This window comes from Dokdonella immobilis (assembly GCF_900115085.1).
GTDB lineage: Bacteria > Pseudomonadota > Gammaproteobacteria > Xanthomonadales > Rhodanobacteraceae > Dokdonella > Dokdonella immobilis.
Map to the genome: position 1 here is coordinate 57,672 of NZ_FOVF01000014.1, position 41,025 is coordinate 98,696.

Below are 41,025 nucleotides of genomic sequence, written 5' to 3' on the forward strand. Positions count from 1 at the left end.
ATCGCGGTGCCGTGCGCACCGCGGATCCGTTTCCAACCAAGGAGGACATGCCATGAACACGAAGATCCAGGGCAAGAAGGTCGCCATCCTCGCCACCCACGGCTTCGAGGAAAGCGAGTTGACCAGTCCGCGCGACGCGCTCAAGGAGGCCGGTGCAACGGTCGAGATCGTATCGCCGGAATCCGGCGAGCTGCAGGCGTTCCGGCACCTCGAAAAAGGCGTCAAGGTCTCTGTCGACAAGCCATTAACCGGGGCGAAGGCGGAAGACTATGACGCGATCGTGCTGCCGGGCGGCCTGTTCAATCCCGACCAGTTGCGCGTGAATGCCGACGCGCTGAAATTCGTCCAGGCCTTCGTCAAGGCCGGCAAGCCGGTCGCGGCGATCTGCCATGGACCGTGGATCCTCGCCGACGCCGGCGCATTGAAGGGCCGCAAGGTCACGTCGGTTCCGACCATCCGCAAGGACATCGAGAATGCCGGTGCGAGCTGGGTCGACGAGGCCGTCGTGGTCGACAACGGCATCGTCACGAGCCGCACGCCAAAGGATCTCGATGCCTTCAACGCGAAGCTGATCGAGGAGATCGCTGAAGGCCGGCACGAGCGTCGCGCGGCCTGATCCTGATTTGTACCCTGTCGCTGAAAAACGGCCGGGGCTTGCCCCGGCCGTTTTGCACTCAGCGCACGCTCACCGCCTGGCGGGTAATCGCGGTGTTGTCGACGACGAAGACGATGTCGTAGTCGCCGGCATCATCCGGTGCGCGCAGTGCTACGGTGTCGCCTTCCAGGGGCACGTCGGCGTAATTGAGATAGTCGAGCGTGTCGCGTTTGACGAAGCCAATCCAGTGACTGTTGTGGCGCGGACCCTGGAAGCGCACGGTTACCTCCTGGCGCGGTGAAAGGCTGGCTGGTGCATCGAGCTTGGCGACGGCGGGCGTGATCGTGACCGGCTGCGAAGCGACGACCTTTTCGCGTTCGTTGAGGACGTAGCGCAATTCGTAGTCGCCCGCCTCGGTCGGCGCCATCAGCGTCGCCTCGGTCGTCGCGCCCTGCGGACGCACGTAATCGCGATAGCTGCCGGCATCGCTGCCGGCCGGGGCGAAGCCGATCCAGTGGCCCGAGCCCTCGGGGCCACTGGCCTTGATCCTGACCGTATCGCCGGCCATCGCGGTCGCCGGACCGCTGACGCTGGCCGCGCTGGCGACGACCTTGATCGCACGAGTCGCGATGATTCGCTCGCGCTCGTTGAGCACGTAGCGCAACTCATATTCGCCCGGTTCGGACGGCGGCATCAATTCAATCTCGCTGACCGCGCCGGTCGGACGCGCGTACTCCAGGTAGGCCGTGATCGGACTGCCCTTTGGCGCGAAACCGACCCAGTGGTTCTTGCCGACCGGACCGCGGGCCGTGATCTTGACCTTGCTGCCGGTCGGCACCGTCTCGGGGGCCTCGATGCTGGCTTCGGCATCGCCGACCTCGAGCACGACGCGGGCGAGTACGCTGGGCTTGCGGATCGGGCTGACATAGCGCAGCTCGACCGGGCCGGCCTCGGCCGGCGCGCGCAGGGTCACGCTGCCCTTGCCGTTGCCCTTGGTCTTCAGGCCAACCGTTTCGTAATCAAGATAGGCGCCGTCTTCCGAGCCGACCGGGGCGAAGGTCACGTAGTCGCCGCGGTCCTCGGGGCCGGTCCAGGCCACTTGCACCTCGTTGGTGATCGTCAGCGCGCCCTGGGCGGCCACCGTGGCCGAAGCCGGCGCGGGTGGCGGTTCGGTGCTGACGCTGACCGCGCCTTCGATCGCGGCGCCGAGTTCGTCGGCGTTGCGGGCGTTGAAGTAGCGACCGCCGGTATTCTCGGCCAGGCAGCGCAGTTGCGCCTGGTGCTTCGGATCGCTGACATCGAAGCCGACCACATGCGCGGTGAAATCGACGCCGCTCTTCTCGAGTTCAGCGCCGACGGCGCAGGGATCGAGGTTGCAGGTTTCCTCGCCGTCGGAGACGAGGATCACGGTGGCCTTGCGTTCGCTCGAGCGCAGGGTTTCCGCGGCATGCCTGACTGCCGCCGAGAGCGGCGTCATGCCTTTGGCATTGAGGCCGTTGACCGTGGCCAGGAAGGCGTTGCGATCGAGCGGGCCCGGTTCGATCAGGGTCTCGATATCGTTGCAATCGCCCTTGCGCCGGTGCCCGTAGGCGACCAGGCCCAGTGCATTCTCCGATTTCCAGTCGCCGAGCACCTCGGCCACTGTCTCGCGGGCGATCTCGACCTTGGTCTTGCCATTGATCTGGCCCCACATCGAGCCCGACGCATCGAGCACGAGCATCATGTTCTCGCCGGCCATCGACGAGGTCGCGAAAAACAGACTGAACAGCAATGGCAACGCAAAGCGCATGGGCTTCTCCCTTCCGGATCAGCCCGCATCATAGGAGCTGACGCGCGGAATCGGAACGTTGTACTTCACGCGTGGCTTGTGCACCGGTTCACATTCGGTGTCATTGTTCCAGCGCCGACCTCGTCGGCTGCTGACAGCGGACGCGTGGGCGCAGCAATTCTAGAAAATGCCGAGGGCGAGGCCTTCGGCGAGCAGGCTACCGAGTTCGCGCGCGCGGGCGAGGTCGGCATCGGGCAGGTGTTTCACGGCGAGGATCGCCTCGCGCGTCTGCGCCGCGGTGTTGATGATGATGGCAGGGGCGACCCGACGCAGGCGCAGGCCGGTGGCGATGCGGTCGATCTGGCGAGTCGCGCCCTCGCCGTCGGACCCCGCACAGACGATCGAGGCATAGGCCTTGCCGTTGCAGCGCTCGAGCAGGTCGTAATAGCTACGGTCGAAGAATTCCTTCATCGCGCCGGACAGGCCGGCCAGGTTCTCGGGCGCGGCGAACACCAGGGCGTCCGCGGCCAGCACGTCGCTCGTCGAGGCCACCTCGGCACGCAGCGCGACGATATGAATCGCGGGATTCGGGGCGACAGCAGCGAGCACGGCGTCGACCATCTGCCCGGTCGCGCCGGTACGGCTGTGCCAGACGATCAGGAGGCGCTTTCCGGATGTCATGGGCCGATTCCGTCAGTGCCGCCGACCGACCACGAGGCAAGGCCTTGCCACTCGGGTCATGGCCTGGCCCCCGATCGTTCCGGATCTCGTGGATGTCGACATCGCCATCGAAACTCCCTTGCCCCGGTACAGCCTAACTGCTCATGCGCCTCCCCGCCTCCATGTCCGCATCGCGGGCAACCGAATCCTGGCCGATCCCGCCGCGAAAAGTCGCGACAGCGGCCCGCCTCGGGGCTATTCTCGCTTCGGCAATCAGACTTGCGGACGATCGCCGATTTGGCGAGCGATCCTGGATCGATCGAAGCCGCTGTCGGCGGTTGCGCAGAGGGCGCGGACGAGGGGATGGCGTGGCGGAAATCACCGAACTGATCGGCAAGGCGCGCGGCGGCGACCGGCAGGCTTCCGAACGCCTGTTTGCGACGCTCTATGACGAACTGCGGCGACTCGCCGCCGGCCAGTTGCGGGGCGACCCGGGCATGCGGGCGACCTCGCTCGTGCACGAGGCCTACCTGAAGCTGGCCCATCACGGTGCGCTCGAGGTCAATGACCGCGGTCACTATTTCGCCGTGGCCGCGCGCATCATGCGCCAGATCGTCATCGACCATGTGCGTTCGCGCGCCGCCTTGCGCCGTGGCGGCAACGTGCAGATCGCACCGCTGACCACGACTGCGCTGCAGGCGGTCGCGCAGGATCGCGACGAAGAGGTCCTGGCCCTGGACGCTGCGCTCGGCAGCCTGGCCGAAATCGATCCGCAACTCGCGGGCCTTGTCGAAATGCGTTTCTACGCCGGGCTCGAGCTTGGCGAAATCGCCGAGGTGCAGGAGCGGTCGGAGCGTTCGCTCAAGCGCGACTGGCGTCGGGCGCGCGCCTTCCTGCAAAGGCATCTGACCGCGGAGTAGGCCCATGAGCACGGCAACCGAACGCTGGGCCGAGGTGGCTGCCCTGTTTGATGAACTGGCCGAGCTCGAGCACGCGGTGCGCGCGCAGCGGCTGGCCGCCCTGGACGAGAGCGATCCGGCGCTTGCGGCCGAGGTGCGCGCACTGCTGGCGGCCGACGATACGCCGAATCCGTTGCTCGATGGCGAGCTGGCCGGTGTCGTCGTCGGCATCCCGGGTGTCGAGTCGCCTGCCTCGGCGCCTGCCGGCAAGACCGGTCCATGGCGACTGCTGCGTCCGCTCGGCGAGGGCGGCATGGGCGTGGTCTGGCTGGCCGAGCGCATCGATGGTGCCTACGAGCAGCAGGTTGCGGTCAAGGTGCTCAAGCGTGGCATGGACACGCAGGCGATCCTGCGGCGCTTTCTGCAGGAACGTCGCATTCTTGCCCGCCTTAACCACCCCAACATCGTGCGCCTGGTCGACGGCGGCATGGGCGAGGATGAACGCCCGTACTACGTCATGGACTATGTCGACGGCCAATCGATCACGCGCCACGCCGCCGACCATCACCTCGATGTCAGCGCCCGCATGCGCCTGCTGGCGAGGGTCGCCGATGCAGTCGCCTATGCCCACGCGCAGCTCGTCATTCACCGCGACCTGAAGCCTTCGAACGTGCTGGTCGATCATCAGGGTGAGCCGAGGGTGCTCGATTTCGGCATCGCCAAGCTGATCGAGGAGAGTGGCGAGCAGACCCAGACCGGAACCGGCCTGCGCGTGATGTCGCCGGCCTACGCGGCGCCCGAGCAGATCCTCGGCGAACCGATCGGCACGGCGACCGACGTCTACGCGCTCGGCCTCATGCTGTGCGAACTGCTGGTCGGGCAGCTGCCGCGCCAGCGGCGCGGCAGCACGCCTGCGCAACTCGCGCTCGAAGCGAGCCAGGAGGTCACGGATCGAGCGAGCACGCTGGCAGCGCGATTGACCGGCGCCCAGCTGCAGGCCCTCTATGGCGAGACGGCCGATCCGCGGCAACTGTCCCGAATGTTGTCCGGCGATCTCGACCTGATCGTCGCCACGGCGCTGCAGCGCGAACCGGCGCGGCGTTATGCGACGGCTGCCGCCTTCGCCGACGACCTGCGTCGCTGGCTCGATGGCCGGCCGATAGCCGCGCGCGCGGATTCGCCCGGTTATCGACTGAAGAAGTTCATGCGCAGGCATCGGCTCGGCGTCGCCGCGTCGGTCATCGTCGCCTTTTCGCTGATCGGCGGGCTCGGCGTGGCGCTCTGGCAGGCCCAACTCGCGCGCGCCGAAGCGCAGCGTGCGGACCTCGAGCGCGGCAAGGCGGAACGCCAACTGGCCCGCAGCGAACGGGTCAAGGATTTCATCCTGACCCTGTTCCGCGAGCAGGATCCGATCAGCCGCGCCAGTGCAACCGCGAGAACGCCGGTTGCATTGATCCGCGACGGCATTGCCCAGATCGACAGCAGCCTCGCCGGCGAGCCCGAATTGCGGGCGCAACTGCTCAAGGATCTCGGTGAAATCCAGATCAGCCTCGACGATCGCGAAGCGGCCCGCGCGACCCTCAAGCGCGCCTGGGAGCTGCAATCATCGCTCAGCGGCGCGGACAGCATCGCCACCGCCGAGGTTCTTGCCGCCTACGGCGACGCGGTCTACGCAGTCGGCGATGTACCGGCCTCGGCCGCCCTGCTGCGCGATGCGCTGACCAAACTGCGTCAGGCTGGTGCCGGGAACCTGCCGCGCGCGGCACTCGCGGAGTCCTCGCTGGCCAACATCGAGCTGGTCGAGGGCAGCAATGCGGAAGCCGAGAAGCTCGCTCGCCACGGCGTCGAGGTCTTTCGCGAGACCTACGGAGCGGAGGATATTCGCGTTGCCAGCCGGCTCGGCGTGCTCGGCAAGGTGCAGCAGGAGGCGGGCAATTATCCGGATGCGTTGGCGAGCTACCGCGAGGCGCTTGCGATCGTTGCCCGCAACAACGGCGAAGACCACGTGCGCACGGCCATGCTGCGCACCAATGTAGGCGACATCCTGCGCGTCCAGCACAAGTACGATGAAGCGCGCGTCGAATACGAAACCGCGCTGCGCATCGAGCGCGCCCAGCTGCCGGACGATCATCTCTTCGTGGGTGGCACGCTGTTGCGGCTGGGCGACCTGCAGCGCCGCATGGGAAACCTGGAGGCAGCCGAAGCTTCGTTCGCGGAATCGATCGCGATCCTCGGCAAGACTCCTTCCGGACAATACGCGCAGGCCCTGCAGACCTACGGCACGCTGGCCCGGGCCCAGGGCCGTTTCGAACTCGCCGCGCAGCGCTATCGGAAATCGTTCGAGGCATTCCAGGCTGCGACCGGTGACAGCGTCTACACGTGGATCACGGCCTTGCTGGAGGTCAGCGCGCTGACCGCCGCCGAAAGATTTGTCGAAGCCGACCGACTCGGAGCGGATGCGCTCGCGGCGCTCGCGCGCGTATCGCCCGATGACAGGTACAACAACACGTTTGCGGCTTCGGTCGTGGGTTCCCTGCGCCTGGCCGAGTCCCGCTTTGACGATGCCACCCCGTTGCTGCGGCGTGCCCTCGAAGGGGTGCAGGCGATCTATGACAAGGATCATGCTGAAATTGCCCAGGCACGCGTTGCGCTGGCGGCTGCACTGCTGGGCCAACAGGAATCCGCCTTGCGTGGCGAGGCGGCGGCGCTGATCGAGACGGCCATCGAAACCCTGACCCGCGCCGGGGATGCCGGCAGCGAGCCGATGCTCGGTGCGGCCTATCTCGAACGCAGCCGCTTCCACGAGCAAGGCGGCAACCTCGATGCAGCCCGCGCCGACGTCGTAGCGGCCATGGCACGGCTACGCACACCCGAGTACGCGCCGAAACTGCGCCAGGCCGAGGCGCTGGCGCGCAAACTCGGTGCGCCCGTCGGCGGCAGGGCCTGAATCAGGCGTCGCGGCTTCGAGGCGACCTGCGGTCGCGTCATTCCGGTTTCGAGAAGTCCCTGGCCAGCGCCGCATCGAATTCGACTGCGGTGCTCGCCCCGGAACCGCTGAGCTTGAACGTGCCGGCGACGCGCTCGGCGCTGTCGACGCTGAGCTTGAGCGCATCGCCGCCGGCGCTGCTGCTGTACTGGACCGGGGCGACGTGGGCCCACCAGTCGACCGTGCCGTTGTCACCGATCTCGATCTGCAGTCCATCGCTGGACGACAGCATCGCGCAACGCATGTCCGGGCAGGCGTCGATGGCGGCAGCCTGGTCGTCCGCGGTGAATACGATGCTGCGCACCGTCTTCGTCTCGTCGAAGCGATCGGGGCCGCTGACGTAGTAGGCGTGGGTCAGGCGGACCACGAGGGCATCGTCGGGGCCCTCGACACGCAAGGAGCCCCTGGCTGTGGACAGTCCCGCTGCAATCGCGGAAGGCGCGATCAGGGCGGAAGTGACGGACAGCAGCATGGTGCAACGGATGATTCGGCATGACCTACGCATGTGTGGCTCCAGCGGACAAGGGAAGTTGGGTCGGTAGGCCGACCGCCTGCTTGAAGCAACGGCTTGGGGCAGCTCCAGGGGCCATCCGTCGCCGGGAACGCAATACGGGTGCCATCGGCGCGGTTTCGCGCTAGGCTCGGCGCCGGCCGCGCTCGGCGGCCTCGATCCGGGGAGGGGTCATGGCTCGCACGGCATTGGTCGACCTGCTGCGCCGCGCTGCGGCGATTTCCGCCATTGCGCGGCAATCGGGCGAATCGCTGGACGAGGCGATTGCCCGCGACATCGAACTGCGTACGAATGCATCGCGTCGGCGCTTCCTGCGCCAGTCGGTGGCCGCCTCGGCCGCCTTGATGGTGGCGGCCTGCGCACCGACACGGATGATCGCGGGTTCGGGCGGTGACGACGAGGTAGTCGTCGTTGGCGCCGGCGTGGCCGGACTGACCTGCGCCTGGCGTCTGCGCCAGGCCGGGGTGAAGGTTCGTCTCTACGAAGCGCAGGAACGCGTCGGCGGACGCATGTTCAGCCTGCGCAACCACTTTGCCGATGGCCAGGTCTGCGAACTTGGCGGCGAGTTGATCGACACCGGGCATGCGCGAATCCGCGCGCTCGCCGCCGAATTCGGGCTCGTACTCGATGACCTGTCCGAGGATCCAACCCATGCCTATGGCGATATCTGGTTCGCCGACGGACGGCGTTACAGCGAAGCCGAAATCCTGCGCGCCTTTGCGCCGCTGGCCGAGGCGATCCGGCGCGATGCGGATTCGTTGCCCGATGAGGAGATCACCTATGCGACGCCGGGTGGCTGCGAGGCGCTCGATCGCGAATCGATGACGCAGTGGCTCGATCGCAACGGGGCCTCGGGCTGGCTGCGCCGATTGATCGAAGTGGCCTACACGACCGAAATGGGCCTCGAATGCGAGGAGCAGTCGGCACTCAATTTCCTGACCTTCATCGATCCGGGCACCGAGGCCTTCAGGATCTTCGGTGAGAGCGACGAACGCTTCCATGTGCGCGGCGGCAATGATTCGATCGTGCGCGCGCTCGGCGCGAAGCTCGACGATGCAATCCAGACCGGTTGCGTGCTCGAGGCCATGCGGCAATCGGCGGATGGCCGCTACACGCTCAGTTTCAAGCGCGGCGACGGCGCCTTCGACGCGACCGCATCACGGGTCGTGCTCGCCCTGCCGTTCACGACCCTGCGCCGCGTGCGCATCGATGTCGACCTGCCGGTGGCCAAGTGTCGTGCCATCGACGAACTCGGTTACGGCACCAATGCCAAACTCATGATCGGCTTCAGCGAACGCGTCTGGCGCACGCGCCACGCCAGCGGCGGCGCGACCTACAGCGATCTGCCGTATCAAACCACCTGGGAAACCAGCCGCATGCAGGCCGGCAACGCGGGCATCCTGACCAACTTCGTCGGCGGCGTGCACGGTGTCGAGATCGGCCAGGGCACGCCGAAGCAGCAGGCCGATCGCACCGCCGTCGAGCTCGATGCGGTTTTTCCGGGTATCAGCGCGGCGCGCGCCGGCATGCGCGAAGCACGCATGCATTGGCCGACGTTTCCATGGACGCTCGGCAGCTATGCCTGCTTCCGGCCGGGCCAGTGGACGACGATTCGGGGGGCCATCGGGGAGCCCGTCGGCAACCTGCATTTCGCCGGCGAGCACTGCGCGTTCGACAACCAGGGCTTCATGGAGGGGGGTGTCGAGACCGGTGAATGGGTGGCTCAGGCCCTGCTCGGCAGGCACGCGAACCAGGCTGCCTGAGCGGCCCCCTCTGCGACGCACTTGGGTCCTTGCTGCCCCCGGTCACGCCCGCTTGCCAGGGCGGTCCCGAGCGGACTCCGGTCTCCGCCGGCCCCCTTGTCGAGGGTCGGGCAGGGTCGACCTGCGTTCATGTTGCGGTGCGGCGTGGCAAATGTCGAAAAACCATTAGTATTGCGTTATCACGTGTTAAGGCTCGTGGGGAGGGAGAACCCGCCGTGGCAGCAATGCCCGGCGGGTTTTTTATGGCGCGATCGCCGTATCCCAATCGCCAACCGGCCCATTCAGCGCACCATCGATCAGCGGCTCGAGTTCGCCACGGAATCGCAATTGGCCGAGTGCGCGCAGATTCGATGGTAGCGGCTCCGACAGCGCCGCAAACTGCTTGGGCATCGAATCGCGCAACGCGCCGAGGGTCGTGAAATAGCGATCGCCGCTGATGCCGGCCGTCTCGAGCAGGATGCTCGGCAGCAGCCACGAGGTCGTGTCCATCTGCGGCATCCGCGCCAGCGAACGTCCATTGTCGAGCAGCAGCCACGGCACCGGCTGGGCCTTCGGTCCCTTGCCGTCGGCGAAACCGATTTCCTGGTAGACCGGCGGCAGCGCCGGCAGGTGGTCGCCGTAGAACAGCAGCAGGGTGCGCCGGTTGCGCTTCTGCAGGGCATCGGCGAGCCGGCCCAGTTCGTGGTCGGCGTCCTCGAGCAGGTACAGATAATTGCGCATCCAGTATTCGCCGCCCTCGTCGAGGCCGGGCGGCGTTTTCAGGGCGGCCATGCGCTTGGCATCGAGACCCGGTCTCCAGTCGAACGGGCCGTGGTTTTCCATGGTCACCGCGAAGATCAGCTGCGGCGGTCCGTCCTGGTCGAGCTGGGACAGGACACGGTCGGTGAGGGCGGCATCGCCGGTGAACAGGCCGACGATCGATTCCTTGGAGAATTCGCGCCCGTCGACGAACGTGTCGAAACCGATCTGGCGGTAGGCCTGGTTGCGGTTCCAGAACACGCCGCTGTTGGGGTGGATCGCGGTGGTCCGGTAGCCCTGGCGCGACAGGGTGCGCACGATGCCCGGAATCGGCTTGTCGGCGATTTCGAAATACGGGTACTGGACGCCCGGGAAGAATTCGAGGGCGAGTCCGGTGAGCACCTCGAACTCGGTACGGATGGTGCCGCCGGCATAGGTCGGCACCTTCATGTTGCCGGACAGGCCGCGCTTGGCCAGGCGATGGAAATTCGGCAGATAGGTATTCGCAGGCGCGCCGCGCAGGCGCACCGGATCGAACAGCGACTCGCTCTGCACGATGACGATGTCGGGCTGGATTCCGCTCGGCATGGCCAGCGACGAGGCATTCGGCAGCAGGCGCGCGCGCAGGGCCTCGGCGTTCTCGGTCAGCAGATCGGCGGCAGCGGCGCGGTCGGGATGCAGTTCCTGGCGCTTGGCCAGTTCCCAGTTGTAGAGGACGAGATTGCCGACCATGCCGGCCTTCTTCGCGCTGTCGACGACCGACCACGGCTCGAATTGCAGGCGGTCGGCGCTGTAGGCCGCGCGCATTGGTGCCCAGCCCTGGAGCAGGCCGACGCCAAGCGCGATCACGGCCAGTCCGGTCGCCGCCCGCGTCCAGCCGCGCATCGCCGGCCATGGTGCCTCACGGCACAGGCCGATGGTTACGGCGACCAGGCCGAGCGCCACGGCGATTGGCAGAAGGCTCGCGCCGAGATAGTGGCTGAACAGCGGCCAGGCCGAGCCAAGCTCTTCGAGAAAGTGGAAATCGCCCGGCAGCAGCGGCATCTCGAGCTGCTCGAGCTTGATCGCGTTCGCTGCATACGTGGCAACCAGCAGCAGCATGCCGAGCCAGCTCGACAGAACAACCCGGCGGGTCAGCGCGCAGAGCGCGAGCACGATCAGCACGAACGGCAGGATGTTGAGCGCGATCAATTCCCAGGACGGCTGCACCGGGCCCAGCCACGGCCAGGCCAGGGCCGGATCGAGCCAGCTGGCGGCGACCGAGAAGATGACTACCACCAGGAGCAACCAGATGATCGGCAGCAAGGGTCTGCTCGACGCAGAGGGACGGGCGGATGCGTTCATCGAACTCGACTGGGTGCGTGGCTCTACGCGGCAGCGTACTTTCCGTGAGCCGTGCTGAGTGAAAGGTGAATCGTTTCGCGCGCTCCCCGCGCGGGTGCGAAGCGTGCGCCCGCGGGGGTCGCGACGCAATAGCTTGCAAGAATGCAGCCAGGTTTGCGGCCGTGCTGGCCGTGGTCGAGGCCGACTGCCAGAATCGACGGCATGAGCATCGCCGCCCGTCCGCAAGCCATCGAAATCCTCCTGGATTCCCGGTTGTCACGCCTGGAAACCGTATGCCGGCAGGCCGGGGTGCCGTTCTACGATGACGCCGGGGTCGACAGCCATCTCGAGCGGGTCCTGCTGGCCAGCGACTACGCGTTCGAGAGCTTTGTCCAGGATCCGCAGTTGCTCGGGCCCGATCTGGTCCGCCTGATGAACGATCCGCGCCACGCCGACGCGCGCGCCACGCCATTCTCACAGCCATTGCCCGACGAAGAATTCCGCGCCGAACTGCGGCGCTTCCGGCGCCGCGAGTCGATCCGCCTGATCTGGCGGGACGTCAACGACATCGACCGCATCGAGACCACCCTGGCCGCCTCCAGCGTACTGGCCGAAGTCTGCCTCGAAGTCGCCCTGCGCCATGCCGAGCGGCAACTGGCCGAGCGCCACGGCGTGGTCCGCAACGAGGCCGGCGAAGTGCAGCGGCTGGTCGTGCTGGCACTCGGCAAGCTCGGTGGCGGCGAACTGAATTTTTCGTCCGATGTCGATCTGGTCCTGGCCTACGAGGAAGCCGGTGGCAGCAGCGACGGTGCGCGCGCGCTGGATGCCGAAATCTGGTACTCGCGGCTGAGCCAGCACCTGATCTCGCTGCTCGCCGACCGCACTTCCGAAGGTTACGTCTACCGCGTCGACCTGCGCCTGCGGCCGTTCGGCAATGTCGGTCGCGTGGCGCTGTCGTTTTCGGCCATGGAGCAGTACTACCAGCGCGAGGGTCGCGACTGGGAGCGCTATGCCTGGATCAAGGCGCGGCCGGTCGCCGGCGACAAGGCCGCCGGCAACCGCCTGCTGGCGACCCTGCGCCCGTTCGTGTTCCGTCGCTATTTCGACTACACGGCGTTTGCCGGCCTGCGCGAAATGAAGGCGCTGATCGACGCCGAAGTGGCGCGTAAGGACCTGGCCGAGCACATCAAGCTCGGCCCCGGTGGCATCCGCGAAATCGAATTCATCGTCCAGCTCATGCAACTGATCCGCGGCGGTCGCGAACCATCGCTGCGCGTGCGTGGCCTGCTGCCGGCCCTCTCGGCCTGCGAGCAGCTCGGACTGATCAGCGCCAAGCGCAGCAAGCGGCTGGTCGAGGCCTATCGTTTCCTGCGCCGCCTGGAAAATCGCGTGCAGATGTTCGCGGATCAGCAAACCCATGAATTGCCGGCCGACCACACCCAGCGCCAGCGTATTGCGCTGGCCCTGGGCCATGCCGCCTGGGTCGATCTGGTCGCCGCCCTGGATCGCCACCGGGCCGCGGTCAGCGAGGAATTCGACGCAGTGATGGCACCGGCGCAACGCGCACGCACCTCGGCGAAGGCGGTCGAATGGAACGCGCTCTGGCAACGCTGCGCCAGCAACGGCGTCGATACCGGCGCATTTGTCGAAGCCGGTTTCGATCCGGTCGAGCCGGTCGTTTCGGCGCTCGAGGGCCTGCTCGGCAGTCCGATCCTGCGTGCCGCATCCGTGCGTTCACGTGAGCGCATCGATCGGGTCATGCCGGCCCTGTTTGGCGCGGCGGCCGAAAGCGCCGCGCCGAGCGCCTGCCTGGTTCGCCTGATCGGCCTGGTCCACGCGGTCGCCCGGCGCTCGGCCTACCTCGCCCTGCTCGACGAGCAGCCGGTTGCGCTGAAACGACTGACCGGCGTGTTCGCGGCGAGCGCACTGCTCGCCGCACGCGTGATCGCCCACCCGCTGCTGCTCGACGAGTTGTTCGACGACCGCAGCGATGGCCCGCCACCCGATCGCGAGGAGATCGAGGCCGAGATCCTGCGCCGCCTCGGCTCGGTCGCCGATCACGACCTCGAGCGCGAAATCGAACTGGTCCAGGAACAGCGCCTGGCCGCGCATTTCCGCATCGGCCTGGCTTTTCTCGGCAAGCGCATCGATGCGATGCAGACGGCGCGCGCACTCGCCGCGGTCGCCGAAGCGGTGCTCGCCACCGTGCTGCGCATCGCCGAACGCGACCTGATCGCCGCGCACGGGCATATCGACGATCGACTCGGCGAGGGTGCCGGCATGGCCGTGATCGGCTACGGCAGCCTCGGCGGCATCGAACTCGGCTTCGGCTCGGATCTCGATCTCGTCTTCATCTACGACGGCAGCCACGCCGCGCTCGAATCGGATGGCGACAAGCCGCTCGAGGGCGCTCGCTACTATGCCCGTCTCGCGCAGCGTTTCGTGCACCTGCTGACCATGCTGACGCGCTCGGGTCGGCTCTACGAAATCGACATCCGCCTGCGCCCCGACGGCGGCACCGGCCTGCTCGTCACCAGCCTCGAGGCCTATGCCGCCTACCAGCAGGAGCGCGCCTGGACCTGGGAGCACCAGGCCCTGGTCCGGGCCCGCGCGGTCGCCGGCGACGTCGCCCTCGGTCGGCGCTTTACCGAGGCCCGCGCCCACGCCCTCGATGCCCGCGTCTACGGCGGCGAACTGCGTCGCCAGATCGTCGACATGCGCACGCGCTGGCGCAAGGAAAGCGATCGTTCGAACGCGCAGGTGCTCGATCTCAAGCAGGGCCTCGGCGCCCTCGTCGACATAGAATTCCTGATGCAGGCCATCGTCCTCGAGCACGCCTCGGTCCAGCCGCGCCTGCTCGGCGTCACCAATACCGCCGACCTGATCGACGTTGCCGCCAATGCCAGCCTGATCGACGCGCGCCAGGCGGAAATCCTGCGCGAGGCGCACATGCTGATGCTGGCCCGCTCGCTGGCCAACAAGCTCGATGCACGGCCGCGCCTGGCGCCGCGCGATGACGAACTCGACAACGCCACCCGCCGGGTCCTCGAGGTCGCGCGCGAGCTGGACCTGGCCTTCGACTGATTGCGGTGTTCAAAAGCGCAGCGCCCGGAATCGAACAGCGAAGAGCGATCCATTCGCCGCGCGGCGGTCGGGTGTCCTGCCTGGGAAGACGCTCCGGCGCATGCCAAGGACCCCACCATGCATGCCGGGGCCTCGTCCCTGGTTTTGCCGCGCGACGATTCAATCAGGCGGCTGGCGGACCAGATGGCCTGCGTTGCCAGAGCGCGCGGATGCGGGCGGCAACCTGAGCCGTCTCGCGCAGCGGGAGGCCTTGCGTCGGATCGTCGTCATCAAGGGCTGAGAGGCGACCGCTTCCAATCAGGGCCTGATGGAAATCACCAAGCTTGCCGACCACCGGCCGTGCAGCGAACGCATGCACTGGAACCGGGGTCGCGCAGGCTTCGGAGATCATGTTGACCGAATCGGCAGTAACGATGATGCGATCGGCCCAGGCGAGGATGCCGGGGTAGGGATTCTCGCCATCTTCGGGCCCTGCCCAGAGGATCCCTGGCCAGGCCGCGAATTGCCGGCGCAACGCGGCGATGCGATCGGCGGGCGTGCGTCGCGAAGCACTGACCAGGAAGCTGCCGCCCTGTCTTTCAAAAAGCCCGGCAAGCGCGCGATGAAGGGCCTCGAAATAGCCGTCATCGAGGGTCTGCGCCGAATTCGAGGCGCCGATCAATACGGCCGTCCTCGGTGCCGGACATTGGCCCAGCCTGGAAAAGCGCGCACGTCCGGCCGCGAGCCAGGCATCGTCGACGGGATTGAGCGCGCCGAGGGTCTCGATCAGGTTGCTCGCCGAGAGGCGGTCGTGGCGGGGGGCGACGACGACGTCGAACAGATCGGGTGAGACGCGTGGATCGAGGATCTGCACGGTGAAGCAGCGGCCCTTGCTCCAGCCGCGCAGGCAGCGCGTCAGCAGGGCCGCGCGGCGGCCGCAGCCGATCGCGATGTCGGGCCAGGGCGGATCTATCGGGCCGTGGTCCTGGTCGCGCAAGGCCCGCCTGGCAGCCCACGTCAGTCGTGGCGCGAGTGCAGCCCAGGGTTGCGCCACGGAAAGGCGCAGGATGCGCGGCTTCAGATCGAGCGCCTGGGCCAGGGCCAGCGCCTGGCGCTCGTTGCCGGCGGCGCCGTCGCTGATGACCCAGCAACTCGATTTGCAATCCTCAGAAGACAATCAGGTTCTCTTCGCTATCATGCCCGCTACTCCCGCTTGCCCGATGGCGCGACGCCACGCCGCAGAATTGGCATTGTCCACCAGACGGCAGCAATCCGTTCTGCTTCGTTGCGTTGAACCCGCGCCATTCGCCCCTAGACTTTAACCCGGGCAGGGACGACCTGTTCGGCTGACAGGAGTTTCGATGAAGAGTCCCCTTAACGATTTCGCCCTCGACCAGATTTTCCGCGCCGCGCGCACCTATCGCCGCTCCGCCGATGCCTGGCTTGACCAGGCGGTGCCCGATGCCTTGCTGAAACAAGCCTACGACCTGGCGAAGCTCGGCCCGACCAGTGCCAATACCCAGCCGATGCGCGTGGTCTTCGTACGTTCGCCGGAGGCCAAGGAAAAGCTGCGTGCTGCGTTGTCCGAGTCGAACGTGGCCCAGACCATGGCCGCGCCGGCCACCGCCATCGTCGCTGCCGACCATGCCTTCTACGAATTCCTGCCGCGTCTATACAAAGAGGAGGATGCGGTGCCGTGGTTCAAGGGCAAGCCCGATGCGATCGCGGCGACAGCATTCCGCAATTCGAGCCTGCAGGGCGCCTACCTGATCATCGCCCTGCGTGCGCTGGGCCTCGATTGCGGCCCGATGTCGGGTTTCAGCAATGCCAAGGTCGATGCCGCCTTCTTCGAAGGTACCTCGATCAAGTCGAACTTCCTGATCAATATCGGCTACGGCAATCCCGCCGTGCTGCGTGCGCGCGAAGAGCGCTTTGCGTTCGATGAGGCCTGCCGCATCGAATGATTTTTTCCAGACGGAGAGAACCCATGTTCCAGAAAACCCTGCTTGCCGCAGCGCTCGCGCTGACTTCGGCCTCGGCCTTCGCCGCTGCCGAGACCTACACGATCGATGGCACCCACACCCAGGCAAATTTCACCTGGAATCATTTCGGCTTTTCCAATCCGAGTGCCGGATTCGACAAGATCGAAGGCACGATCCGCTTCGACGCCGACGACGTCGCGAGTTCTGCGGTCGACGTGACAATCGAGATCGACAGCCTCAACAGCCACGTGCCCAAGCTCGACACCCATCTGAAGAGCGCCGATTTCTTCGACGTCGAGAAATATCCGACCGCCACGTTCAAGAGCACCAAGGTCGAGAAGGGCGCCAGCGCCGGCACATTCAAGGTAACCGGAGACCTGACCCTGCATGGGGTGACCAGGCCGGTGGTCCTCGAAGCCACGCTCAACGGTATCGGCGAACATCCGATGAAGAAGGTGTCGGCCATTGGTTTCGATGGCCACACCACGGTCAAGCGCAGCGATTTCGGCATGGGCGCCTACGTGCCGAACGTCAGCGACGAGGTGCGTATCAGCCTGACCACCGAGGCGACGGCCGCAAAGAGCGACGCAAAATAACTTGGTGAGACGGTGCGGGTAGCCGGGCCGCCGCCATGGTGTCCCGGCTGACCCGGCCCGGCGGGGGCGGGAACGTCTTTCCGGCCGGATCCGTTTCACGAGCGGGTGGTCGTGCCTGCAAGCTTGGCCGCAGACGTGGCCGGGGAGAACGAATCCGGCCGATACCGGACTCAGCCGTTCTTGACGCCCTGGTCCTTCAACGACTCGAGACCGGCCAGGTCGAGCGAGGACAGCGCCGACTTCAGCACGTTCATGTCGAGGCCTTCGCCACTGCCGTTCAGCTTGACCGCGAAACGGTCGCCGAGAACGATGCCGAATTCGCCGTTGTGGCTGTTGTTGTCCCAGCGTTCGTTGACCAGACGGCCATCCTGCTTGTAGGTCTTCTCGTAGCCGTAGGCCGTTTCCTTCTCGGTCTCGATGCCGGCGAAGCCGGCCAGGGCCATGATGCCCTTGGCTCCACCCATGTCGGTGATCTCGAGCTCGAGACGATTGTCGTTGGCGTCGCGGTAGGTGGCACGTCCCGTGCTGACCTGGACGCCCATGGCGCCATTGCGTTCGACCGAGATCGATTCGCGCTTGAAGCCGGCCAGCTTCTCGGGCAGGAACGGCTTGATCGCATCGGGCGCCAGGGCCTCAACCTGGCTGCCGCCGCCGAGCATGGTACCCAGCATCGCGCTGGCCGCCTCGGCCTGCGCATCGGCATCGCCGCTGCGCTTGGCCGCCTCCATCTTCTTGCCCTGCTGTTCCATCTGCTGGCCCAGCGCGGCCAGCTTGCCGAGCGCGCTGTCGGTATCGATGGAGACGTTGCTGCCGCTGTCGCCGATCCTGACCGCATTGCCGACCGCGGCACCCATGGTTCCGGCCGCCGTGATGCCGCCGACGATCATGCCGAGGATGATACTGAGGACGAAGCCGATCAGGACCGTGACGATGGTGTAGCCGACCGCCTTGTCCTGCGGGCAGCGCATCGTGTTGGGCAGCCCGAGGAAAAGCAGGTAGGCGCCATAGAAGAAGCCGGCCCAGACGATCAGCCAGCCGATCCATGGCACGATCACGGCAACGCCCGCGACCCAGCCGGCCGTGGACATGTAGGCAGCCGTCTTCAGGGCCTGGATCTGGTTCTTCTCGCCACCGAAGGTCGGCGCCAGCGCATCGATGATCAGGCCGATCAGGTAGACCACGGCGAGTGCCAGCGCGTAGGCGACGATCATGCCGATGATGCCGCTGACGATTGGCGTGCGGGCGGTGAATCCGAACGCGCTGTACCCGATCAGGCTGCCCTTGATGAAGCCGGCGATCGCCGGGATCGCGGCCAGCACGACGATGTAGTTCTTGTACAGATTGGCAACCGTCTCCTGCTCGGCCGCGATCACCGGCCATTCGGTCTTTGGTGACATCAGGATGGCTTGGGCGCGTGCAATGAGCTTTCCGAAATCCATTGGTTTCTCCCCTACGTTGGTGGATTGAGGCGATGCACTGCAGTGCATTCACCCGGGCATTCTAGGCGTTTGAGTTCGGCAAGGTTGCCCGACCGCGGAGGGTCGGGCTGCGAATCGGCCCACACGCCAATTGTGACGCACTTGGCACAATCCATGCTGCTAAACTGTCTGACTATCGTCTTTTTCTGGAGTCTGGGCGTATGTCGTTGCGCAATCCAGCGGTCGAACCGCGCTTGCCGGCCAATGCCGAGAACCGCTACCCGGTGAAGCGTTCGGATTTGCCCCTGAGCTGTCCGATGCCCGCAATGGCGCTGTGGAACTCGCATCCCAAGGTCTATCTGCCGATCGAGGAGCAGGGCGGAAACGCCAAATGTCCGTATTGCGGGGCCGAATTCGTGCTGGAAAGCTGAAAAAACCGGCGCACCGATCCCACTGCCGATGCCGAGGCCGTTTTGTCCGAACCTGGTCCGAATCTGACACCCCGGCGCCTGTGCGTTGCGCAACTGGTGCCGGCACTCGTTTCCGGCGGAGCCGAACGCTCGACGCTGGAAATCGGCCGAGCCCTGGTCGAGGCGGGCCATGAATCGATCGTGATTTCGGGCGGTGGCCGCCTGGTCGGACAACTCGAGGCCGAGGGCAGCCGTCACATCGAGCTGCCGATCGGGCGTAAATCGTTGCGCACGCTGACCCTGGTGCCGCGCCTGCGCTCGATCCTCGCCGAGGTTGGCGCCGACATCGTGCATGCGCGCTCGCGGCTGCCGGCCTGGATCGGCTGGCATGCGCTGCGCAAGATCGGCCCGCCTCGGCCGCATTTCGTCACCACCGTGCACGGACTCAATTCGCCGGGCTGGTACAGCGGCATCATGGCCCGCGGCGACCGCGTGATCTGCGTTTCGAACATGGTCCGCGACCATGTGCTCCGCCACTACCGCGATACCAATCCTGCGCGTCTGGTGTTGATCCCGCGCGGCGTCGACGCCATTGAGTTCCCGTTCGGCCACCAGCCCGATGACGACTGGCGCACGCGCTTTTTTGCCGAGTTTCCTCGGCTCGAGGGCGCTCCGTTGCTGACCCTGCCGGCGCGCGGAACCCGACTGAAAGGCCACGCCGATGCGATCAGACTGCTGGCCGACCTCAAGGAGCGCGGAGTCGATGCGCGCCTGCTGCTGCTCGGTGCGCGCGAGCCTGGTCGAGAGTCCTATGTGACCGAGCTCGAGGGCCTCGCCGAAAAACTCGGCGTCGCCCCCGACATGGTCATCTCGGCACCACGCGAGGACGTCCGTGATGTCATGGCCGTGTCGACCCTGATCCTGCAGCTGAGCACCCAGCGCGAGTCGTTCGGGCGCACCGTGATAGAGGCCCTGTCGCTGTGCCGGCCGGTGCTCGGCTACGCCCATGGCGGCGTCGGCGAACTGCTGACTGACCTGTATCCCGCCGGACGCGTTCCTGCCGGCGACCGCGCGCGCCTGGTCGAGCGTGCCGCCGAGTTGATGCGTGCGGCACCGGCGATCCAGCCGCTGACCCGCTATCGTCTTTCCGACATGCAGGAGGCCACCCTGGGCCTCTACCGGGAAATCGCCGCCGAACCGCTGCGTCGACGCAGCGACCGATGATGCTTGCGAGTCCGCAGCGACGCGGCGAACTGGCGGCGTTGCTGGTGGTGCTCGGCGTTCTCGTCCTGCTGCCGATCGGACGCAGCTCGGAGCTGCCGGTTCTGGTTGCCGCGCTGGTCGGTCTTGGCCTGCTCGTGCGCTATCGCAGTTCCTTGTTGAGCGATGCGGGCCTGCGCCTGATCCTGATCCTGTTTGCCTGCTACTGGCTGCCGATCGTCTTTTCGGGTTTTGCTGCCGTGGCCCCGGCCAAGACCTGGATGACGGCGCTGGAGACCTTGCGCTTCCTGCCGCTCGCGGTGTTCGTGGCATGGGCATTGCGCAGAGCCGAGGTCTGGCCGGCCGTGCACGTCTCGATAGCGGCGATCTGCGGACTCTGGCTGGTCGACGCATGGATCCAGTATCTGACCGGCAACAGTCTTGGCGGCGCGCCGGAAGCCGAACGCCTGGCCGGTATCTTCGGCGCCGGCAACCTCAAGCTCGGCCCGGTGCTGGCGACGCTCGCGCCGTTCCTGCTGCTGGTGGCGCGAGAGCGCACCGGCCGGCTCGGACTCCTGCTCGCTTTCGTCGCCTTGCTGATTCCGATACTGCTCGCCGGCTCGCGCGCGGCATGGCTTTCCTATGCCCTGGTCTGCGTCGTCTTCGCCTGGCGCGAGACGCGGGACTTCCGGCGTTTCCTGCCGCTGCTGATCGGCGTGTTGCTCGGCGTCGCCTTCAGCATCGGCATGGCCTGGCGCGGATCAGCCGGCTTCGGTGCGCGCATCGAGCGCAGCTTGCTGGCATTGCAGGGAACCTCGGCGGCCATCGACGACGCCTCGGCCGGTCGGCTCAGCATCTGGCAGACCGCCTACGCGATGATCCGGGCGCATCCGCTGACCGGCGTCGGCGCGCGCGGCTTCCGCTACGACTATCCGCAGCACGCGGCGCCCGGCGATCGCTTCGTCGATGCCAGAACCGGTGTCGGGGCCTCGCATGCACACCAGGTCGTGCTCGAAGTGCTTAGCGAGACCGGACTGGTCGGTTTCCTCTTCTGGACGCTCGGCGTCACCGTGGCGATTCGCGCCTGGCGACGGGCGAGGCCGGCGCAGAGAGCCCGGGCCTTCGCGCCGGGTCTGGCCCTGGTCGCGATGTGCTTTCCGCTGAATACCCACCTGGCCTTTTACTCGGCCTGGTGGGGGCTATTCTTCTGGTGGCTGCTGGCGCTCTTCACCGCGGCCCTCGCCGCTGCCGCGCAGCAGGCTGATGGCGATGCCGCCAACCACCGCGGCGGCGCCGATCAGCACGCTCCATAGCAGCCAGCGCTTCCAGTTCACCGGCTGCTGCGCGGGACGCAGGGCCTTGGCCCCGGCGCTGGCACGCGAGTCGCCCAGATCGGCCACGGCCGGTTGCCATTCCGGGCCAAAGCGCGAGCGCAGCGAAACGAGCGCCGGCTCGATCGGATAATCCGGATAGCGTTCGCTCGCGCTGCCGACGGCAAGCAGGAACGGACCGTTTCCTTCGGCCAGGAACAGCAGACGTGCCGGACGGTAGCCGACCACGACATCCGGGGGTGCGGCCAGCGGTGTTGCCGAATCGAGTCGCAATGACCGGATTCGCGGTCCTGGCGTCAGCGCGGCAAAACCGTTGTCGATCACGTCGCCGTCCTGCAGCAATCGGAACGCGACGAAGCGTGCGCGTCGGACCCAGCGTCCCGACGCCGGCGCCTCGTCAGCCGACGCCAGCACGTCCAGTTGCGCCACCGCATTGTCGCTGGACAGGTTGACCTTCACGTCGGTCGCCGGCACGGCAGGGTTCAGGACGTACAGGAAGCGCGTCTTGTCGGCGTCCAGTTCGCCGAGACGCTCGACCGATGCCGCCTGCAGCCACTGCACGCGCGCCGAGCCAGCCACGTGTCGCGTCCTGCCTGCTTCGGCGCGCAGGCCGGCCAGTGGCAGGCCGTCATCGGTCCGCAGAAGCCGCAGGTAGCGCAGCCGGGTGGTCGAAAGATCGATGTTGCGACGTTCGATGCGGGCGCCATCCTGCTCGATCATGACCACGGTGGCATCCGCGTTGAGCAGGTCCCAGCGCTGCAGATCGTTGCTGCCACGGACTTCGAATCGGGCAATGAGCTTGTCGCGCGGCGCATCCCAGTCGAGTTCCAGATAGTCGATGCCGCGGTCGAAGGCAGCGAGGTCGAGCAGCCATTCGCGCGGTTCGACCGCCACCGTGGGTTCGCCCGTCGACTGCGCCTCGAGCCGGCGCAGGCGGCCCGCCGCGTCGCGCTCGACGACGAGGTGCAGGTCGACACCGGTGCCGCCACGGCGACCGTCCGGAAGCGCCAGCACCGGAACAGAGGCGCGCTGCTCGACTTGCGAGTCGGGAAGTTCGACCGGCCGGATCGTCATCGGCACGGCTTGACCAGCCGCATTGAACACGGCGAGGTCGCGCAGATCCGGATCCACCGATCCGGCATAGACCGAACTGTCCAGTTCGAACTGCCACGCCGCACTTTCGCCGCTTGTCCGGATCGGAATCACGTTCGCATAGTCGGCCGGGCTCGCGGCCATGCCAGCCTGCGCCGTCAGCCCGACGCAGAGCAGCAGGCGCTTCATGCCGCCTGCTCCGTGGCCGTTTCGCGGGGTGGCGCAGGGGCCAGGTAGCCGACCAGGGTGCAGAGCAGGCCGTAGGCAATGAACGAGGCGATGCCGAACAGATTGCCGAGATGCTGGCGGTCGATCAGCAGCAGCTTGGCCAGGACCACGGCCATCAGCACGGCGCTGGCCAGCCACAGCGGGCGATTGCCGCGTCGCGACCCGATCACCCAGCCGGCCACGCCGAGGATGCTCCAGACCACGGCCAGGCTGGTCTGGGCGAGGCTGGCCGAGAGCAGGCGTTCATCCCACGCGATGCCGCCGAGATGATGCACGGCGCGCAGGGTCGCATCGGTGATCAGGATGAAACCGCCGGCGGCGAACAGCGCTGTGCGCCGGCCGCGGATGATCGCCGGTGCATCCGGGTCGCGCATCCACAGGGCCAGCACGATCAGGGTGGCGAGCTGGAACAGTTCGAGCGGATTGAGCAGCGGCACGAAGGCGAGCGGCGCGCTGGCGCCGGCATTGAACAGGCTAAGCAGGAGCAGGAAGCCGAGCACGAACGCCTGCGAGGTCAGCAGGCCTGGCCGGTAGCGCGGGAATTCGTCGCCAAGCGGATGGGAGATCCAGTGCGGCCTGCGCAGCGCGAGGCCGTGCACGAGCAACACCGGCAGACCGATCATCGCCAGCAGCCAGCCGGCGTCGAGTTCCGCGCGCAGGGCGACCTCGCGCAGACTCAGGCAGAAGGCCAGGGTCCAGGTCCACAGCCAGCCGAGATGCGCCGTGGTCTGTGCCGCATCCGCGCTGCTGCGCAGGCAAGCGAGGCTGCGCAAGCCGAGGACCGCGAGCGCGACATGCGCGAGCCCGCTCCAGCCGGCAAAGACCTGGCCGTCGACGCCGATGACGGCGCTGATCGGCAGGGTGACCCAGAACAGCACACCGACCGTGAAGGCCAGGGATCGGCGTTGCCAGAGACGTTCCGCTTCGCCGACCAGCCAGGCGCTGACGGCGACTACCCCAAGCACCGCCGGCAGCTGCTCCTCTGCGGCGACGAAGCGGTCGATGTCGACCAGCCAGGCGCCGAACCACCAGGCCAGGCCCCAGAGATAGAGCACGACGCCGAGTTCGGCCGAGCGATTCGCGCGCTGATAGAGCCAGGCACAGGCCAGGGCTGAGCCGGCGATCAGCATGGCACCGAGGAACGGGCCGTTGGCCAGCGGCAGCGCATCGACTTCGCGCGCACCGATGGCCGCGACATAGGCGCCGGCGGCGAGCAGTTGCAGGAGCAGGCCGATCCAGCGCGGCAGGCGGCGTTGCTGGCGCAGGCCGAGCCAGACCAGGGCGGCGCCCTCGAGGGCGAACAGGCAGCCGGTCGTGCGCGCCGACAGGGCCAGCGGGATGGCCAGGGTCGAGAAGCCGAGGGCGAGCACGGCGAACGATTCGCCGAGCACGCGCAGGCGCCTGATCAGGCCGGCCGCGAGCGCGGCATAGATGACGCCAAGTGCGAGTGCCGAGATCGCCAGCGGCATGCGCTCGCCTTCGAGCAGGGCGGCCTGCAGGGCAAAGGCGACCAGCGGGTTGCCGAACACGAGGGTGCCGTCGACGACATCGGGTCGCTCACGCCCGAGCCTCAACGCATAGAGGACCGGGATGGCGAGATAGAGGACGAAGAACAGGACCAGGAACGGCTCGGTGCTGTCGAACAGGGCGTGGTTGTATTTGAGAACGCCCCAAAGCGTGCCGATTGCATAAGTGAAGAAGAAGCCGATCAGGTTCAGCACCCGCCATGCGCGCGTCCAGGCGATCGCGAACACCGCGACGTTGAGCACGGCATAGTAGGAAAAAAGGAAGACATGATTGCCGCTGCCGGTCGAGATCAGGATCGGCGCGGCGAAGCCGGCGACGATGCCGAGCACGGCCAGGGCCAGCGCATCCTGCAGCACCGCGAGCAGGCAGACGCCGGCTACCAGGATGATCATCAGGGCGAACGCCGGCAATGCCGGCAACAAGTGATAGAGACGAAATGCCGCAAACACGGTCAACAGCAAGATGCCGATCGCGCCACCCTGCAGGCTCAGCGAGAACGCGCGACGCGTATCGCGCTGGCGCCAGGCGAAAACCAGGGCTGCTACCGCCGCAACGGCAACGCCGACCAGACGGAACTCGATCGGAAAGGTAAACCAGCCTTCGTCGGCCGCGTACTTGAGCAGCGCGGCGACTCCGGCGAACAGCACGAGCATGCCGACCTTGACCGGCACATTACCCTCGGTGAACCAGGCCTTGATCCAGCCGACCGCGCGCTCGCCGACATCGGGACCTGTCGGCTCGCGTTCCTGCCAGGCAATCGCCGCGCCCATGGACTCGGGCTCGGTCTGGATGCTTGCCGCGGGCAGGGGAGGCGCGGGCATCGGATCGGGCAACTCGAAGGCTTCCTCAGCCTGGGGAACCGGCTGAGGCGCGGGCACCTTTGGCCGCAGGTCGAGGGCCTCGCTCATGGCAGGCGGCACCGCTCGGGCCGCGACCGCGGCGCGTGTGGACTCGGTGGCATCCCGGGCCTCGAGGCGCGATTCAATGGCGCGCAGCCGGGCGCCGAGGGCGGCGACACGGGCAAGCAGATAGCCGATCGTGGCGCCGGCGAGAACGCTGACGACCTGGCCTGACTCGCGATCAAACAGCGTGGCGAGCACGATTCCGATGAATGCGCCCGCAATTCCCCCTACCAGTCCCATGCTGCGCCTTCCCCTGCGATGGACGATCAACGATAGACCGAAGCCTGCCCTTCGGGCCGGTTCTTGAAGCGCCGGTGGATCCAAAGGTACTGGGTCGGCGCTTCGCGCGCCATGCGTTCGATCGCGGCATTGACCCGGGCCGTGTCCGCGGCGACGTCGGTGCCGGGGAAATCGGCCAGTGGCGCTTCCAGGCGCAGGACGTAGCCGCCGCCTTCGAGGCGTCGATGGAAGAACGGGATCACCCGCGCCCCGGATAGCCGGGCCAGATGATGGGTCGCGGTCAGGGTTGCCGCGGGAATGCCGAAGAAGGGCACGAACACCGTGTCCTTGCCGCGCATGTCCTGGTCCGGGGCGTACCAGATCGCGCCGCCTGCGCGCATGTAGCGGACCGCGGCGCGGACCTCACTCTTCAGGAACATGGTATCGGCATAGCGTTGGCGGGCGCGCCGGATCGCCCACTCGAAGGCGGCATCGCCATGCTTGCGGTACATGCCGGCCAGGCGGATGCCGCCCTGCTCGATCAGCAGCCGTCCCGCCAGTTCCAGATGCGAGAAGTGGGCGCCGGTCAGGAGCACGCCGCGACCTTCGGCGGCGGCCGCGGCGACGTGCTCGAGGCCTTCGATGCGTGCAGGGACCCGCAACAGTGCCTTGCGCGTTCCCATCCAGGCCAGGGCGAACTCGACCAGCATCAGGCCGACATCGCGCAGGTTCTGCTCGAGCAGGCGGCCGCGTTCGGCAGCGTCGAGTTGCGGAAAGCACAGTTCGAGGTTGCGCGCCGCGATGCGCCGTCGCGAGCCCGGAATGCGCGCGAACAGCCAACCCAGGGCGCGGCCGGTGCGCATGAGCAGCCCATAGGGCAGGCGCGACAGCAGCCAGAGCAGGCCGAGCCCGATCCAGGCCGGCCAGTGGCGCGGTCCGAGCAGGGCGGGGCGAAACGGGGGCGATTCGGCACTCATCGACCGATTATGGCGGCCGGGCCGCTTTCTGCCTATGCGGCCTATACTGCGCGGTCTTGTCTGGAGCCCGATCCGTGCTGCGCCTGCTGTATACCCTGACCATGTACCTGCTGACGCCGGTGATCCTGTACCGGCTGGCCGCGCGTGGCCTGCGTTATCGGCGCTACCTGTCGCGCTGGAAGGAGCGCTTCGGCTTCTTTCCGGCGCCAGGGTTCAACAACAGCTGCTGGGTGCATGCGGTTTCGGTCGGCGAGGTGAATGCCGCAGTGCCGCTGATCGAGGCGCTCATGCGCACCTATCCCGAGGCGCCGATGGTCGTGACCACGGTCACCCCGACCGGTTCGGAGCGCGTGCAGAAACTGTTCGGCGACCGCGTCTTCCACGTCTACCTGCCGTACGACCTGCCGGCCTCGGTCAAACGCTTCCTCGACCGCATCAAGCCACGCTTCGCGGTGATCATGGAAACCGAGATCTGGCCGAACCTGTTCATCACCTGCCGCGAGCGCGCGATTCCGATCGTGGTGACCAATGCGCGCCTGTCCGAGCGCAGCCTGCGCGGCTATGGGCCGGTTCGGCCGCTGGCCCGTCGTGCGATCCGCTGCGCCAGCTTCGTCGCCGCGCAATCGCCGCTGGATGCCGAGCGCCTGCGCGCGCTCGGTGCCGCGGTCACCCGCCTGGCCGTAATCGGCAATCTGAAGTTCGACATGCCGGTGCCGCCGAGCCTGGCCGGCACCGGTGAGCAACTGCGCCAGGGCTGGGGCCGGCGGCGTCCGGTCTGGATCGCGGCGAGCACGCACGAGGGCGAGGAAATGCCCGTGCTCAAGGCACATACGGCGGTCCTGCAACGCTATCCGGACGCCCTGTTGCTGATCGCACCGCGTCATCCGGAACGCTTCAGGCCGGTGATCGGCGCCTGCCGTTCGCTCGGTTTCGCCACGCGCACGCGCAGCGAGGACGAGGTCGCGGACGAACGCTGCCAGTGCTTCGTGGTCGACACGATGGGCGAGCTGCTGCACTTCTATGCGGCCGCGGACATCGCCTTCGTCGGAGGCAGCCTCGAGCCGATCGGCGGGCACAACCTGCTCGAACCGGCCGCGCTCGGCAAGCCGGTCATTGTCGGTCCGCACACGTTCAACACCGAGGAAGTGGCTTCGAGCCTCATCGAGGCGAAAGCCGTGCTGCGCGTCGAAAACGCCGAACAGCTCGGTGCCGCGGTGATCCGCCTGCTGACCCAGGAAGACCTGCGCCGCGCCATGGGCCAGGCCGCCCAGGCCGTCCTCGAACGCGAGCGCGGCGCCGTCGAGCGCACTCTCAGGATCGTCGAACAGGTGCTGGAGAAGCAGGCGTGAAGGGCGGGGATTGGAGATTCGGGATTGGAGATTCGTAAGAGCGGCGGTTACCCGGTTGGCTCTTGCGAATCCCGAATCCCAAATCCCGAATCCCGGCTCACTCGAGCAACGCGTTCACCGCCTCGAGGTCGCTGACCTGGATGACGCCGGCGGATTGCTTGAGGCGCAGGCCATTGAGGACGAAGGCGTGGCGGGCTTGCGAATAGCTGCTTTGCGCCGACAGCAGCTGCTGCTGGCTGATCAGCACGTCGACGATCGTACGCGTGCCGACTTCATAGCCAGCCTGGGTCGCGTCGAGCGAACTCTGCGCGGAGATGACTGCCTGGCGCGTCGCTTCGACCTGGCTGGCGCCGGCGATCACGGCGCGATAGCCGTTGCGCGTGCTGCGTTCGACCAGGCGCTTCTGCAATTCGTACTGGTCCTGCGCCGCGTCGCGGTTGTAGACCGACTGGCGAACCCTGGACTGCGTGTAGCCGCCGGCAAAGATCGGAACATTGAGGGTCAGTCCGACCGTGGTCGACCAGCGCTCGCTGTTGGTGTGGAAGGCGTCATTGAAACTCGACGCACTGTTGTCGGCCCAGCTCGGGTTCTTCGAGTAGAGGATCTGGCCGCTGATCGTCGGCAGATGGCCGGCGCGCGCCGTGTTGATGTCCGCATTCGCCGCCTCGAGCTGGTAGGCGTAGGAACTGAGGCTCGGATTCTGCGCGATCGCGACGTTGACCCAGTCATCGGGGTTTTCCGGATTGGGCTTGTCCAGCGGCAGCTTGTCGCGCAGCTTCTTGAGTTCGCCCGGCTCCTTGCTGGTCAGCTGGCGCAGGGCCTCGCGATTGTCATCGAGCGTGTTCTGCGCGGTGATCACGTTGGCCACGGCCGTATCGTGCTGGGCCTTGGCATCGTTGACGTCGGTGATCGCCGACAAACCGACCTCGAAGCGTTGCTGGGCCTGCTCCATCTGGCGGTTCAGGGCCTGCTCGTTGGCCTGGGCGAACTTGAGCGCATCCTCGGCGGTCAGCACGTCGAAGTACGCGGTGGCGACGCGGATCAGGAGATCCTGCTGGGCCGCCTCGTAGGTCGCGTCGCCGGCCTTGGCCACCGATCGCGCGGACTTCAGTGCCGTCCACTTGCTGAGGTCGAGGATGCTCTGGTCGAGGCGCCCGCTCAGGGTCCGGTCGTAATTGTTCGAGGACGAGGTCACGTTGACCAGGCTCTGGCTCCCGTCCTCGTTGGTGACGAATTGCGGGCCACCGCTGCTGCCGTGGCTCTGCGAATAGCTCAGCGAGGCGCCGATCTGCGGCAACAGGGCCGAACGCGCCTGGTCGACATTCTCGCTGGTCGCGTAGTTGGTGGCCTCTGCGCCGGCCAGCTGCGGATCCGAGGCGCGGGCCTCGCCATAGATCTGGATCAGATCGTCGGCATGGGCCAGCGGAGCGCCTGCGCCGAGCACGAGAGCCAGGGCCAAAGGCAGTGAACGGAGTTGCATCATCGAATCATCCTCGGGTGTGCAGTGCCGGGTGCCGCGCGTCTACAACGTGAAGTGGCGCGGCGGCGTGGCGTTGGTCAAATAGGGAATATCGGTCTCGAACAGGCTCTCAGTCTGCCAGTGGGTCGCATCGACGCGCGTGTGCAATAAGGCCTGCATGGCCGGCGATTCGCCGGTGATCGCGAACAACCGGCCACCGGGCCGGACCCATCCGCGAACCCGCTCAGGCAACGCAAAAACCGCGCCAGTCAGTACGACGCAGTCAAAGGGTTCCTTGGTTGCATAGTCGGTCAGGGCATCGCAGACCTCGACCGTGACGCCCGCAATGCCGGCCCCGGCCAAGTTGCGACGGGCCTGGTCGGCCAGGTCCGCGTGCAGTTCGACACTGTGCACCCTGCCTCCCAGTTCGGCCAGGCAGGCGCTGAGGAATCCCGAACCCGTTCCGATTTCGAGCACGCGCTGTCCGGGTTCGATCGCCACCGCCTGCAGCACGCGGCCCTCGACCACCGGCTTCAACATGACTTCACCATGGCCCAGGGGCAGCTCGACGTCGACGAATGCCATGCCACGGAATCGTTCCGGCACGAAGTCCTCGCGATGCAGGCGGCCGAGCACCTCGAGAACGCGGGGGTCGAGCACCTCCCAGGTGCGGATCTGGTTCTCGACCATGTTTTCGCGGGCCAGCTCTGCTTGGGTAGACATCGGCAGGTTCCAGAATCGGGTAAAAAGGGGCGAAAGCATAAGAGGTCTGTCCGCAGGCGGCAAACAAGCCCTGCGCCGGGCGCCGCGGCAGGGTCCTCAGGCGGCCACGGTGGATCCGGCCTCGGCCCGGTCCAGTCGCGCGCGCATGCGCGGCAACTGGTGCCTGACCGCAGCCGCCAAGGCCGGTTCGATGCTGGCGAGGGCGCTCAGACTCAGGGATGCTCCGCTGGCGCCGAGCGTGACCCACTGCAGGGTCAGCCAGCGTTCGAGCAGTCCGCGGTCGTCCCCGGACAGTGCGGACAGTGCGGCACGCGCCGCCGTGCGCAGGGCTGCACGACGAAAGCGCCCATGCCGCGGACGCTCGTCCAGCACGGCAGCGAAGGCCTGCTGGGCCAATCTCAGGGACCAACGATCCGGGTCGGCTTGACCGGGATTTGCCAAGTTCAGCGCTGCCTCACCCATACCTGCCTCTCATGTGGTCGTCGCTGCGTGTTTCCAGATGCTTTCCGGACCGGCCAACGACAAGTGGTGTTCCGTCAATGGTCTGTCTGCAAATCCGGGGCCAATCGTGCCGGCGGCGTGTCGCGGCGGACACGGAACCAGGCCGCATAAAGCGCCGGCAGGAACAGCAACGTGAGTGCCGTGGCCACCGTCAGGCCGCCCATGATGGCGACCGCCATCGGTCCGAAGAATGCGCTGCGCGAAAGCGGGATCATGGCCAGGATGGCTGCCGCGGCGGTCAGCACGATCGGCCGGAAGCGGCGCACCGTGGCGTCGATGATGGCATCCCAGGGCTTGTGGCCCTCGGCGATGTCGTGTTCGATCTGGTCGACCAGGATCACCGAATTGCGCATGATCATGCCGAACATCGCGATCGTGCCGAGCATCGCCACGAAACCGAACGGCACCCGGAACACGAGCAGGAACAGGACCACGCCGATCAACCCGAGCGGAGCGGTAAGGACCACGATCAGGACGCGCTGGAAGCTGCGCAGCTGCACCATCAGCACGCTCAGGACAACGATGAAGAAGAGCGGGAAGCCGGCATTCACCGAGCCCTGGCCCTTGGCCGATTCCTCGACCGAACCGCCCGTATCGAGTCGATAGCCTTCGGGCAGGTCGGCGCGGATGCGATCCAATGCCGGGCTGATCTGGGCATTGATGCTGGCTGGTTGCAGCGCGCCTTCGATGTCGGCGCGCACGGTCACCGTCGGCAGGCGGTTGCGCCGCCAGATGATGCCGTCCTCGAAGCCGTAGTCGATCCTGGCGATATGGCCGAGCGGCACGCTGTGGCCGGAGGCGGTCGGCACCGAAAGACTCTGCAGCAGGCTCATCTGGGCGCGTTCCTCGGCGGGGCCGCGCAGGAGCACGCCGATCAGCTGGTCGCGCTCGCGATAGGTGGCGATCGGCACGCCATTGAGCGAGCTCTGCATGAAGTTCGCGACATCCTCGGAACTGACCCCGAGCACGCGCGCGCGATCCTGGTCGATGACCAGGCGGATGACCTTGCTCGGTTCTTCCCAGTCGAGGTTGACGTTGCGCGCGTTGGCATTGCCGCGGACCACGTCGGCAACATCGCGGGCGAGCCGCTGGACGGTGTCGATGTCCGCTCCGGAAACCCGGTATTGCAGCGGATAGCCGACCGGCGGCCCGTTTTCGAGGCGGATCACGCGGGCGCGCAGCTCGGGAAAGGCGCCCTGGAACAGGCTGAGCAGGTCCTTGCGCAGGGCTTCGCGTTCGGCATTGCCGTGGGTCAGCAGGACGAACTGGGCGAATCCGGCCTGCGGCAACTGCTGGTCGAGCGGCAGGTAGAAGCGCGGCGAGCCCGAGCCGACGTAGCTGACATAGTTCTCGAGCTCGGGGCGTCCGGCCAGCCAGGTTTCCAGCTTCCTGACTTCGGCTTCGGTCGCGTTGAGCGAGGAACCTTCGCTGAGCTTCAGATCGACCAGCAGTTCCGGACGGGTCGAGTCGGGGAAGAACTGCTGCTGGACGAAGCGGAAGCCGAAGATGGCCAGGCCAAAGATCAGGACCGTGGTGCCGATGACCAGGAAACGGTGCTCGACGCAGGCGCCGACCAGACGGCGGAAGCGTTGGTAGAACGCACTCGCATAGGGGTCGTGGCCATGCTCCGTGGAGCGCTCGGCAATGCCGCCTAACCATGTCGGCAGATGGCCGCGCAGGGCGTGGATGCGCGCGGACAGGCCGGATCGCGGATGCGTGCGGGCTGGGGCATGCGGATCCGGCAGCAGCTTGTAGCCCAGGTAGGGAATGAAGACGACCGCGGCGATCCACGAGAGCAACAAGGCGATCGTCACGACCTCGAAGATCGCCCGCGTGTATTCGCCGGTGCCGGACTTGGCCGTGGCGATCGGCAGGAACCCGGCCGCGGTGACCAGGGTGCCGGTCAGCATCGGAAAGGCCGTCGAGGTGTAGGCATAGGCCGCCGCGCTGACCCGGTCCATGCCCTGTTCCATCTTGATCGCCATCATCTCGACGGCGATGATCGCGTCATCGACGAGCAGTCCGAGGCCGAGCACGAGCGCACCCAGCGAGATCTTGTGCAGGCCGATGCCGAAGTAGTCCATCGCCGCGAACGTCATGGCCAGGACCAGCGGGATCGACACCGCGACGACGAAGCCGCTGCGCAGGCCCAGCGAGAAGAAGCTGACCAGCAGTACGATCGTGACGGCTTCGCCGAGGGTGCGAACGAATTCGCCGACCGAGCGACTGACCGCGGCTGGCTGGTCGGCAACCTTGTGCAGGTCGAGGCCGACCGGCAGCGTCTTGCCGATCCGCGTCGTCGCCGCCTCGAGGTCATGGCCGAGGGCGATGATGTCGCCGCCCTTGCGCATCGAGACCGCGATGCCGATCGCCTCGGTGCCCTTGAAGCGCATGCGCGGCTGCGGCGGATCGACGAACCCGCGCCGGACCTCGGCGATGTCGCCGAGCCTGAACAGCCGGCCGTTGCTGCCGCGGATGCTGAGATCGCGGATCGCCTCGATCGAATCGAGTGCCCCGCTCGTGCGCAGGTAAATGCGGTCGGTCGCGGTCTCGAAGCTGCCGCCTGGAACCACGGCATTCTGCGCGGCCAGCGTTTGCTGCAGTTCGGCGAAGCTGACGCCGAGCTTGGCCAGCTTGGCGTTCGAAGCCTCGACGTAGATCTTCGGCTCCTGGCGCCCGACCAGTTCGATCTTGGCGACGTTCGGCACGCGCAGCAGTTCGAGCTTGACCCGCTCGGCATAGTCGCGCAGGTCGGCGTCGTCGAAACCCTCGCCGGTCAGCGCGTAGATGTTGCCGAAGGTGTCGCCGAACTCGTCGTTGAAGAACGGGCCACGGATGTCCGCCGGCAGCGTGTAGCGGATGTCTCCGACCTTCTTGCGCACCTGGTACCAGACGTCCGGCACCAGGTTGGGATCGATCGAATCCTTGACCACGAAGAAGACCTGCGATTCGCCCGGCCGCGAGTAGCTGCGCAGGTAGTCGAGCTCCGGAATCTCCTGCAGCTTCTTTTCGATCGCCTCGGTGATCTTTTCCGAGATCTCACGTGCCGTCGCGCCCGGCCACTGGGTCTGTACGACCATGACCTTGAAAGTGAATGGCGGGTCCTCGGCCTGGCCAAGACTGCGGTAGGACCAGATACCGATGATCGCGAGCAGGATGATCGAGTAGAGGACGAGGGCCTGGTTGCGCAGTGCCCACGAGGAAAGATTGAATGACGGCATCGCTCACGCTTCCGACGAATGCACTTTGGGCCCGCTTCCGTCGTCGACCGCAGCGGCCGGACGCGCGCTCGATAGAGGTCCTCTCCACTGTGCTGCCGGCGGGGAGAGGGAGGAGCTCCGGCAGCACAGGAAGAGGGGTTGAAGGGTCAAAAGGTGACGCGCCGGTTGAGCGAGTCGATCGGATTGATCGTTTCGCCCTCGCGCAGGCGGTGTACGCCGGCGGTGACGATCCAGGCATCGGCGACCAGGCCGCGGCTGATCAGGGCGCCGGTTTCGGCGTACTGCTCGACGGTGACCGGTGCCAGGTGGACCTTTCCGGATTGGGTGTCGACCTGCCAGATTGCCGGTTCGCCGGCCTTCTCGTAGAGCGCGCTGAGCGGCACCAGGAACTGGTCGTCGCGCGCACCCGATGCGAAGTAGACGCGGGCGGTCTGGCCCAGCCGAGGCTTTGCGTCGGCGTCGGAAATCGAGACGCGGACCTGGTAAGTGCGCGTGGTCGGATCGGCTCCCGGAGCGATCTCGCGGACTTTTCCGTCGTGCAGTTTCCCGCTGTCGGTCCAGAATTCCACACGCGCGGCGTCGCCGGCGGTGAGCTGCGCAACCGCCTGTTCCGGAACATCGATTTCCACTTCGCTGGCGCCATCGTGGGCGAGCGTCACGATCGCCTGACCAGCACCGACGACCTGGCCGACCTCACCCGAAACGGCTGTGATCACGCCATCCGCGTCGGCGCGCAACTCGGCATAACCGGTCTGGTTGCGCGCCGTGTCGAGGGCGGCCCGGGCTTCGGCCACGTGCGCCTTGGCGGCTTCGAGCGCATTGGTCTTTGCTTCGAGATCGAACTGGCTGACGAAGCGCCGCTCGAACAGGGTCTTGTAGCGTTCGTATTCGGACCTGGCCAGTTGCAGGGCGGCCTGTGCCGAAGCGAGCGAGGCGCGGGCGCTGGCGGTGGCCAGCTCGAGATCGCGCGGATCGAGCTCGGCCAGGACCTGGTCCTTGTCGACATGCGTGCCGACGTCGACCCGGCGCGAGCTGATCTTGCCGGCCACGCGGAAGCCAAGGGCACTTTCGTAGCGTGCGTGGACCTCGCCCGGATAGACGCTGACGGCCTGGGCCGTGGCAGGCTCGACCCGGGCGACGCGGGCCACCCGCGGCGGCTCGGCGACGCCGGCCTGGGAGTTGCAGCCGGCCAGCGCTGCAATCAGCAAAACGCCAGCGATGTATCGGCAGACAGGGACCGGACGCATCATTACACTTCCGAGGATCGACACAGTTGGTGTACTGCGTGGTATAGTAATCAAGCTAAACTGACGAGTCCAGTAATTTTTTCCATGAATGCCGTAGCCGCCAAGACGCCGGGTCCCGGGCGACCCAAGGATCTCGAAAAACGCGCCGCCATCCTCCAGGCGGCCAAGCAGCTGTTTCCCCAAAACGGCTTCGAGGGCACCAGCATGGACATGATCGCGGCCACGGCCGGGGTCTCGAAACTGACGGTTTACAGCCATTTCACCGACAAGGAGAGCCTGTTCGGCGAGGCCGTGCGCGAAAAGTGCGCCGAGCAGATGCCGGACGCGTTGTTCGATGTCGATGTCAGCGGACCGCTGCGCGAGCAATTGACGGCGATCGCGCGGGCGTTCTTTGCCCTGGCCACGAGTTCCGAGTCGATTGCACTCAATCGCCTGTTGACTGCCGGCGCCGGCAGTTCGGCCAAGCTTGCGCAGATCTTCTGGGAAGCAGGCCCACAGCGGGTGCAGCGGGATTTCGCGAATTTCCTGGCTCGTGAGGTCGAAGCCGGTCAGCTCGAGATCGACGACGTGCCGCGGGCGGCCTCGCAGTTCTTCTGCCTGCTCAAGGGGGAGTTGCACGCGCGACAGCTCTGCGGGTGCAGCGGCGCCACGTTCCAGCCGGGTGAAGTCGACCGGCACATCGCGGCGACGGTTGATCTGTTCATTCGGGCCTACGCGACCAAAGGGCAGGCCGCGGTCAGTCGCTGAGATTGCCGAGCCATGATTCGATGGCTTCGAGGTCGCTGCCGGAAATGTCGATGAAGTGGAAGCCTGCCCAGAACTGACCGGGCACGTTGGCGCGCTCCTGCCACATTTCCTGGGCGCCCACGTCGATCATCTGTGGTTGGCCGTGGCCGTTGACCAGTTCGAAGCCGAGCTGGAAAAGCGCGCCATCGACGACTTGCTGGTCGCAGACCATGAGCATGCCATCCGCGGACAGATTGCCGATCCGGCCCATGACCGTTCCGGTCATCTTGTTGGTCACCGGAATCGTGACGTAGGCGGACTTGCGGGGTGAGCGTCGGTGTTCGTTCATGCACGCATCCTCATGCCGACGCAGGCAGACCAGGTTGGCCCGAGTACTGCTGCAGCTTGCTCATGATGGCCTTCCACGCGCGATCGATGATGCTGCCCGATTCCTCCTTGAAGAGGCGCACCTGGCCGCGGACCAGGTCCCTGGCCAGCTGTTCGATGGTCTTCTCCTCGGATCGGGCACCCCGCTGGTTGACGAACAGGCAGCGTCCGGTAACGGTCGAGAACCAGGCCAGTTTTCGACGCACCACGCTGCCCTGCTGGTTGGTGACGAACTCGAACCAGGTGCCGAACGGAAGCGTTCGGATGCGTTGCACCATTTCCTTTTCCGCGCCGGTCAGCGCAGGCGCCGGGGTGTCGCCGGCCGACTCCGCTGCCGCCTTGCCGGCCGAAGCGGCGTCGCCGCCGAGTCGCGTCTTGCTCTTCAGGGCGTGCGCCAGCTCGGTATGGCTGGTCTTCTTTTCCACCGAGCTCGGGTCGAACAACTTGCTGACGACACCTTCGACCTCGTCACCATGCAGGCCGACCTGGAGCAGCCCATTGCGCACTTCCTCGCGTACGGTCTGGTCGACCTTGGCGAGGTCCGAACCCGAGCCGATCTGCATGAGCTGGTCGGCAACGGCCAGACAGCGCCGATAGGCCTGGCTGTCCTCGCCCTGGCGCAGCAGGGTCAGGGCGAGGACATCGGTCCAGGCCTGTTCGAGCACGGCGCGAACCATCGGCGCAGGCTTGCCGCGCTTGAGCAGCCTGGCGACGGCCGCGTTGGCCTGTTCGCGCGACAGATCGAGTCGCTCTCGCCCTTTGGCGGCGTCGATATGGCGGCGCTCGGCGATCTCCGCGCGCCGGGTGACCTGCGACATGTATTTGCCGAGGTCGTCGAGCAGCTTCTCCATCAGCGACAGGTCACCATCGAATTCGTTGGTGACGCGGTCGACCATCGAAGTCATGGTGTCGACCATGCCGCTGTCGGTTTCGTCGTCGCCCATCCACAACTGGGTGGCTTCGGCGACGCTGTTGAGCAACTGCCGGGCCGGATGGTTGCGCTGGGTGAAGAAGTGTTTGTCGCTGATCGCGCTGCGCAATACCGGAACCTGCAGCTTGGCGATCAGTTCACGGCTGCTGCTGTGCGAGGCGAGGTTCTGCCCGATGTAGTCGAACAGCATGCCGACCAGGTCGATGGTGTCGGAATCCTCTTCGGCCAGCAGCGGCGTCTGCCCCTCCGGGCTCTTTTCGCGCAACTGGTTGAGCAGGTCCTGCTTGAGGTGTCCGATACCGCGCGGCACCGCCCGCCCGTTCTGCTGGTACGTCTCGATCGGGTTCGATTGCAGTGCGCCGAGCACGCTTTGCAGATCGTCGCGACTCGCCATGTAGCCCGATGCGGGCGCTGCGGGCGCAATATCGAGGGAGCGACGCCGCTCGGCCAGCAATCCACGCAGGGATGCGAATAGCTGGGAATCCCCAGGCTCGGCCGCCGACGCGGCGGCCGCCGGTGCAGGACCTGGCGAGTACCTGCCAGGCGCCGCTTGCCGCGGGCCGGATCCGGCACCGGCAGCCGACGGGCCTCGTGACGGACCCCGCGTGGCGGGAGCCGCGCCACCCCGCGCGCTGTAGGGATCGCCTGCGGATGCCGGCTCTTCCGCTTCGTCCTGGCGCTCGGCATTGGTCGCCTTCCTGACGTCACCGTTGTCGGCAGGCCCGGCACGGCGGGAGTGGAACTGCAGGTTGGGCAGGACGCCCTGTTCGGCGAGATACTGGTTCAGCCTCTCGTAGAACTGATCGATCGGGCCCATGACGATGGTGTCGAAATCATGGAACACGCGGACGCGTTCGCCGAGGTCGATGTCGAGATCGCTGAGGGCATGCTGCAAGGCCCGGGCCAGGGCCAGCGGTCCCAGCGGCAACTCCGCCGGCTCGAAGGCGGGCCTGCCGGCGATGACGCCGAGGCGATGGCCGAGCATGTGCAGGGCAGTCGAATGACGGATTTCGGCCCTGTTGCCGATATCCTGCATGGCCAGTGAAATTTCCAGGTCGCGCGAGTCGACCAGCTCCAGCTTGGTCGTGCCGCGGTTGTCCCGGCCGGCGCCGGTCTGCGTGTCTGCTACCGGCCCCTTGTCGATCTGGGCCAGGCTGGACTCGAGGTGACTCAGGAAGCGCGGCACGATATCCGACTTGCCGCGCTTTATTTCGCGGATGGCCTCGAACAGGCGCGCCTGCTCCTCGTTGCTGCGTGCGCAATCGGCCAGCTTGAACAGCCGCTGCTCGACTTCGTCGAACAGCAACGACAGCGACGCTTCGAAATAGGCCGTGCGCTCCTGCAGGCCATCGAGCAGGAAGCGCACGCGTTTGGGCAGCGCACGCTCCGCCAGCCTGACCAGACGCGGCTTGCCGTCGGCTTTCTCGGCTGACCCCTTTCCTGCTTGCTTCACGACTCGCCCCCAACGGCTCCAGTGCGCATTCTTGCACGATGCTCCATACCGCAACAGATGTGACCGGGCGCGCCTGGCCGTGGAGCACATCGGGGCGGTCGAGTGGGCTCCATTGCGAATTCGGGTCCACCGCGACCGACCGGGTCCGGACCGGCCACCGATCGCATCATCGGCCGGCCGGTACGAGCCCGGCAGCGGCTCAGTCCGTGGACCAGACGAGGTCGAGAAACACGGAGCGTCCGGGCGTGTTGTAGCCGTATGCAAGTTCGTAGTCGCGGTCGGTCAGGTTCTCGATCCGCGCAGCCAGCCGCCATTGGCTGGACAGCAACCAGCTGGCGCGAACACTGACCAGCGCGTAGCCCGGCAGGCGGATGCCGCCGACATCATTGCGCGGGCCCGAAGCGATCAGTTCGACGCCGACCCGGGCACCTGGGCCGAAATCGCGGTCGATGCTGGCAGTTGCCTTCTGCCGCGGGCGACGCTGCAGATCGGTCCCGGTGTCCTCATTGCGCGGCTGCTGCCAGGTCAGGGTCGATGCGATCTGCCAATCGCCGAGACGCTTCTCGTAGTCGAGCTCGGCTCCACGAATCCGCGCGCGGGCGACGTTTTCCGCGCGGAAATCCGCACCGCTGAAGCTGATCAGGTTGCGGATCCGTGTCGCATAGAGCTGTGCCTTCAGACGTTGCCCTGCAGCCGGTGCCCACTCCAGGGCCAGTTCGCCGCTGCGCGAGCGCTCGGGCTCGAGATCCGGATTGCCGGCGAACAATCCACCGAACCCCGGTGAGTACTGCTCGTTCAACGTCGGACCGCGAAAACCGTGGCCATAACTCAGATAGGTGCGCACGGCGTCGCTGAAATGCCAGCCGACCGCGACCGATCCGGTGGTCTGTCGGCCGAACAGGCTGTTGTCATCGACTCGAAGGGCAAGGTCGCTGTCGAAATGCGAGCGGGTAGCCTGCCAGCCCGCGTAGACGCCGGTATTGTGGCGATTCTCGCGATAGGCCGCCGTGTCGCTGAAGGTGTCCCGGTTCTCGCCCTGTTCGCGCAGGTGGTCGATACCGAGGACCAGGCGCTGTGACGTGTTCAGGGCGACTTCGTTCTGCCAGCCGAACGAATTGCGGCGACTCTGATATCGGGTGAAAAAGACCGGCGTGGCGTAGTCCTCGCTGGCGTGCCCGACGCTCAGGCGCTGCCGCCAGCCCGGCCGGATCGATCCGCTCCAGGCGCCATGCAGGGCCTGCTCGGTGAAATCCGAGGCGCCACCGGAAAATTCGGCGGTGCCCTGGCTGCGGATCCAGGTGCCTTCGATGGCCTGGTCGCTCCAGCGCCGATCGGCCCGTGCCGCGAAATGCCGGTTCCTCAGCCCATGGTTCCTGTCCTCGAAGGCGAAGCCGTTTTCGTTCTGGCTCGGGAAGCCATCGACATCGCGAGCGCCGATCTGCAGGCTGTAGCCACCCTGCTCGTCGCGCCGGCCAAGGCCGGCCTCGGCCTTCGCATCGCCGTAGCTGCCGTAGCCGACCGTGGCGCGTGGTCCGGAAAGCTTGCGCGTGAAGATCTGGATGACGCCGCCGATTGCGTCCGAACCCCAATAACTTGCGCGCGGCCCACGAACGATCTCGATCCGCTCGATGGACGCCAATGGCAGCGTTTCCCAGGTCAGCGCGCCGGTATTGAGCGAAGAGACGCGCACGCCGTCCACGAGCACGAGCACATGGTTGTTGTTCGTGCCGCGCAGGAACACCGACGTCTGTCCGCCAGGTCCGCCGGTGCGCGCGATGTCGATGCCGGCCTGCAGGCGCAAAAGGTCACTGATGTCGCGCGTTGCGCTGAACTCGATGTCCTGACGGGTAATGATGCTGACGTCGGCCAGCGTGTCGTCGACGGTTTGCGCGCTGCGAGTTGCCGTGACGACGACCTGGGGTTGCAGGTCCGCTTCACTTGCAGCGACAGTGGCAACGGCGAAGTTGAGACAGAGGAAAACGAGGGAACGAGGCAACATGATGGATTCTCCGAACGCACACCCGCGAAACCCAGGTGATTGCACGGACCAACAAGCGCGGGTGGACGCGGCCACCCATGCCCGTCCGTTGCCCGCCGCAACGCCTGGAACCTTGGACGTCATCGACGTCCGCCGCAGGCCGGTCTCCGGGCTTGCAAGCGATGCCTTGGCATCGGCCTGATCACCTTCCCGTGCATGGCACAGTGGCGAATCGATCAGGTTTGGCTTGCCTACCGTTGCGGGGGCAGCGCCGGACTTGTTGAAGGTTGCGACCAGGGATGATCGCTTCCCGATCCCCGCGATCAGGATCGATCGCAAGGACAACGTACCGGCTTCCCGTTTCACCCGATCGAACCGATCAGGCACCTGTGGTGGCGCGCAGTGTAGCTTAAGGGCGCGGGATTCGGGATTCGGGATTGGGGATTCGAAATAGCCCGGTATCCCGCTCCAGTCCGCAAGATTGGATCGGTCGGGTTCCGACGAACGTATTCGCAAAAGCGCGCATGCTCTCCGAATCTCGAATCTCGAATCTCGAATCCCGAATCCCGAATCCCGAATCCCGAATCCCGAATCCCGAATCCCGAATCCCGAATCCCGGCCCGCTAGCGCGCCAGGAAGCGCATCGCGTCGGCCAGTCCATGCGGCGTCAGCGGATACATCCTGTCCTCGACCAGTTCGCGCACGAGATCGGTGGAAGGTGTGTAGCGCCAGCGCTCGATCGGCGTCGGGTTGATCCAGACGAGCTTTCGGAAGTGGTTGCGCAGGCGGTGGAACCAGGCCGAACCGGGTTCCTCGTTCCAGTACTCGACGCTGCCGCCGGCGTGGGCGATCTCGTAGGGGC

The 41,025-nt window shown here is 66.6% G+C and carries 29 protein-coding genes, 1 pseudogene and 1 riboswitch; of the genes and pseudogenes, 12 read left to right on the top strand and 18 right to left on the bottom strand.

The window, feature by feature from the left end:
- Nucleotides 1–52 precede the first annotated feature (52 nt).
- On the top strand, nt 53–616 hold the full coding sequence (locus BM125_RS10995; protein ID WP_092407897.1) for a type 1 glutamine amidotransferase domain-containing protein: 564 nt from the start codon (nt 53–55) through the stop codon (nt 614–616).
- 58 nt (nt 617–674) lie between these two features.
- On the opposite strand, the gene BM125_RS11000 is transcribed toward BM125_RS10995, so the two are convergent.
- Complete coding sequence (locus tag BM125_RS11000; protein ID WP_092407899.1) at nt 675–2,384, bottom strand: VWA domain-containing protein; 1,710 nt, start codon at nt 2,382–2,384, stop codon at nt 675–677.
- 159 nt (nt 2,385–2,543) lie between these two features.
- Nucleotides 2,544–3,044, bottom strand: coding sequence for a flavodoxin family protein (locus BM125_RS11005; protein WP_092407901.1), 501 nt, complete (start codon nt 3,042–3,044; stop codon nt 2,544–2,546).
- A gap of 347 nt (nt 3,045–3,391) precedes the next feature.
- Between BM125_RS11005 and BM125_RS11010 the strand changes: the two genes are divergently transcribed.
- Both BM125_RS11010 and BM125_RS11015 read left to right on the top strand, forming a co-directional pair.
- On the top strand, nt 3,392–3,943 hold the full coding sequence (locus tag BM125_RS11010) for an ECF-type sigma factor (protein ID WP_175498028.1): 552 nt from the start codon (nt 3,392–3,394) through the stop codon (nt 3,941–3,943).
- 4 nt (nt 3,944–3,947) lie between these two features.
- The gene (locus BM125_RS11015; RefSeq protein WP_092407905.1) at nt 3,948–6,869 is read left to right on the top strand and encodes a serine/threonine-protein kinase; all 2,922 of its coding nucleotides are present in this window, start codon (nt 3,948–3,950) and stop codon (nt 6,867–6,869) included.
- A gap of 37 nt (nt 6,870–6,906) precedes the next feature.
- On the opposite strand, the gene BM125_RS11020 is transcribed toward BM125_RS11015, so the two are convergent.
- Complete coding sequence (locus BM125_RS11020; RefSeq protein WP_092407907.1) at nt 6,907–7,380, bottom strand: hypothetical protein; 474 nt, start codon at nt 7,378–7,380, stop codon at nt 6,907–6,909.
- A gap of 212 nt (nt 7,381–7,592) precedes the next feature.
- Here BM125_RS11020 and BM125_RS11025 point away from each other — a divergent pair, with 212 nt between their 5' ends.
- Complete coding sequence (locus tag BM125_RS11025; RefSeq protein WP_092407909.1) at nt 7,593–9,182, top strand: flavin monoamine oxidase family protein; 1,590 nt, start codon at nt 7,593–7,595, stop codon at nt 9,180–9,182.
- Nucleotides 9,183–9,422: 240 nt separating this feature from the next.
- On the opposite strand, the gene BM125_RS11030 is transcribed toward BM125_RS11025, so the two are convergent.
- Nucleotides 9,423–11,225 (bottom strand): LTA synthase family protein, encoded by a 1,803-nt coding sequence (locus BM125_RS11030; RefSeq protein ID WP_175498029.1) that lies wholly within the window; start codon nt 11,223–11,225, stop codon nt 9,423–9,425.
- Between the two features lie 240 nt (nt 11,226–11,465).
- Between BM125_RS11030 and glnE the strand changes: the two genes are divergently transcribed.
- On the top strand, nt 11,466–14,327 hold the full coding sequence (gene glnE, locus BM125_RS11035) for a bifunctional [glutamate--ammonia ligase]-adenylyl-L-tyrosine phosphorylase/[glutamate--ammonia-ligase] adenylyltransferase (protein ID WP_092407913.1): 2,862 nt from the start codon (nt 11,466–11,468) through the stop codon (nt 14,325–14,327).
- A gap of 163 nt (nt 14,328–14,490) precedes the next feature.
- Here glnE and BM125_RS11040 read toward each other — a convergent pair whose 3' ends face one another.
- Nucleotides 14,491–15,483, bottom strand: coding sequence for a mitochondrial fission ELM1 family protein (locus BM125_RS11040; protein WP_092407915.1), 993 nt, complete (start codon nt 15,481–15,483; stop codon nt 14,491–14,493).
- A gap of 184 nt (nt 15,484–15,667) precedes the next feature.
- Here BM125_RS11040 and BM125_RS11045 point away from each other — a divergent pair, with 184 nt between their 5' ends.
- Together BM125_RS11045 and BM125_RS11050 are read left to right on the top strand one after the other, a co-directional pair.
- Entirely contained in the window at nt 15,668–16,270 is a 603-nt protein-coding gene (locus BM125_RS11045; RefSeq protein WP_092407917.1) for a malonic semialdehyde reductase, read from the top strand.
- Between the two features lie 23 nt (nt 16,271–16,293).
- Nucleotides 16,294–16,884 (top strand): YceI family protein, encoded by a 591-nt coding sequence (locus BM125_RS11050; protein WP_092407919.1) that lies wholly within the window; start codon nt 16,294–16,296, stop codon nt 16,882–16,884.
- A gap of 170 nt (nt 16,885–17,054) precedes the next feature.
- On the opposite strand, the gene BM125_RS11055 is transcribed toward BM125_RS11050, so the two are convergent.
- A complete protein-coding gene (locus tag BM125_RS11055) occupies nt 17,055–18,323 on the bottom strand; it encodes a Yip1 family protein (protein WP_092407921.1) in 1,269 nt (422 codons plus the stop codon).
- 200 nt (nt 18,324–18,523) lie between these two features.
- Between BM125_RS11055 and BM125_RS11060 the strand changes: the two genes are divergently transcribed.
- The 3 genes from BM125_RS11060 to BM125_RS11070 are packed head-to-tail and all read left to right on the top strand — an operon-like array spanning nt 18,524 to nt 21,225.
- Nucleotides 18,524–18,733, top strand: a complete 210-nt coding sequence (locus tag BM125_RS11060) for a zinc-finger domain-containing protein (protein ID WP_092407923.1) — start codon at nt 18,524–18,526, stop codon at nt 18,731–18,733.
- A 42-nt stretch (nt 18,734–18,775) separates the two neighbouring features.
- Nucleotides 18,776–19,936, top strand: a complete 1,161-nt coding sequence (locus tag BM125_RS11065) for a glycosyltransferase (RefSeq protein ID WP_245778893.1) — start codon at nt 18,776–18,778, stop codon at nt 19,934–19,936.
- Entirely contained in the window at nt 19,936–21,225 is a 1,290-nt protein-coding gene (locus BM125_RS11070) for an O-antigen ligase family protein (RefSeq protein WP_175498031.1), read from the top strand. Before BM125_RS11065 ends, BM125_RS11070 begins: the two co-directional genes overlap by 1 nt.
- Here BM125_RS11070 and BM125_RS11075 read toward each other — a convergent pair.
- The 3 genes from BM125_RS11075 to lpxL are packed head-to-tail and all read right to left on the bottom strand — an operon-like array spanning nt 21,112 to nt 26,188.
- Nucleotides 21,112–22,524, bottom strand: a complete 1,413-nt coding sequence (locus BM125_RS11075) for a DUF3999 family protein (RefSeq protein ID WP_092407927.1) — start codon at nt 22,522–22,524, stop codon at nt 21,112–21,114. The two genes, BM125_RS11070 and BM125_RS11075, sit on opposite strands and share 114 nt — an antisense overlap.
- Nucleotides 22,521–25,232 (bottom strand): DUF2339 domain-containing protein, encoded by a 2,712-nt coding sequence (locus tag BM125_RS11080; protein ID WP_092407929.1) that lies wholly within the window; start codon nt 25,230–25,232, stop codon nt 22,521–22,523. Before BM125_RS11080 ends, BM125_RS11075 begins: the two co-directional genes overlap by 4 nt.
- Before the next feature lie 26 nt (nt 25,233–25,258).
- On the bottom strand, nt 25,259–26,188 hold the full coding sequence (gene lpxL, locus BM125_RS11085; protein ID WP_092407931.1) for an LpxL/LpxP family Kdo(2)-lipid IV(A) lauroyl/palmitoleoyl acyltransferase: 930 nt from the start codon (nt 26,186–26,188) through the stop codon (nt 25,259–25,261).
- A gap of 77 nt (nt 26,189–26,265) precedes the next feature.
- On the opposite strand from lpxL, the gene waaA reads away from it, so the two are divergent.
- Nucleotides 26,266–27,537, top strand: coding sequence for a lipid IV(A) 3-deoxy-D-manno-octulosonic acid transferase (gene waaA, locus BM125_RS11090; RefSeq protein WP_092407953.1), 1,272 nt, complete (start codon nt 26,266–26,268; stop codon nt 27,535–27,537).
- A 97-nt stretch (nt 27,538–27,634) separates the two neighbouring features.
- Here the strand turns inward: waaA and BM125_RS11095 are convergent, their stop codons facing one another.
- The 5 genes from BM125_RS11095 to BM125_RS11115 form a co-directional block, all read right to left on the bottom strand.
- Nucleotides 27,635–29,017, bottom strand: coding sequence for a TolC family outer membrane protein (locus BM125_RS11095; protein ID WP_092407955.1), 1,383 nt, complete (start codon nt 29,015–29,017; stop codon nt 27,635–27,637).
- A gap of 42 nt (nt 29,018–29,059) precedes the next feature.
- The gene (locus tag BM125_RS11100) at nt 29,060–29,719 is read right to left on the bottom strand and encodes a protein-L-isoaspartate O-methyltransferase family protein (RefSeq protein WP_092407933.1); all 660 of its coding nucleotides are present in this window, start codon (nt 29,717–29,719) and stop codon (nt 29,060–29,062) included.
- Between the two features lie 96 nt (nt 29,720–29,815).
- Entirely contained in the window at nt 29,816–30,160 is a 345-nt protein-coding gene (locus BM125_RS11105; protein ID WP_139224963.1) for a hypothetical protein, read from the bottom strand.
- Between the two features lie 95 nt (nt 30,161–30,255).
- Nucleotides 30,256–33,441, bottom strand: coding sequence for an efflux RND transporter permease subunit (locus BM125_RS11110; protein ID WP_092407937.1), 3,186 nt, complete (start codon nt 33,439–33,441; stop codon nt 30,256–30,258).
- A gap of 146 nt (nt 33,442–33,587) precedes the next feature.
- The gene (locus BM125_RS11115) at nt 33,588–34,688 is read right to left on the bottom strand and encodes an efflux RND transporter periplasmic adaptor subunit (RefSeq protein ID WP_175498032.1); all 1,101 of its coding nucleotides are present in this window, start codon (nt 34,686–34,688) and stop codon (nt 33,588–33,590) included.
- An 84-nt stretch (nt 34,689–34,772) separates the two neighbouring features.
- Between BM125_RS11115 and BM125_RS11120 the strand changes: the two genes are divergently transcribed.
- Entirely contained in the window at nt 34,773–35,435 is a 663-nt protein-coding gene (locus tag BM125_RS11120; RefSeq protein WP_092407941.1) for a TetR/AcrR family transcriptional regulator, read from the top strand.
- On the opposite strand, the gene BM125_RS11125 is transcribed toward BM125_RS11120, so the two are convergent.
- The 4 genes and pseudogenes from BM125_RS11125 to BM125_RS20230 all read right to left on the bottom strand — a co-directional run.
- A complete protein-coding gene (locus tag BM125_RS11125; RefSeq protein WP_092407943.1) occupies nt 35,425–35,763 on the bottom strand; it encodes a PilZ domain-containing protein in 339 nt (112 codons plus the stop codon). The genes BM125_RS11120 and BM125_RS11125 overlap by 11 nt on opposite strands.
- 10 nt (nt 35,764–35,773) lie before the next feature.
- Nucleotides 35,774–38,185 (bottom strand): DUF1631 domain-containing protein, encoded by a 2,412-nt coding sequence (locus BM125_RS11130; RefSeq protein WP_175498033.1) that lies wholly within the window; start codon nt 38,183–38,185, stop codon nt 35,774–35,776.
- 199 nt (nt 38,186–38,384) lie between these two features.
- Complete coding sequence (locus BM125_RS11135; RefSeq protein ID WP_175498034.1) at nt 38,385–40,184, bottom strand: TonB-dependent receptor domain-containing protein; 1,800 nt, start codon at nt 40,182–40,184, stop codon at nt 38,385–38,387.
- Nucleotides 40,185–40,304: 120 nt separating this feature from the next.
- Nucleotides 40,305–40,569, bottom strand: a riboswitch (cobalamin riboswitch).
- A 217-nt stretch (nt 40,570–40,786) separates the two neighbouring features.
- A pseudogene (locus BM125_RS20230) lies at nt 40,787–41,025 on the bottom strand (hypothetical protein); the annotation flags it as partial.

Bases quoted from the DNA above. Each gene is read 5' to 3' on its own strand.
- lpxL (WP_092407931.1), bottom strand. From the start codon at position 26,188: ATGAGTGCCGAATCGCCCCCGTTTCGCCCCGCCCTGCTCGGACCGCGC.
- BM125_RS11100 (WP_092407933.1), bottom strand. From the start codon at position 29,719: ATGTCTACCCAAGCAGAGCTGGCCCGCGAAAACATGGTCGAGAACCAG.
- BM125_RS11005 (WP_092407901.1), bottom strand. From the start codon at position 3,044: ATGACATCCGGAAAGCGCCTCCTGATCGTCTGGCACAGCCGTACCGGC.
- BM125_RS11055 (WP_092407921.1), bottom strand. From the start codon at position 18,323: ATGGATTTCGGAAAGCTCATTGCACGCGCCCAAGCCATCCTGATGTCA.
- BM125_RS11080 (WP_092407929.1), bottom strand. From the start codon at position 25,232: ATGGGACTGGTAGGGGGAATTGCGGGCGCATTCATCGGAATCGTGCTC.
- BM125_RS11075 (WP_092407927.1), bottom strand. From the start codon at position 22,524: ATGAAGCGCCTGCTGCTCTGCGTCGGGCTGACGGCGCAGGCTGGCATG.
- BM125_RS11125 (WP_092407943.1), bottom strand. From the start codon at position 35,763: ATGAACGAACACCGACGCTCACCCCGCAAGTCCGCCTACGTCACGATT.
- BM125_RS11020 (WP_092407907.1), bottom strand. From the start codon at position 7,380: ATGCTGCTGTCCGTCACTTCCGCCCTGATCGCGCCTTCCGCGATTGCA.
- BM125_RS11095 (WP_092407955.1), bottom strand. From the start codon at position 29,017: ATGCAACTCCGTTCACTGCCTTTGGCCCTGGCTCTCGTGCTCGGCGCA.
- BM125_RS11110 (WP_092407937.1), bottom strand. From the start codon at position 33,441: ATGCCGTCATTCAATCTTTCCTCGTGGGCACTGCGCAACCAGGCCCTC.
- BM125_RS11120 (WP_092407941.1), top strand. From the start codon at position 34,773: ATGAATGCCGTAGCCGCCAAGACGCCGGGTCCCGGGCGACCCAAGGAT.
- BM125_RS11135 (WP_175498034.1), bottom strand. From the start codon at position 40,184: ATGTTGCCTCGTTCCCTCGTTTTCCTCTGTCTCAACTTCGCCGTTGCC.
- BM125_RS11050 (WP_092407919.1), top strand. From the start codon at position 16,294: ATGTTCCAGAAAACCCTGCTTGCCGCAGCGCTCGCGCTGACTTCGGCC.
- BM125_RS11025 (WP_092407909.1), top strand. From the start codon at position 7,593: ATGGCTCGCACGGCATTGGTCGACCTGCTGCGCCGCGCTGCGGCGATT.
- BM125_RS11060 (WP_092407923.1), top strand. From the start codon at position 18,524: ATGTCGTTGCGCAATCCAGCGGTCGAACCGCGCTTGCCGGCCAATGCC.
- BM125_RS10995 (WP_092407897.1), top strand. From the start codon at position 53: ATGAACACGAAGATCCAGGGCAAGAAGGTCGCCATCCTCGCCACCCAC.
- BM125_RS11000 (WP_092407899.1), bottom strand. From the start codon at position 2,384: ATGCGCTTTGCGTTGCCATTGCTGTTCAGTCTGTTTTTCGCGACCTCG.
- BM125_RS11015 (WP_092407905.1), top strand. From the start codon at position 3,948: ATGAGCACGGCAACCGAACGCTGGGCCGAGGTGGCTGCCCTGTTTGAT.
- BM125_RS11045 (WP_092407917.1), top strand. From the start codon at position 15,668: ATGAAGAGTCCCCTTAACGATTTCGCCCTCGACCAGATTTTCCGCGCC.
- BM125_RS11115 (WP_175498032.1), bottom strand. From the start codon at position 34,688: ATGCGTCCGGTCCCTGTCTGCCGATACATCGCTGGCGTTTTGCTGATT.
- BM125_RS11070 (WP_175498031.1), top strand. From the start codon at position 19,936: ATGCTTGCGAGTCCGCAGCGACGCGGCGAACTGGCGGCGTTGCTGGTG.
- glnE (WP_092407913.1), top strand. From the start codon at position 11,466: ATGAGCATCGCCGCCCGTCCGCAAGCCATCGAAATCCTCCTGGATTCC.